This is a genomic window from Billgrantia bachuensis (assembly GCF_011742165.1).
In the GTDB taxonomy this organism is placed as follows: Bacteria; Pseudomonadota; Gammaproteobacteria; order Pseudomonadales; family Halomonadaceae; genus Halomonas; species Halomonas bachuensis.
In genome coordinates this window covers 1-55,590 of sequence record NZ_JAAQTO010000051.1, presented here as the reverse complement: position 1 = coordinate 55,590, position 55,590 = coordinate 1, and the positions used below count along the sequence as shown (strand labels likewise).

The window sequence follows — 55,590 nt, the reverse complement described above, 5'->3', positions numbered from 1 at the left end:
GGTGTTGAAGGGATTCCTTATATCCGAGTCGACTCGGCTATGCTGAAAGTGTCCCGCCGAGAGCGTTCGGAACAAGGAGATGCGCCATGCCCAACAGGGCCCCTACCATCGTTCGCGAGATCATGTCCCGGGATTGCTACCGGGTCACAGGCAACATGTCGATCATCACCCTGGCCGAAGGCCTGGCCTTGCATCGTCTGCCCGGCGTACCGGTCGTCGATCACCACGACCAGCTGATCGGCTTCATTTCCGAGCAGGACGTGCTCGGCAAGCTGCTCCAGAGCGCTTACCTCAACGACGAGGCACCGCTGGTGAAGGAACTGATGCGCAACGAGGTTCTCTCCGTTTCGCCTACCAAGAGCATCACCGATCTGGCACAGGAGATGCTTGGCCAGAAACCCAAGGTCTTCCCGGTGACAGAACAGGGCCGCCTGTGCGGCATCGTGACCCGTCGCGATGTGCTGACCGCCATTCTGCGCATGCGGTACAGTTGAGACCTTCCGCCTTGCTGCCGGCCTGCTAGCAGGCCTCCCCCTCGAGAAACCGAACGAGCCCTGCCGGCCAGGCTCGTTCCTCGCCGTGGGCGCTGACGGCATGTGGCACAAAAAAAACCGCCCATGAGGGATGTCATGGGCGGCAAGATCGAAACTGCGAGCCAGAGCAACAGTGTTAGCGACTGCCATCGCGCTGTTGCCTGTATCAGATATGACAGCAGCAAGCAAAAAAGTTCGCCACTGTTCGATAATTTTTTTCTCTCCCCCTTCCAGACCTCGCTTTGAGACGTCCCGCCAAGGATGCATGGCGCATCGCCCTGAACCGTCAAAACAAGCACTTATCTGACAGGAAAAGGGAAATTCGAAAGACGGCTTGCAAAGCCCAAGCCCTTGGTTTTACTATCGAAACGCCCCGCGGGTGTAGCTCAATGGTAGAGCAGAAGCTTCCCAAGCTTAAGACGAGGGTTCGATTCCCTTCACCCGCTCCAGTTCCCGCAGCAGGCCGCTACGCCAGTGGCTATCGGTTGTCGGCCAGCTCGTCCTTCCCAGCGTGGCTTTCCATGGCTCTCTTCCTGCTCATCTTTGCCGTCTGCCTGTTCGTCATCGGTGGCGTGGTGCTGATCCTGCTGTTCTCGCGCACGCCGCGCTACCGCACCGAACCGAAACAGTTGCTGGAGCTGTTCGACAAGGCCCTGGCCAACCAGGTCGGAGAGAATGAGTGGAACGTCGTGATCAACTATCCCATTCGTCATGACGATTACCTCGAAGGCGTGAGGCGTCGCGCCCAGCATCTGATGCAGGAACATGGACGTCCCTGGCAGTTGGCCCAGGGCAAACCGCTGCTCGACAAGACCGGCCGGGAGGAGCTGTCCGCTCTGCGTAGTCACTTGGCTTCCCATCAGCGCCTGCGGGAGCGACAACGCAGCCAGCCGTAGCGTTGACAGGGCGTCGATGGGCAGTCCGTGCTGCTCCACCAGGGCGTCGAGTGTGATATGCTCGGCTGCGATAGCCAGCACGCGGGAGTTCTACATGTCCAGTGTCATCCGCCAGACTCCGCTCGATACCGCCACCCAGCACCATGCTCATGACTTTCACCAGATCGTCATCGGTCTTCAGGGCCAGGCGGAATTCGAGATCGAGGGCCTGGGCGGTGCAATCTCGGCATTTTCCGGCTGCATCGTGCCCGCCAACCACGTGCACTACTACATGGGCCAGGGCGTCAACCGCCAGCTGATCCTCGACCTGCCCGCCAATGCCCCCTCGCTCACCGGTTATCACCACGAGTTGTCGCGGCTTTTCGATGCCCCTCGCTTCTTCGCCCTGGACAAGCCGCTCAAGCATTACCTGGATTTTTTATTGCTCGAGCAGGCCGACAGCCCACAGAGCTTGAGCACCACCCAGAGCGATCGGCTGGCGGCGACTTTTCTCGGCTGCCTGCACGCCAGACTCGGCGGGGCAACTTCGCAGCCGGCAACGCGCCAGTTCGACTTGGCCAAGCTCGACCAGTTCATCGACCGGCACTTGTCTTCGCCCATCTCGGTCGCCGACCTTGCCGCACAGGCGTGTCTCAGCGAAGCGCATTTCCGTAGCCGCTTTCGCGAGCAGACCGGCCTCTCCCCCTGGCAGTACGTTCGGCGGCGTCGCCTGGAAGCAGCGCGGCGGCTCCTCGAGGATAGCCACATGCCGCTTTCGCAGATCGCCCTGAATACCGGCTTCGCTCACCAGAGCGCCCTCTCTCATGCGTTCCGCGGCGCCTACGGCTGCCCTCCCAGCCAGCTTCGACGTACCAATCAGCTGGACAGCTCCACCGCCTTTCCCGTAAACCGCCTACGACATACGACTTAAGTCGCAAATACAATTCCCTCACGTCCAAAACCCGCGGATTGTGTAAATCCTTCCGGGGTTTTGACAAGCAGCCCCGCCGTTCGCCCCCTACAGTCAAGGATGACACACCCATGTTCGGGCGGAACGCCTGGCGCATGGCTCTTGCCGTTTCAGGACGGGCGACATTCGGGGAAATCAAATGCTCAACGCCAAAACAATGCTGGAGGCTGCCTCCTGGCAGCAGGATCTCGATACCCTGTTCTCGCGTATCAGCGATCATTACATTGTCGATGAAGAGGCCTTCGTCCGGGAATTGGTCGACGTCCTCAGTGCCGATCCTGAGGACTTCCGGCGCATCGCGGGCAAGACCGCCGAACTCGTCCGCGAAGTTCGTGAGATGGATACCGCCGTGGACACCATCGACGAACTGCTCCAGCAATACAGCCTCGATACCCACGAGGGGCTGATGTTGATGTGCCTGGCCGAAGCCATGCTGCGCATTCCCGACACGGCTACGGCCGATGCACTGATTGAAGACAAGCTGGGCCCTGCCGACTGGAAGGCACACATGGGCCAAAGCGACTCCTGGCTGGTCAATGCCTCGACCTGGGGGCTGCTGATGACCGGCCGCGTGGTCACGCTCGACAAGCCTCGCGACGGCAAGCCCTCGAGCTTCATCAACCGCATGGTCAACCGCATGGGCGAGCCGGTGATCCGCCGCGCCATGTACGAGGCGATGAAGGTCATGGGCAAGCAGTTCGTGCTCGGGCGCGACATCGACGAGGCCCTGAAGCGCTCCCGGCCGCTATTCGACAAGGGCTATACCTACTCCTACGACATGCTGGGCGAAGCGGCGCGCACCCGTGCCGACGCCAAGCGCTACTTCGACGACTACGCCCGAGCCATCGAGCGGGTCGGCCTGACCAGCACCAAGCTCCCCGACCGGACCCCGGCCCCCTCCGTATCGATCAAGCTGTCGGCGCTGCATCCCCGTTACGAATTCGGCCGCCGCGATCAGGTCCTGCGAGAATTGGTCGCCAGCGTGCGCGAACTGGCCACCATGGCGCGCCAGCGCAACGTGGCGCTGACCATCGACGCTGAGGAAGTCGATCGCCTGGAGCTGTCGCTGGAAGTGTTCCGCGCCGTTTACGAGAGCAGCACCTGCAAGGGCTGGGGTCACTTCGGGCTGGTGGTGCAAGCCTACTCCAAGCGTGCGCTGCCGGTACTGCACTATCTCAACCGCCTGGCCGAACGCCAGGGCGACGAGATCCCCGTACGCCTGGTCAAGGGCGCCTACTGGGACAGCGAGATCAAGGAGTCGCAGCAGCTCGGCGTGGAGGGCTACCCGGTCTACACGCGCAAGGCCTGCACCGACGTCGCTTACCTGGTCTGTGCACGTTTCCTGCTCTCCGATCAGACCCGCGGTCGCATCTTCCCGCAATTCGCCACGCATAACGCCCATACCATCAGCACCATATTGGAGATGGGCAACGAGGCTACCCGCCCCTTCGAATTCCAGCGCCTGCACGGCATGGGCGAGGCGCTCTACGATGCGGCACTCAAGCGCGCGCCCCAGGGCACTTATTGCCGCATCTATGCCCCAGTGGGCGCGCACAAGGATTTGCTGCCCTACTTGGTGCGTCGCCTACTGGAAAACGGCGCCAATTCCTCGTTCGTGCATCAGTTGGTCGACCCCAAGGTACCGGTAGAAACGCTCTGTGTGCATCCAGTGGAAACCCTGGCTCAGTACCGCACCTTCGCCAACCCGAGAATTCCCATGCCCACTGACATCTACGGCGAGAAGCGCCGCAACTCGAAGGGCGTCAACCTCAACGTACGCAGCCAGTACGAGCCGTTGATGGAGGCCATGTCGGGTTTCATGGAACGCAGCTACGAGGTCGGCCCGCTACTCGCCTTCGAGGTGGGCCGCGACCCGGCCAATGTGCACGAGGTGTTCAGCCCCTACGATCGCCGCCAGCGGGTCGGTAGCGTACAGTGGACCAACCGCGACCAGGCAGCGCGGGCGGTGGATGCCGCCTGGGCCGCCTACCCACGCTGGGAGGCCACGCCAGTAGCCGAGCGAGCCGCCATCATCCGCCGCCTGGGCGACCTGATGGAAGCGAACATGGCCGAGCTGATGACGCTGTGCTCCCGCGAGGGCGGCAAGCTGCTCACCGATGGCGTCGACGAGATCCGCGAGGCGGTGGATTTCTGCCGCTACTACGCCATGCGCGCCGAAGAGCAGTTCGGCGAGCCGATCGAGCTGCCCGGTCCCACCGGCGAGTCGAACCGCTTGATGCTGAACGGCAAGGGTGTGTTCGCCGCGATCAGTCCATGGAACTTCCCGGTGGCGATCTTCTGCGGCCAGATGGTGGCCGCCGCCGTGGCCGGCAACAGCGTGCTGGCCAAACCCGCCGAGCAGACCTCCATCGTCGCGCATCGCGTGGTCGAGCTGCTTCATGAAGCCGGCATGCCGCGCGACGTGGTGCAGCTATTGCCTGGCGACGGCCCTACCGTCGGCAGCGTGCTCACTTCCGACCCCCGCATCACCGGTGTCGTCTTCACCGGCGGCACCGATACCGCCCAGATCATCAACCGCGCCCTGGCCGCGCGCGAGAATGCGCCGCTACCGGCACTGATCGCCGAAACCGGCGGCATGAACGCACTGATCGTCGACTCCACCGCGCTGCCGGAACAGGTCGTAGCGGACGTGGTCCAGTCCGCCTACCAGAGCGCCGGCCAGCGCTGCAGCGCGCTGCGCGTGCTCTATCTGCAGGACGACGTGGCCGACCGGATCATCGAGATCCTGCGCGGTGCCATGGACGAGCTGCACGTCGGCGACCCCCGCGACCTGGGCACCGATGTCGGGCCGGTGATCGACGAGGATGCCCGCAGGAACCTGCTGGCGCATATCGAGATCCTCAAGGGCGAAGGCCGCCTGTTGGCCGAGACCCGCCTGGATCCGGCCCACACCGCTGAAGGCACCTTCGTGCCGCCGATGGCCTTCAGCATCGATGCCATCGATGCTCTGGAGCGCGAGCAGTTCGGTCCGATCCTGCACGTGGTGCGTTACAAGGCCAGCGAGATCGAGAAGGTGCTCGAATCGATCAATGCCAAGGGCTACGGGCTGACGTTCGGCGTACATAGCCGCAACGAATCCTTTGCTCAGCTCGTCGCACAGAGGATTCGCGTTGGCAATGTGTACATAAACCGGAATATCATCGGCGCCGTCGTGGGCGTTCAGCCGTTCGGAGGCCAGGGCCTTTCCGGTACCGGACCCAAGGCTGGCGGACCGCACTACCTGCTGCGCTTCGCCACGGAAAAAACGGTGACCGTCAATACCGCCGCGCTGGGCGGTAATGCGTCACTGCTTGCGCTGGGAGACGAGTGACGAGGCTCGTCTGTTACCACAAGAACATTGAAGGAACCCCCAATGATCGAGAACAACATGGCAATCGGCTTCACCTTCGCGGTGTACCTCATCGTGATGCTAGGCATCGGTATCATTGCCTACATGCGCACCACCAATCTCTCTGACTATATCCTCGGCGGTCGCTCGCTAGGCCCCTGGACCTCGGCGATTTCCGCCGGGGCGTCGGACATGTCGGGCTGGCTGCTGCTCGGCCTGCCCGGCGCCGCCTACGTCAGCGGTATCTCGGCGAGCTGGATCGCCATTGGCCTGCTGATCGGCACCTGGCTCAACTGGTTGATCGTGGCACGCCGCCTGCGCCTCTACAGCTTCAAGGTCAGCGATGCCTTGACCCTGCCCGAGTACTTCGCCAACCGCTTCGGTGACAAGTCGCAGCTGCTGCGAGTGATCTCGGCGGTCTTCATCCTGCTGTTCTTCCTCTTCTACACCAGCTCCGGCCTGGTCGCCGGTGGCCGGCTGTTCGAGACGGTATTCGCGTTCGATTACACCCTCGCCGTGACCATTGGCACACTGACGATCATCTCCTATACCTTCATCGGCGGCTTCCTGGCGGTCTCCTGGACCGACCTTATCCAGGGTCTGATGATGGCCGCAGCACTGGCCATCGTGCCGGTCATCGCCTTCAGCGACCTGGGGGGTACCACCGGTGCCGGAGCCGCTCTCGCCGCCGAAAGCGAGTACATGCTCGCCTGGTTCCGCGATGCCTCCACCGGTGAGGCGCTGTCCTTCATCGGTATCGTCAGCTCGCTGGCCTGGGGCCTGGGCTACTTCGGTCAGCCGCACATCCTGGCGCGCTTTGCCGCCATCCGCAGCGACCGCGACATACCCGCCGCCCGTCGTATCGCGGTGATCTGGACTGCGATCGCCCTGGTCAGCTCCATCGCCGTCGGCCTGCTCGGCGTGGGCTTCGTCCAACGCGACCTGGCCGACGGTGAAACCGTATTCATGATCATGGTCAACTTGATCTTCCATCCGGTAATCGCCGGCATCCTGCTTGCCGCCATCCTCGCCGCGATCATGTCCACTGCCGATTCACAGCTGCTGGTCTCCTCTTCGGCACTGACCGATGATTTCTACAAGGCGATCTTTCGCAAGGATGCCACCCAGACCGAGCTGGTATGGGTGGGTCGTTTCGCCGTCATTGCGATTGCCGTGCTGGCCTACCTGCTGGCGCTCAACCCAGACGCCACCGTGCTCGACCTGGTCGCCTACGCCTGGGCCGGCTTCGGTGCTGCCTTCGGCCCGGCGCTGATCATGTCGCTCTACTGGCGACGCATGAACAAATGGGGGGCACTGGCCGGTATCGTGGTAGGCGGTGTGACCGTGGTGGTCTGGGCCGAGCTGTCCGGCGGAATCTTCGACCTCTACGAGATCGTCCCGGGCGTGATCCTGGCTTATATCGCCATCGTGGTGGCGAGCCTGGCCACCGAAGAGCCGGACCTGCGTGTGACCGCGGACTTCGATACCTTCGAGGAAACATAAACGCCAGGCATCAGGCGCCGCGTCAATCGGCACCGCCAGGTGAAGAGAAAGCCGCCCTCGTGGCGGCTTTTTCGCGGGCTCAGCCCAGCCAGACGGCGCGAGCGATCACTATCAGCGCAAAGGCGCCGAGCGCTGCCAGACTGACCGGCGGGACGGTGGCGCAACGCAGCCAGTGCCGCCGAAATTCCAGCCCCATCGGCTGCATGAAAGCCGCTCCCAGGGCCCATACGCCCAGGCCGATGACCGGCATACGCAGGACCATTGGCATTCCGCTGATCAATTCGGGGCGAATCAACAACCACAGCGACAGTGCCGCTGCCACCAGCATGGCTGACAGCGCCAGCCACATCGAGCGATCCTGAACCTCTGTCCGCATCGTGCCCTCTCCTGTGTGCCCCTACACAAGGCTTAGCCCTTCGATCTTCCTTACGCCATGCTGCAAGACAATAATTATTGTACAACGCACTGCACATTGCTTGTCATATTCGCGGCTTTGAAATTAGGCAATCGTGCAGTTATGCCAATCAAACATGACGATGAAGGCGATAACAAAATTAAACAGGACTTTTAGAAACAGTGTTCGTATAGTAGACATCGTCCAATGCTGCCGGGAACCTCCGGCGTTAAAAACCAGGAGGACGCTGTAATGAAACCGATCCGTCTTATTCCCGTGGTTGCCCTTGCAGCCAGCGCGCTCTTCGCCAGCCAGGCGGTCCTGGCCTATGGCGCCGGCGATGTCTTCGTGCGTGGCGGCTTCGCCAAGTCCGAGCCGAGTTCCGATAACGGAGAGCTAGCCGGCCAGGATCTTTCCATCAATGATTCCAACGGCTTCACTTTCGGTGCCGGTTACCTGTTCCACGACAAGGTCGGCATAGAGCTGAACAGCTCCGAAAAGATCGAACACGATCTCGCGCTCGATGGGGTCGGCGCCGGCTCCATCGACCGCATGCCGGTCAACCTGCTGGTGAACTACTACCCGCTGGGTGGGCTGGATTCCAAAGTGCAGCCATACGTGGGTGCCGGGGTGAACTACACCCGCTTCTCAGGCGAGCCGGATGGCATCAACGCTGATAATAGCTATGGTGCTGCCGGCCAGGTCGGGATCGATCTCGCCATCACGGATAACCTGATGCTGAATGGCTTCGCCAATTATGCCGAAGTGCACTCTGACGTTTCTGCAGGTGGCGGCGAGACTGAAATCAAGGTAGACCCCGTGACCGTCGGCGGCGGCGTGACCTTCCGCTTCTGAGTCGAGCAAGGCTGACAGCGCGTCAGTACGCAAACGCCGGGCACATGGCCCGGCGTTCTTCGTTCATGGCATGTCCGCGCAAAAAAACATTCAAAATACCTGTTTATTTGTCGAAAGTAATTATTGTCGTGAGTCAATAACCTGCCGCCAGGCACTGAGTAGACTGGCTTCGTTTCGTAAGCAGCTCAGGCTGCCCCTTTGCAAACGACAGGAGTCGACTCATGCGCAAACCTTCACCTGCCATTCTCTTCGGCGCTGGCCTGGCAGCCACTGCACTTCTCGCCAGCAGCCAGGCGCTCGCCTACCATCAGGGCGACTTCATTACCCGCGTGGGCGTCGTTCAAGTCGACCCCAAGAGCGACAACGGTAGTATCGATGCACTCGGCCTGACAGGGCTGAAGGTCGACGTCGACAACGATACCAACCTGGGCTTCACCCTGACCTACCTCTTCCACGACAAGCTGGGCGTCGAGCTGCTGGCCGCACTGCCGTTCAAGCACGACATCTCGATTGCCGATGGCGCTGTGACAGGTTCCACCAAGCACCTGCCACCCACGCTGAGCCTGCAGTACTACCCGCTGGGCGGCACCGGCGCACAGGTCCAACCCTATGCCGGCGCTGGCCTCAACTACACCCACTTCTTCAGTGAAGAGGTTAATGTTCCCGGCGCCGACCTGGACCTCGACAGCTCCTGGGGCCTGGCCGGCCAGCTCGGCGTCGACGTCCGCATGAACGAGAACTGGGGCGTCAACGCCGCAGCCTGGTATGTCGACATCGATACCGATGCCAGCCTGAACGGCGAAGTAATTGGCACAGTCAACATCGATCCGTGGGTGTTCATGGCCGGCATCAGCTATCGCTTCTGATCTGCCTTGAACGCCGCGAGGCCCACCAACTGGCGGGCCTCGCGCGCTCCAGATCCGCTCCCAAGCTCAGCGCGGGGAGTGGCGCGACAGGCCGAGCAGCGAGAGGATGCGATCCTCCAGACCATTCACCGCTTCGACCCGAGCCAGCCGACGATGGTAGTCGGCACTGAGAAAGGGCTCCCCTGCCAACAGGTGGTCCAGGTATTCTCTGGCCGGCTTGAGCGCCTGGGCGGTAGTGCCGGGCGCAGCGATGTAGACCCAGGCTTCGATCGGACCTTCCTGCGTCACGATAGGCAAGCGATGCCGCTCATACTCCGACGGGTAGCCTTCGAAGGGATCCATTCGTTCGATCTGGGCAGGCTCGAGCAGCTCGAACAACGCACCTTCGACCCTTTCTCCCGCTACCGGAATCACATTGGCATGGGCAATGCCTGCAACCCGCGACGCCTTGTCGAAGCGCAGCGCATGGTCGTACAGGGCCCCCGCCAGGCAGCGCCGTGTAGCACCGATACGAGCCTCGACCCGGGCCACGTTCATGTTGCTGCCATAGGCAAAATAGTACGGCATAACGGTCTCACTGCATGCGCGGTCGTGCCGCTTCAGTTATCGCTCACCAGCCGATCTATCTCCTCGACGGCCTTGCACAGCAACAGGCGATCGTTGGCTCGGGTACCCTGCTGAGCCAGATAGGTCTCGACCACGGGCGCCACGTCGCACTTTGCCGGCATCGGGGCTTCAGCCTCGATCAGGGCATCCAAGCGAGCGATGAAGACGAAGCGTAGCCACTGGGGCAATACCATGGTATCGATGCAGAAAGGCTGCTGGCTTTCGTATGCCTCGGGCGTCGGTGCACTCATGCGCCACATGTTGGTGGCCTTCATGGTGGCCTCGAGACGGCGCAGCGCTACGTCGAGCTCATCGTGAACGGTCATGAAGTCTCCTGTTGGGCTATGCCTTCATTATCGCATAACTCATCCGGCCGCCAACCCCGCCCCAGGCCGCAGGGCACGCTTATCAGGCGGGCTGACCGGCCAGGATCTTGCGCAGGAAATCGCGCGTACGTGGATCCTGGGGAGCATTGAAGAGTTGCGAGGGGGGACCTTGCTCGACGATTCGCCCGCCCTCCATGAACACCACGCGGTCCGCCACGTCCCTGGCGAAGCCCATCTCGTGCGTTACCACCAGCATGGTCTGTCGTTCACGGGCCAACTGCTTCATCAACCCGAGCACTTCCTCGACCCACTCGGGATCCAGTGAGGAGGTCGGCTCGTCGAACAGGATCACTTCGGCCTGGGCGGCCATGGCCCGGCCGATGCCGACCCGCTGCTGCTGGCCGCCTGAAAGTGAAGCCGGATAAGCATCCGCCTTGTCAGCCAGGCCAATGCGCTGAAGAATCTCCCGGGCTCGGGCATGCGCCTTGGCCTTGGGCCAACGGTTGACCACGATCAGTCCCTCAGCGATGTTCTCGAGTGCCGTCTTGTTGGCGAATAGCGCATAGTTCTGGAACACGAATGCCGTGCGGCGCCGCGCTGCCAGGATCTCGGTCCGGCTTGCCCGGGTGACGTCGACATCCAGGTCGCCGATGACCAAGCGCCCGGCGTCCGGGCGCTCGAGGAAATTCAGGCACCGCAGCAGTGTCGACTTGCCGGTTCCCGACGGGCCGATCACGACAATGATCTCCCCCTGCTCGATTTCTAGATCGATACCATCGAGCACGGTTGCGTTGCCGAAGCGTTTGACGAGATTGGCGATCTTGATCATCTGCGGTAGGCCCTGTTGAGTCGCATCTCAAGCCACTTCTGGAACCAGGCCAGCAGCTCGACGATGATCCAGTACATGATCGCCACAGTGATGAAGGCTTCGAAATAGAGAAAACTGCCGGCCGCTTCCTTCTGTGTCGCGCCCATCAGTTCCGTGACGCCCAGGGTGAAGGCCAGCGAGGTAGCCTTGATCATGTCGATGAAATAGTTCATCAGCGTGGGCACGGCCACACGGGTAGCCTGAGGCAGCACGATGCGGCGCATCAGCTGGCCACTGGTCATGCCGATCGACAATGCCGCCTCGGTCTGGCTACGGTCGACCCCGACGATGGCGGCACGTATCGACTCCGCCATGTAGGCCGAAAAGTGCAGCGTCAATCCCATGATGGTGGCGGTGATGCCGTTGATCTGGGTCAGGAAGGCCAGCAGTTGTGGCAAGCCATAGTAGAACAGGAACAGTTGCACCAGCAGCGGCGTGCCGCGAAAGAAGGAGATGAACAGCATCGTCGCTGCGTTCAGCCCCGGGATCTTCAGCACCCGGATCACCGCCAGGCCGCAGGAGAGGACCAGGGCAAGGGCCATGCCTGCCGCGGCCATCTGCAGCGTCAGCGGCAGATAGCGCAGCAGGATGGGTACCAGCCCCAGCATGTAGTCGAAATCGAGGACACGCATGGCAAGCGCTCAGCCGATCACGGACGCGTGATGTCGGTGCCAAACCAGCGCTCCGAGATGGATGCCAGGGTGCCGTTTTCACGCAAGGTGGCAAGCGCCTCGTCGACCCGATCCCGTAGCGCGCGATCGGCTTCGGTATCGCGGAAAGGCAAGGCATTGCGAATGCTCGAGAAAGGTTCGCCGGCCAGCTGCAGCGGCAGCGGTTTCTCCTGGATCACCTGGCTGGCGCTCACACGGTCCATGACGAAGGCGTCGACTCGGCCCAGTGCGGTATCTTGCTCGATATTGCTGTCGTAGGTACGGATATCGATCTCGTCGGCATAGGGCAGCTCGCGCAGCAGCTGTTCGTAGTTCGAGCCGAGGTTGACGGCGACACGCTTGCCCTTCAGGTCTTCGACGCCTTCGATCTCCTCGTTGCCTTCCCTGACGACCACTTGAGCGCCGTCATAGACGTACGGCTCGGTGAAGAGGTACTTCGCCTCGCGCTCTTCGGTAATGGTGATCTGATTGGCGATGGTATCGATACGGCCGGACTCGAGCATGCCGAACAGACCGGAGAAGTTGGCAGTCTCGAACTGTATCTCCACGCCCAACTCTTCGCCTACGGCGCGCATGACATCCACTTCGAAACCTTTGAGCGTGTCCTGCTCGACGAAGGTGAAGGGGAAGTAACTCCCCGACATGCCGACCTTGAGCACATCGTCCTGTGCCTGAGCGCTGCCGATGAGGGAGAGAGCACCGGATAGAACCGCTGCGACAAGAATGCGCGATGACATGATCGACCTCCATTAATATCTATTTGGAATAAACTTTACTGCTGTTATTCGACTTTATCAGATGGGCTTCAAATAGCCCACTTTTAGCCCCATGGCTATTTTCTATGCCAGCCATAGCGTAGACGCGCCCAGGAAGGTCATGCACAGATTCACTGAAAGAGGCTGTGGATAAGCTCTGGAAACTCGCCGAGGTAGCAGACAAACCGGGGCTTTGCCAGGCATGGTCATTTCTTGACCAGCCTTGAGCATTTCCACGCCGGAGGGTGGCTGACAACGCCCCAGCCGTCACGGTAGAGTGCACGCTCAAAAGGGAGCCCCTATGCAGCCGATCCACACGCTTCATGACTTCTTCGCCCGCACCGGTGCCGAGGTCCGCCTCTACCATATGGGCCGCCGAGTCGAACCCTGCCCCCTGGATGCCCTTTCCCGCTTCGAGGAGGGCGCCATTGCCTGGCCGTTCCCCTGGCAAGGGCAGGCTCGCCTGGGCATCGTCTTTCGCATCGGGGATCTCGACGATCCGCTGATCTGGTTCCTAGCCCTGCCGCTTGACGAACAGGGACAGTTGGTGCCGCCTATGCGCGACGCCTTTCTCCAGCGCCTGCTGGTCACCCTGGGGCGAAATGTGGATCGCGTAGGCCGCGAGGCTCGGAATGGCGACGAGATCGAGAACTTGATGCACGACAACCCACTCGCCTTTACCCCTTCGCTATCCTTCCAGGCGATGCTGCATGCCTATGCCACACGCGACATTGGCAAACCGGCAAGCCCGCACCTGGAGCCGGTGGAAGCTTACCTGAGTGGACAAGAGATGGATTGGCAGTTCCTCGGGCTCCAGGGCCTGGCCGACTTCACCGTGCGCCTGGACGAAGAGGCCGCCCGCCGACTGGCCGCAAGGCTCCCCAGCCTGCCGGACGAAGTGTTGAATTCGCTGTGTTACTGTCTAGAGCATCTCGCCGTATCCGATACCCTCGGCATGGCGCTGCGCGAGCGGGGCGAGCAGGCTGCCGTCATGGGCCGCCTGGAAACGCTGTGCGCCTGCGTGCGTGCAGTGAGCGGTGCCGACGAGGCGATCGCCGGTGCCTGGTTTGATGACCTGCTGACCGACCCGGCGGCCTGTGGCCCCGACCTGCTGGCGGCGATAGCCGGGCGCGGCTGGATGCACCTGGAAGATGGTCAACGTCTGCCATGCTTCCTGACTCGCTTGGCACAGCAGCCCAACACCGACTTTGCCGCTGTCGCACGCGACCTGGCGCTGATCCCCCGCCTGCGCCTGCCGGTGCTGATGGCATTGCGCGAAGCCGGGCCAGACACTCCCATCGGCCAACGCCTGGCCGGTCTGGGCCAATGAGTATGGATAGCGGGAAATAACGCAATGAAGGAACTGCCCTATACTCCCAAAGCCGTCATCGGACGCCTCGAGATGGTCACCCTGCCGACCATCGGCATGACCGTCTGTGCCAAGATCGACACCGGGGCCTATACCTCGTCGCTGCATGCCGAGGACATCGAGATCTTCGAAGAGGAAGGCCACCTCTGGGTCAGTTTTACGACCCGCAGCGGAGGACTCGAATCGCCGCCCCACGTCTACCGTACCCACCTGCACGATCGCCGCCGTGTGACGAGTTCCAACGGACAGAAGGAGTGGCGCTACGTGATTCGCACTCCGATGCAGATGGGCGAGCTGGAGGTCATGGTGGAACTGACCCTGGCCGACCGCAGCGACATGCGCCACCCCATGCTGCTCGGCCGCCGCGCGCTGCGTCGTTTACTGGTCGCGCCCGGTGTCACCTTCTTGCACGGCGAACCCTGACCTACCCGGCCCTACCGCCTCGGAGCCTACGATGCATATCGCGCTGCTGTCCCGCAATCGCAATCTCTACTCCACGCGACGCCTGGTGGAGGCCGCCGAACAACGCGGCCACAAGGCCCGGGTGATCGACACCCTGCGCTGCTACATGAGCATCGCCGCGCACCATCCCTCGATCCACTACAAGGGGGAAGAGATAGAACGCTTCGATGCGGTGATCCCCCGTATCGGGGCGTCGGTGACCTTCTACGGCTGCGCCGTGCTGCGCCAGTTCGAGATGATGGGGACCTACGTGCTCAACGACTCGGTCGCCATCACCCGCTCGCGGGACAAGCTGCGCTCGCTGCAACTGCTGTCACGCAAGGGGCTGGGCCTGCCGATCACCGGCTTCGCCCATTCGCCGGATGACATTCCCGATTTGATTACCATGGTCAAGGGAGCGCCGTTGGTGATCAAGCTGCTGGAAGGCACCCAAGGCATCGGCGTGGTATTGGCCGAAACCAACCAGGCCGCAGAATCGGTCATTCAGGCTTTCATGGGTATGAAGGCCAACATCATGGTGCAGGAGTACATCAAGGAGGCCCGTGGGGCCGACATCCGCTGCTTCGTGATCGGCGACAAGGTGGTCGCCTCGATGAAACGACAGGCGGCCGAAGGCGAGTTCCGCTCCAACCTGCATCGCGGCGGCACGGCCAGCCTGATTCGCATTACCCCGGAGGAGCGCTCCACGGCGATTCGGGCCGCCAAGGCCATGGGACTCCGGGTCGCCGGCGTCGACCTGCTGCGTGCCAACCACGGCCCCGTGATCATGGAGGTCAACTCCTCACCGGGGCTACAGGGAATCGAGACGGCAACCGGCAAGGACATTGCCGGCTTGATCATCGAACACATCGAGAAGAATGCCTCCTCGACGCGTAAGGTAAAGGCACCGCCTAAACCCAAGGGGTAATTGCGAGAAAAGCGCCAGAATTTGTAGAAAGACTACATATTTCTCCGCGGGGGCTAGCAAAACAGTGTTTCCCCCGCCACAATCTGCGTCACCGGAGGAGGTGACCGCTCATGTTTCTCGATAATCGCCAAGTGGCGATGGACAGCGTACTGGAAGCGCTGGCTGACAGCATCGACTATTTTCAGGACAACCTAGAGCGCCTGCGCCCTTCGCTGCGCGAGACGCTCAAGCCTCATTATGAAGCCCGCGCCAAGACGATGCAGAAGCTGCAGGAACTGGCCAAGCGGCACCTCAAGCTGCTTCCGCGGGATGCCGACGTCGAGCGCGACGATTACATGTGGCTTTGGAGCCGCCTGAAGAGTTTCGTCGGTAACGAAAGCCAGGTCGTCATCGGTGAACTGCTTGAACAGGAGCGCGTGCTGATGCAGGCCCTGGCCACGCTCTACACCCACCCGCTGCCCAATCCACTCGAACCGATCGTCGAACAGTGCTGGAAGGATTGTCGGGCCCTGATTCGCGAACTCTACCAGCAGCAGAAACCACGTCGGCGCTGACGATAACGCCGGCTAGCGATATTCCGGTTTCGGCTCTATATCGAGCAGTTGTCGCCACGCCGGCGGCACGATCTGCAAGGGCTCCAGCGGTCCCAGGAAATAGGGTTCGCGCCCCCAGAGATAGAGATCCCCTACGGTTGCCGCCCGCGCCGCCCACTCCCGCGCCTGCAGCCGCCACAGCCCCGCCACCGGACGCGATGGCGCACTGCAGCCGCGCGCCTCGAGACCCAGTGCATCGGCAATGAACAGCGCGCGCGGCAAGTGCCAGGATTGCGTAACCAGCAACACCTGTTCGACACCGAACACTTCCCGCGCCCGCACCAGGGTATCGAAGGTACTGAAACCGGCGTAGTCGAGGGTCATGTCCTCATCGCGCACGTATTGGCCGCGCAGATCGCGCCACATGGTGATGGGCTCGTTGTACTGGCGGGTGCGGTTGTCACCGGAAAGCAACAGGTGCTCGACTCGGCCCAGCCGGATCAAGCGAGAAGCGGCGTTGATACGCGCGTCGAAGTGCGGGTTGCGTACGCCGCTGCGCGTCCAGTGCGAGGTGCCGAACACGATACCGACACGCTCCGGGCCACACAGCGGTAGCTCGTGTTCGATACGCGAATGCGTCTGTCCCAGCACCCAGAGGTTGGCACCGACGAATAGCAGCAGCGCCAGCAACAACAGGGTGCCAAGCATCATCAGCAACAACTTGAAGGTTTTCCACAGCAGCGCCTGCATTCACCGTCACCGGGCAAGGGATCACGAAGCCTCGCACACGCCACCGATAGCGAGAAGCTTGGGCTTGCGGCTAGAACATGCCGAGTTCCAGTTTCGCCTCATCACTCATCATCTCACGGCTCCAGGGCGGATCGAAGACGATCTCGGTGTGCACGCGGCTGATCTGCGGCGCGCCGAGGATCTTGTTGCGCGCATCGGCGGCAATCACGTCACCCATGCCGCAACCCGGCGCAGTGAGCGTCATGCGGATGGTGACGATACGCTCCCCGCTGATCAGCCGCTCGATGCGACAACCGTAAACCAGCCCAAGATCGACGATATTGACCGGGATTTCGGGATCGAAGCAGGTACGCAACTGGTCCCAGACAAACTCTTCGATCTCGTCATCGCCGGCATCCTCGGGCAATGTCGGGCGTGGCAGCGGCTCCAGCCCCAGGGCATCGAGGTTGCTTCCCTCGACCAGGTAGAGCCGCCCTTCGAAGCCAACGCTGACCGAACTGCCCTTGGCCTGCATCACGCTGACCACGCTGTCCTCGGGCAGGGTCACCGTTTTGCCGAAAGGGATCGAAATGACCTCGACGTCACGCTGCAGCGGCAGCGTTTGTCCCTTCTGCAGGCTGGCGATCTGTTCGATGCTCGACATCTCAGCGCACCATTCCGATGACGCGTTCCAGGGCTGCCGCGAAGGCCTCGACCTCCTCCAGCGTGTTGTAGACGGCGAACGAGGCGCGACAGGTAGCCGTCACGCCGAAGTGCGCCAGCAGCGGCTGGGCGCAGTGGTTGCCGGTACGAATCGCCACGCCGAGCTGGTCGATCAGAAGCGCAATGTCCTGGGAGTGCGCGCCGTCGACGACGAAGGAGAGCACACCGGCCTTGTTCGGCGCCGTGCCCAGGATACGTAGCCCGTCGATTCGAGATACGACGTCCGTGGCCCGCTGGAGCAGTGTCGCCTCCCAGGCGCCGATGCGCTCGATTCCTACGTCGGCGACCCAATCGAGCGCCACACCCAGCGCGATTACCTCGGCGACGGCCGGCGTGCCCGCCTCGAACTTGTGTGGAACGTCGGCGAAGGTCGTCGGCACGTCGAACGAGACGCTCTTGATCATCTCGCCACCGCCCTGCCATGGCGGCATTGCCTCGAGCAGCTCGGCCCTGCCGTAGAGCACGCCGGCGCCGGTGGGCCCATAGACCTTGTGCCCCGAAAAGGCATAGAAATCGGCATCTATCTCACGCACGTCGATCTTCTGGTGCGGAGCCGCCTGGGCACCGTCTATCAGGATCAGAGCGCCCCGCTCGTGGGCGACGGTCGCCATCTCGCGCACGGGGTTGACGGTACCGAAGGCGTTGGAAACGTGATTCACGGCCACCAGCTTCGTGCGCTCGGTGAAGAGCGCACGATAGGCGTCGAGATCGAGCACGCCGCGTTCGTCCACCGGAATCACCTTGACCACGATACCGAGCTGGCTGGCCAGCAGCTGCCAAGGCACGATGTTCGAGTGGTGCTCCAGCAGCGAAACCAGCACTTCGTCGCCCGCCTTCAGATTGGCGCGTCCCCAGCTATTGGCCACCAGGTTGATCGCCTCGGTGGTGCCGCGGGTAAAGACGATCTCGCGCCGGTCGGCCGCCCCCAGAAAGGCGCGTACCGTCTCGCGCGTCGCTTCATAGGCCGCCGTTGCCTCGTCGGCCAGGGTATGCAGGCCGCGATGGATGTTGGCGTTGTAACGGCTGTAGTAATCGCGAAAGGTATCGATTACCGCCAGCGGCGTCTGGCTGGTTGCCGCATTGTCCAGGTAGATCAGCGGGCGCCCATGCACCTGCCGTTCGAGGATCGGAAACTGGGCGCGAATCCCGGCCACGTCGAGGGCCGGGATGTCGAGCGCGCGCTCGATGGCCAGGTGGTTCATCGCTCTCTCCTCGCTCACTCGTCGTGCAGGGCCATGGCGGCTTCCACCAGCCCGGCCAGGTTGAAGCGCTCCGGCAGCTTGCCGGCCACGGCCAGCTCCACGCGTTCGGCGATGGCATCCAGGCCCACCTGCTCCATCACCTCGCCGGCGAAAGCCAGGGTCAGCAGGCCGCGAGCGGTCTGCTCATCGATACCTCGGGTGCGCAGGGCGAACACGGCTTCTTCGTCGAGCTGCCCCGTGGTGGTGCCGTGGGAGCACTTGACGTCATCGGCGTAGATCTCGAGTTCCGGCTTGGCGTCGATCTCGGCACGGTCGGAGAGCAGCAGGTTGGCGTTGCTCTGGAAACCTTCGATCTTCTGGCTGTCGCGCTTGACCACCACCTTGCCGTTGAACACTCCACGGGCGCGGTCGTCGAGAATGCCCTTGTAGTTCTCATTGGAGAAGGTGCGCGGGGCATTGTGATTGGCCAGGGTATGGTTGTCGATATGCTGACGACCCTGACCGTAGAACAGCCCGTAGAAGTTGGCCTCGGCACCCTCGCCGTTGAGTTCACTGATCAAGTCGTTGCGCACCAGGCCGCCGCCCAGGTTCAGGTTGAACGAGGTGTAGCGGCTGTCGCGGCCCTGCTCGACGTGGATGCTGGCCACGTGCAAGTCGCCGAGCGGTGCCTCCTGCAGCTTGTAATGGGTCAGGATGGCACCCCGGTCGAGCAGCAGCTCGGCCACCAGATTGGTGAAGTTGGCCGCCTCGCTCTCACCAACGTGGTGTTCGATCAGCGTTGCCTGACTGCGTGCGCCGGCCTCGACCAGGATGCGCGGATGGCTCATCACCGGCTTGGCGTTGGCCCGCGACAGGAACTGCAGCACGATGGGCTTCTCCACCACGCTACCCGGCGCCAGGCGCACCACGGCGCCCTCTTCCATGAAGGCGGTGTTGAGCGCCGAGAAGGGCGAGAACTCGACCCCGGTCAGGCGTCCCAGCGGGCCGCCGACGGCCTCGTGGTTCTCGGCCAGCGCCTGGGACAGCGGCAGTACCGCCACCCCACTCGGCAGATCGCTCAGATCGGAGAGCGCCGCCGAGTACACGCCGTCGACGAAAGTCAGACGATAGGCCTCGATGGGCAGCGTGAGCGCTGCCGCCGACGCGGGCGAGAAGTCGGCGCTATCGGTCAGCGCGAAGTCGCCGCGCGCGATGGCTCGCACGTCGGTATACTTCCACGCCTCGTGGCGACGGGTGGGGAAACCGAGCGCCTCGAAGCGGGCAGCTCCCGCCTGGCGCCGCGCGGCGATCCAGGTCGGCTCAGGCCCTTGCGATTCGGCACGGCTTGCGTTGCGCTCGACGAGACGGTCGAGAAAGGTCTTCACCTCGCTTGACTGCTGTTCGACATCGCTCATGCGGCAGTTTCCTCCACTACCCAGTCGTAACCGCGGGCTTCGAGTTCGCGCGCCAGTTCGGCGCCACCGCTCTTGACGATACGGCCGTCGACCAGCACATGGACCCGGTCGGGTACGATGTAATCGAGCAGGCGCTGGTAATGGGTCACCAACAGGATGCCGCGATCCTCGGCACGCAGACTGTTGACCCCATCGGCCACCACGCGCATGGCGTCGATATCCAGTCCGGAGTCGATTTCATCGAGCATGGCGAGCTTGGGCTGCAATACCAGCATCTGCAGGATCTCGTTGCGCTTCTTCTCGCCGCCGGAGAAACCCTCGTTGACGGCACGTTGCAGAAAGCTGGCGTCCATCTTCATCTGTGCCAGCTTCTCCTTGACCAGTTTCAAGAACTCCGGGGCGGGGATCTCGCCCTCGCCGCGCGCTTCGCGCTGGGCATTGAGCGCCGCCTTGAGCAGGTAGATGTTCTTGACCCCCGGGATCTCCACGGGATACTGGAAGCCCAGCAGCAGCCCGGCCTGGGCACGCTCCTCGATTTCCATTTCCAGCACGTCCTGACCCTCGAAGGTGATCGTGCCACCGGTGACCTCGTAGCCCTCCTTGCCCGCGATCACCGCCGACAGGGTCGACTTGCCGGCCCCGTTGGGGCCCATGATGGCGTGCACTTCCCCGGCGTTGATGGTCAGATTGAGACCCTTGAGGATTTCCTTGCCTTCGACCGTGACGTACAGATCCTTGACTTCGAGCATCTTGAGTACCTTTTCGATTCTGGCGAGCCGTCATTGCGACCCGTAAAAATTGATTCAACCGCTCAGCGAAACGAGCGAGCGGCGTCTGGACAAGGCGAGCGCGGAAGAGAGAAGCGGAGTTTACGTCTGTAAATAAGCATTCTCGAATCCGCGCTCAACGCCGTACAGGCGTCGCGCAACCGTTTCCTCAACCAACAGCGCCTTCGAGGGTCACGTTCAGCAATGCTTCCGCCTCCACCGCGAACTCCATCGGCAACTCCTGGAACACGTCCTTGCAGAAGCCGTTGACGATCATGCTCACCGCATCCTCCTCCGAAATACCGCGGCTCTGGCAGTAGAACAGCTGGTCCTCACCGATCTTGGAGGTGGTCGCCTCGTGCTCGATGGTCGCGGTGCTGTTGCCGATCTCCTGGTACGGGAAGGTGTGCGCGCCGCACTGGTCGCCGATCAGCAGCGAGTCGCACTGGGTGAAGTTGCGCGCGCCCTTGGCCCGTGGGCCGATCTTGACCAGCCCCCGGTAGGACTGGTTGCTGCGGCCGGCGGAGATGCCCTTGGAAACGATATAGGAGCGTGTGCCTTCGCCGATGTGAATCATCTTGGTACCGGTATCGGCCTGCTGGCGTCCGTTGGTCACTGCCACCGAATAGAACTCGCCGATGCTGTCCTTCCCGCGCAGCACGCAGGAGGGGTACTTCCAGGTGATGGCGGAGCCGGTCTCGACCTGGGTCCAACTGATACGCGAACGGTCGCCACGGCAGTCGCCACGCTTGGTGACGAAGTTGTAGATGCCACCTTTGCCGTCTTCGTCGCCGGGATACCAGTTCTGCACCGTGGAGTACTTGATGTAGGCATCATCCAGCGCCACCAGCTCGACCACTGCGGCGTGAAGCTGGTTCTCGTCGCGCATCGGCGCGGTGCAGCCCTCCAGGTACGAAACCTGGGCGCCCTCCTCGCAAATGATCAGGGTGCGCTCGAACTGGCCGGTGTTGGCGGCGTTGATGCGGAAGTAGGTGGAGAGCTCCATCGGGCAGGTCACGCCCTTGGGCACGAACACGAACGAGCCGTCGGTGAAGACCGCTGAGTTGAGCGCGGCGAAGTAGTTGTCTGCCACCGGCACCACCGTACCCAAGTATTGCTTGATCAGCTCCGGGTAGTCGCGAATCGCCTCGGAGATCGAGCAGAAGATTACGCCGGCCTCGTGCAGCTTCTCCTTGAAGGTGGTAGCCACCGACACGGAGTCGAACACTGCATCCACTGCTACGCCGGCCAGGGCGGCCCGTTCATGCAGCGGTATGCCCAGCTTCTCGTAGGTCTCGAGCAGCTTGGGGTCGACCTCGTCGAGGCTCTGCGGACGGTCCTCGGGGCGCTTGGGTGCACTGTAGTAGGAGATCGCCTGGTAGTCGATCGGCGGATAGTCCAGATGCGCCCATGAGGGCGACGTCATCTTGAGCCACTGATGGTAGGCCTTGAGACGCCACTCGAGCATCCATTCGGGCTCGCCCTTCTTATTGGAAATGAAGGCGATGACGCTCTCATCGAGCCCCGGCGGTACCGTCTCGCTCTCGATATCCGTCACGAACCCTTCTTTGTACTCGCGGCGGACAAGCTGTTCCATTTCCTCACTTGCCATGGTCTTTCCCCTCCCGGGCGGTTGGCCGGCGAGCCTAGCTCGCCTCGGGTAATGAATCCGGTTAGGTGGCTCAAGCCGTATCGACAGCCAGGCTCACGCTCTGTATGGGTAGCTGCACCGGCAGCTTGATCGGTGCGGTGTCGGCCAGGTGGGCCAAGGTCACGCTGTCGAGCAGGGTGCGGACTGCCAACGACACGCGCTGCCAGTTATCGGAGACACCACAGGTCGCCAGCAGGTCACAGTCGCCCTCGGCATGACTGCATTCGGTCATCGCCACCGGCCCTTCGATCGCGGTGATGATATCGATGGCCGTGATTCGCGATGCCGACCGCGCCAGAGAGTAGCCACCCTGGGCGCCACGACGCGACTCCAGCAGCCCCGCCTTGACCAGCATCTTCAAGGTCTTGCTGACCGTGGGATGCGGCAATTGCACAGTCTCGGCCAGCTCCGCCGCCGCATGGGGCTGCTCGGGATGCCGAGCGATCTGCGCCAGGATCACGGCGGCGTAGTCTGTCAGCCGGGAAAGCTTCAGCATGCCTGACTCCTGAATGTCACGGACACTTGGCGGAGGCCTGCGCTCCATTGGGGACCATTTTAGTCCTGTATGGATTCGATGTGAAGTCCTCACCATGGATAGTGGCGCCGAAGCACCAAGATGACGGCACATTCGGTGCCGTTCACAGCAATAACTTCAATCATTCTCATTCGCTTTGCTATCGAGACGCATCCCGGGAAGCGCCTCTTCAGCGCAGCTGCGATAAGAAGAAGGAAAGAAGAAAGGAAAAGAAGAAGTCCGCGTCAGCAGGGTGGTACGTTTCGGTACAGCTGCCGAGTGGCAAGAGAGTCGTCCTGCCGCAGGAGCTGCTCACGCTCGTGGTGCCAGGCCAGCAGTTCATCGACAGGCAGGGCCTTGGAATAGAGGAAACCTTGGGCCTGGTCACAGCCCAACTCCTGAAGGATGAGATGTTGCCCCTGCGTCTCGACGCCTTCGGCTGTCACCTCTAGGTCGAACGCATGCCCCACCTCGATCAGGCAGGCCATCAGCTTGCGTGCACGCTCGTCCTTCTCCAGCCCCTCGACGAAGGCTCGATCGATCTTGAGGCCAGTGATAGGCAGGTGGCGAAGATACTCGAAGGAGGAAAAACCGGTGCCGAAGTCATCGATGCTGACCTGGATGCCATAGCTGCGGATACGCTCCAGAGCCTGCTTGGCCGCAAACAGGTCATGCACCAGAGCGCTCTCGGTCACCTCCACCTCAAGCTGCGATGGGTGTATTCCCGCCTCTTCCACGAGCCGGTTGAGCTCCTCCAGCAGCTCATCGTCCATCAGATTGCGCACCGAGAAATTGATGCTGACCCTGCCACCGTGCCGACGCGCGAAGTCGCAGGCCTCGCCCATGACGAAGCGGGTTACCGGTTCGATCAGAGTCGTGTTCTCGACCTTGGGCATGAACATGCCGGGAGCTATCAACGTACCTCTCTCGTCACGCCAGCGAATGAGTCCCTCGAAGCCACTGACCCGACCGCTTGCCAAAAGCAGCTTGGGCTGGTAGTGAAGTTCGAATTCTCCCTGCGCCAGGCCCCGTCGCACGCGAGCGATGAGCCTGATGTTCTGCAAGCTGCGGCGCGCAAACGAGGGTTGGAAATGACAATGGGCACGGTGCTTCTCGGAAGCGGCCAGCATCGCGATTCTGGCTTCGCGAATCAGGCTGCCGGGGGTTGCGTCCCCCGTCTCCTGCAGCGAACTGCCCAGCACCAGTTGCACACGCAGCGGCACTCCCAGCGCAACCAGATTGTCCTCTCCCAGTTCCACCATGCGATGCGCCAGGTGCTCCAGCTCCTTGAACTCTACCGGCCAGAACAGCAAGACCAGCTCGGCGCCGCTGACACGATAACTGCCCTGGAGATTGGGCCCCAGCCGGGTCAGGCGCTGGCTGATCGCCACCATCAGCTCATCCGAAGCATCCGCTCCCAAGGCCTCCATGATTTCGCCGATGTCTTCGATGCGCACCAGCACCACTCCGATGCCACGCTTATCCTGGCGTTGCGGACGCTTCAGCCAGCGTGCCAGGTCCGCTTCCAGTGCGATGTCGTTGGGAAGGCCGGCACGCGGATCGGTGCGCGATGCCAGTTCGACACTGAGGTAGCTCTGCCTCAGGCGCTCGAACAACCCCCCGGCAAAACCACCGATGATCAGGTACAGCCCGAGGCGAATCACCCAGTTCAGGGTTGCCTGGGGTTCGCCGGTAGCCACGGAGAGCGGTATCGCCGCCATCAGCAGGCCAGCCGCAAGCGCAACGAGCAAAGCCCCGTACCAGGTGTACCAGGCACCCGCCAGCAATACGGGGATCAGCATCAGATAGGGATAGGCGTACTGGGTACCGCCGGTGACATGCACGAGGGCAGTACCCAGCGCCAATAACATCACCAGCACCAGGCCCTGGCTGGCATGGCGCAGTACGAGTGGACAAGACTGCCATCGATGTTCCGCGTCACGCCAAGCGCGCAGGAAACTGCTCATGCCTGTCATGTCGTTCCCCCGTCCCTGGTCAAAGATGCCAACCAAGCAAGCAGCTTATGTTTTTTTGCAGTGTATACATGATCGCTCAAGGTAACCCTTGTCGCTCTCAACGCTTCGCAGCGCACGGCTGTCGGCGCCTCACGCTGCAACTAGCGACTCGACGCAAGCTCGCATTGGCTTGAAAACTGGCGAGTACGGGCCGGATTCGCCAGACTTGCAGTAATGGTTAGCGGCATCGGCCAAGGAACCACTGAACGCCACATTGACGAGGCACCCCATGCGCAATCTCAAACTCGACCGCATCGACCGCATGCTGCTCGAAGCCCTTCAGCAGGACGCCCGTCTGACCACTGCCGAACTGGCAGAACTCGTGAGTCTCTCCCCCTCCCCTTGCGCTCGTCGTATTCGCCGGCTCGAGCAGGCCGGGCTGATCACTCGCTACCGTGCCGAACTGGACAAGGTCCGGCTCGGCCTGACGATCACGATCTTCGTACAGGTACGTCTCGACCAGCACCAGCAGGAGCGGGTGGACGAATTCGAGGAGAGCGTCCGAGAGATGCCGGAAGTGGTTCAATGTCATAGCGTTTCCGGTCACTTCGACTATCTGCTTCAAGTGATCATTGCCGATATGGGCGCCTTCGAGCAGTGGCTGCGACAATTCCGCCAGTTGAAGATGGTCAGTACCGTGGACAGCAGCTTTGCGATACGCGCGATCAAGGAAAACGGCCCACTTCCCCTGCCGATCCAGTAATCCCGGCTATCGTCGGATACCTCAGCACCAGCGAGCCCCCAGGGAGTCAACATGGCGAAGGGCCCCATTACCGTCTTCGGCGGAACTGGCTTTCTCGGTCGTCACGTGGTGCAGGAACTGTTCGACGCCGGCCATGCGGTTCGCATCGCGGCGCGCCGGCCCGCACTACCCGAATGGGCCGAGCCCGGCGACCCCCTGGAGCCGATGAGCATCGACATCCGCAGCGAGAGCGACGTGAGCCGGGCCCTCGAAGGAGCTTGCGGAGCGGTCAACGCCGTGAGCCTCTACGTCGAGCATCGCCGGTTGAGCTTCGATCAGGTGCATGTAGAAGGGGCCGGACGCCTGGCCCGCCTGGCCCGGACACAAGGCGTCACATCTTTTGTCCAGCTCTCCGGCATCGGCGCCGACACCTCGTCGCGCTCACGCTACGTGAAGGCGCGAGGGCGCGGCGAGTCGGCCGTCATCGATGCCTTTCCTAAGGCGGTCATCCTGCGGCCGAGCGTCATGTTCGGTCCCGATGACGCGTTCCTCAGCCGCTTGGCGGACTTGACCCGGCTCCCCGTCATCCCGCTCTTCGGCCAAGGCGAGACGAAGCTGCAGCCGGTGCATGTGGTGGATGTGGCGAGGGCAATCGTGTGCCTGATGGGAGCCACTCCACCCGAGCGACGGCTGTTCGAGCTGGGCGGCCTGGAAATCTTGAGCTACCGGGAGATACTCGAGCTGATCATGGCCCATCTGGAGCGCGAGCGCAGGCTGCTGCCTGTACCGTTCCCGCTGTGGCAACTTGCCGCCCTGCTGGTTTCGCCGTTACCCGGACCACCGCTGACTCGGGACCAGGTCATCATGATGACCGAGGACAATACGGTCGGCGAAGGCGTGGGCACGTTCGCCGACCTCGGTATCCTGCCGCGTTCGCTGCATGATGCCCTGCCCGCCTGTCTACCGGCACAGGGCTCCGATCGGCCCGGTTCGCGCCACTGACGAGGCTGGAAAAGTCGTACTGCAGAATGTTTTCTCTGTCATGCTGGCCGTGCCTTACTGCCAACGCCACCCATGCCGTTCCCACCATTCCAGTGCAATGGTCCGGTTCTCCGCGTTGGCGCCCTTATCGAGCGTCGTAGCAAGGCGAACATAATCGCCACCGGTCTGGGCCATCAACCGCGGGTCCTGAGTGGCCAGCTGAAGCGCATACAGCGCCAGCATCAGCTCGTATTCGTCATGAGTATCGAGCAGCGCAAACAGCATCGGGACCGCAGGCTCGCCGAGCTGCCCCAGACGCTCCGCCGCGATGTACCAGACCCTGGGATGTTCCTCACCGCCATAGACATCGATGAAGCGCCTGTCGGCCAGGCGACTGATGTAATAGTGGACCTCGTCCTCCTCCGAGGCGAAGAGCGGGGGTACCCAGAAGCGATCGTGACGCGTGGTGGCCACTAGGGGGGGCGAAGGCTCGGTCGACAAGACCTGCTCGGGCTCGTTGCGAGCTGTCTCGGAAGCGGCCCGCTCGGTTACCTGCGCCGACCGGCCGGCACAGCCGACCGCCAGCATCATGATAAACAAGACCGGGATGGATTTCGGGACTCTCGACATCACCTGGGCACCACTCCTCTCGCTCGTGCACTGCTTGGCGCCATGGATGGTCGCCACGGGGCTCTCATGGTATGAACAAATATCGATCCGGGCGAGAGATAAAATGCCACGACGACTGCCCCCATTGAATACGCTGCGCCTTTTCGAAGCCGCAGCACGACTCGGTCAGCTCAAGGCGGCCGCCGAAGAGCTGGCGTTGACCCCAAGCGCGGTGAGCCACGGCATCCGTGCGCTCGAGCACTGGCTCGGTATCGCGCTGTTCCAGCGCACCCCGCAGGGCCTGCGGCTGACTGCCGAGGGCGAACGCTATGCAGCGACTGTGCGCGAGTCGCTGTCGCTGCTTGCCGAGGGCACCGAAACTTTGTTGGGCGTCAATGAGCCGCGGCATTTGGCCATCAGCGCCCCCCCTTTCTTCGCCGTCCGCTGGCTGCTGCCACGGCTCGGCGATTTTCGTACCCTTCACCCCGACGTCACCGTCTTGCTCGATACCTCGCAGCAGCAGGTGTCGCTGGAAGCGGGCGAGATGGACATGGCGATCCGCATGGGGCGTGGCGATTGGTCCGCGCTTGCCTGCGACCTGCTGTTCCACGAGCGCCTGGTACCGGTATGCGCGCCCTCGCTGGTGGATCGGGTACGGGCCGATCCCTCCAGCGTCTGCCACATTCACATGCGCACGGTGCACGAGGAGTGGCAGCGCTGGTGGGATGCCACCGGCCGTCCCCTTCCTGTTTCCAACAAGGCGTTCTTCGTCGATACGTTGCAACTGGCCTATGAAGCAGCCGCCAACGGCTTCGGCATCGCCATGGGACGGCGGCCACTGGTTGATACCGAACTCGAGCATGGCCTTCTCGTCCAGCCATGGCGGGACACCGTGGAAATCGAGACCGGCTATTGGCTGGCGATACCGCCGAGACGTCGAAGCGAGCCCATGATCGAGCTGTTTCGCGACTGGTTGCTGCAGCAGATTCCTACTGCGTAGCGTCGTCGAGGTCAGGCGCATCCAGGGCGACGAATATCCTTCAACCGGTAGCGAAAAGGTTTCGTTTGAGCCGTACGCTGCACTCGGTTGCAATGCGGTCATGTGTTCTCGCGCATATTGGAGAGACCGCCATGAACCCTTCCCCTGCTGCGCCTCCCTCGGGATTCTCGGCACCGCCGCTACTGGTGCTGGTCGGCTGCGCCTGTGCCATTTCCCTCATCACTTTCGGCGTACGCTCTATCTTCGGCCTGTTTACCGACCCCGTGACCGAGACCTTTGGCTGGACGCGGGAAACCTTTGCCTTTGCCATTGCTCTGCAAAATCTCATGTGGGGTCTGACTCAACCCTTCGCCGGCGCCCTGGTCGACCGCTACGGCCCCGTGCGGGTGCTGGTTACGGGAGCGGCGTGCTACGCTGCCGGGTTGGCATTGATGGCGGTAAGCGCCTCGCCACTGACATTGACGCTAAGTGCCGGTGTCCTGGTCGGGATCGGCATGGGTGGTGCCTCCTTCGTCACCGTGCTGGGGGCATTGGGCAAGCTGATGCCTGCCTCGCATCGCGGCTGGGCACTGGGGATGGGCACGGCGGCCGGATCGCTCGGCCAGTTCCTGTTTGCCCCGCTGGGGCAGGCCTTCATTGCCGGCTACGGCTGGCAGACCGCCGCGCTGCTCCTGGCTGGCGGCGTCGCGATGGTCCTGGGCCTGGCATTTGGCGTTCGAGGCACACCGCAAACGGCCACTGTCGAGCAGGGCACGGAGCTGACGTTGCGGCAAACGCTGTGCCTGGCAATGCGTCACCCCAGCTATGTCTACCTGCTGCTGGGCTTCTCGGTGTGCGGTTTTCAGCTCGCCTTCATCACCGTCCACCTGCCTCCCTATCTCAACGACCAGGGCGTGGACGCAGCGATTGCGGGCTGGGCCATCGGCGCCATCGGCCTGGCCAACGTGCTGGGCGCCTATGCCGCGGGCATGCTCAGCACCCGCCTCAGCCAGCGCGGGCTACTCTCCTTCATCTATTTCGCCCGCGCCGTGGCCATCATGCTCTTCATGAGCTTTCCCATCACCGACGCCAGCGTGCTGCTGTTCGCAACCGCGATGGGTCTGCTGTGGCTCTCCACCGTGCCGCTGACCTCCGGGCTGGTTGCCTTGATGTTCGGCACGCGCTTCATGGCCACGCTGTTCGGTTTGATCTTCCTGAGTCACCAGGTCGGGTCGTTCTTTGGCGTCTGGCTGGGCGGTCGGCTGTTCGAACTGACCGCTAGCTACCAACTGGTGTGGTGGCTCACCGCCGCGCTTGGAGCCGCTGCAGGCCTAATCCACCTGCCGATCCGCGAGCGACCTGCCCCCAGGCCTGCCGCCATGTTGGGAGCGGGAGGCTAAGGCATGCCCGCTTCAGCCCTGGATCGTCACACCTTTGCCATTGGCTTTATTGCCCTGGCAGTGGCCGTGAGCCTGCTCATAGGCCTGCTTCCTGCTCGTCAGGCTACCGACGACTTCGAGACTCCTCAGCTCCTGGTCGCTCTTTTTGCTCCAGGGGAGCCCGCCCATGCCAGCCGCGACGCCATTCGCGAGGCCGGCGCGCTTCCCCGCCGGGCACTTCTGGACGGTATGCTGGTCAGCTTCGTGGCCTGGAATCCGCAGCAGGTCCAACGGCTTGAGCGAGGCGGTGCCTTCGTCCTGGCCCTGCCCTCCCGCCTCGACTTCGCGCTGGGTTGTACCGTCATCGCCCCACGATGACGCCACCCGCTGACCGCATGGCTCTCTTCCGAGAGAAGTGACGGCATCCACGGTAAGGCCGAGCTGGTTGAGGCCGACGATGGCGGCATCGTCTACCACGTTCAGGGTCGCCAGGATGCGCCGGCCATTAGCCTGAAACCCTACTTTGGACAGCGCCTGGAAGCCCTAGGCACGATTCAGATCGCAGGTAGGCAACGTTCTCCCGGTACGTATCGATGGCCACGCGACACGGGGCGAGAGGTATCCCCACCTCGTCGCCATGCCGTCCACCCTCGGTACATCGCAACCCAGACAGGGTATAAGAGGCATACACGAATACTATCTTGCCGCTATGCTCCGAGAAACGAGAGTGAAGCGAGAGGAGGAACCATGAAGTTCGCCATCATGGGTAGCGGTGGTGTAGGCGGCTACTTCGGTGCGCGCCTGGCCGAGGCCGGTGAAGATGTCACTTTCATTGCCCGCGGCGAGCACCTGGCCGCCATGCAGCGTCAGGGGCTATGCGTTAGCAGCATCAAGGGGGATGTCACGTTGACCCAGGTCAAGGCCACGGACGATCCCGCCAGCATCGGGGAAGTGGATTGTGTGATCGTGGCCGTCAAAGCATGGCAAGTGCGCGAGGCGGCCGAATCGATCCGCCCCATAGTTGGACCCGATACACTGGTGCTGCCCCTGGAGAACGGCGTCGAGGCCGCTGATATCCTGGCCGAAGTGCTGGGTGCCGCTCCGGTACTCGATGGCCTTTGCGGCATCCTGGCTTGGCGGGAAGCGCCAGGGCGGATACGCCATGCCGGCGTGGATCCGTTCATTCGCTTCGGCGAGTGTGACAACCACAGCAGCACACGTACGGCACGGCTCAAGGTCATTTTCGACAAAGCGCATGGAATCAGCGCCGAGATTCCCGACGACATTCGCGTCGCTCAGTGGAGCAAGTTCCTCTTCATTTGCGCCATGAGCGGCATCGGCAGCATCAGTCGGGCCCCCATCGGAGTCACTCGCCAGCTACCCGAGACGCGAGCCCTGATCCAGGCCATGCTCGAGGAAATCGACCAGGTTGCCCGCGGACATGGCGTCGCCTTTCCCCTCGACGCCGTCACTCGCGCCATGCAATTCATCGATGCCATGCCGGCCGAGAGCACCTCCTCCATGCAGCGCAACATCATGGCCGGCGAGCCTTCCGAGCTGGAGTCGCAGAACGGCGCCGTGGTGCGCCTGGGCCAAGCGATTGGCGTAGCAACACCGGTTCACTCCTTGATCTATGCCGCCCTGCTACCGCAGGAATTGGCAGCCCGCGGAGAAGTGCCGGCAGACGAATGAGCCGCCGTCTCTTGCGGAAACTCCAACAAAGGGTGGCAAAGCCCGGATTGGAGTATTCTGATATTGACGAGACGTGGAATGTCACCCTCCTCCTGCTGGAGCACCGATATGACCGACGCCCCACATAATGCCCCGGGCCAGCATTGGGATGCCGCCGCCTATGCCCACAATGCCGATTTCGTTGCCGAGCTGGGTAATACGGTGGCCAGGCTGCTCGACCCTCGCCCCGGCGAGCGCATTCTCGACCTGGGTTGCGGCGATGGCACTCTGACCGAGGTGCTGGCGAAGTCCGGCGCCACCGTCGTCGGTGTGGATGCCGCCATCGACATGGTCGAGGCCGCCCGAGCGCGGGGACTGGACGCTCGTGTTCAGGACGCTCATAACCTGCCCTTCGAGCATGAATTCGATGCCGTATTCAGCAATGCCGCTCTGCACTGGATGCTCAACCATGAAGCCGTAGTGGCCAGCATTCATCGCTCGCTGAAGCCGGGTGGCCGGTTCGTCGCCGAATTCGGCGGCCACGGCAACGTTGCGGCAATCTGCACCGCCATGCTGGCAGCCCTTCAGGCGCGGGGCATCAGCGGCAAGGCCCGCTTCCCGTGGTTCTTTCCCACTTCCGAAGAGTATCGGGATTGCCTGGAAACGGCCGGGTTCACGATCGAGACCATCGAATTGATTCCGCGTCCGACCCGCTTGCCTACGGGAATGACCGGCTGGCTCGCCACCTTTGCCAACCCCTTCCTGCATGGACTGGACGAAGAAGTTCGCGAGGCGGTGCTGAATGACGCCTTGGCGCTGCTGGCACCCAGCCTGTGCGACAGCCATGGCAACTGGACGGCCGATTACGTCCGTTTGCGTCTAAAGGCGCATCGCTGAGACGCCAGACCCCGTTTCTCGGGGGCCTGACGCCTATGATGCATGACATGGCGATACGGAAGGGCATCCGCGACACATCGCCGTTTAGCGCTTAACCTACCGGTTCGAGCGGGTTCCAGTTCGTGCGATTGGCCAGGAACTCAGGACGCGGGCGGTTGCCGCAGAAGGGATTCATCAAGCCATTATCGACACTGTTGTAGACGAAAAAGAGGTTGCTGCGTGGCCAGCAGGACATGTTGGTATTGGAACCATGCATGGTGTTGCATTCAAACATGACCAGGGTGCCTGCAGGCCCCTTCGGCGCCTCGATATCCCCCTTGAGCATCAATTCGCGCAGGCTGGCATTGTCGGGCACGCCCACATACTGGCTCTTGAGGGACTCCTTGTAGTTATCGGTCGGCGTGCGTCCCACACAAGGAACGAAATATTTGTGCGAGCCGGGAATCAGCATCAACGGTCCGTTGAACTCGCCATTGTCGGTCAGCACGATGGAACAGCTCAGCGAGCGCATGCGCGGCATCCCATCCTCGCTGTGCCAGGTCTCGAAGTCGGAGTGCCAGTCGAAGCCCTTGCCCTTGAAGCCGGGCTTGTAATTGATGCGCGACTGATGGATGTACACACCTTTGCCTAGCAGCTGCTCGACCATGGCCAGAAGCCGCGGATCGCGGGTCAAGCGGCTGAAGCGTTCGGAAATCTCGTGGATACCGAAAATGGAACGAATCTCCTCTCGTCCCGGCTCGAGTATGGTGCCTTCCGAAAGCTTGAGGTCTTCATCCTCTTCGTAGTCGCGTAACTCCTCAATGAAGGCTTGCATCTCTTCGCGGTCGAAAAAGCCTTCGAACGAGAGAAAACCCTTCTCTTCGTATTCACGTACCTGCTCCTCGCTCAACGGCCCCTCATGTCCTCCCGTTCCTTCGGGGTAGACCACGGGGTCGATACGCTCGAACATGCCAAGCTTGCGTTCCAATCGCGTAGGGAACAGATCCTGCACATCATGTTTCATCGCATGCTCCTCCTTGAATCCAAGCGAAACGCCAATCATCCGACTGGTGATTTTTCACCCTAGACGTGGAAAGGTTTGCATGCAAAACGACTTTGTATCGGCCTATTGCGCCAAGCAAAGTGATCGTAATCGCCGCAGGAAAAGCAAAGCTGACCCGTTGGCATGCTCACGCCTCAGGTGGCAACGACGACAGCTCATCCTTGTCATTCAACTGCCTAATTTCCCGGCACAATCGACGCCGCTGCCAGGGCGAGGAGAGTCTCTTGGTATCCCAGGTCACCGGTACCAGGCCACACTCTGGCTGTTGCTCGATGAATTCGAAACGCCGCTCGGCGCCGATCGGTAGATCCTCCGAGCCGTAGATACAGATGATGCGAATGGTCAGTGAGCGAAATACCACACCATTCCGCGGATGGATCCCCTCCATTTCGAATCCGCCGTCATACGCCAAGCGCTTGGTCAATGCCCCGAAGCTGTCGATATGCACGAAATTGCCCGGCCCCAGCGGCCCTTGATGTGAGCCATCGCGCACGATGGGAGACGAATCCGCCGTCAAGCTCGAACCGCATTCCCGACGGCTCTCATCGTCACCGCTGTAACTCTCGGTACGATCGGTCACATCAACACACACGATGCCACGCGAAGTCTCCAGTTCAGCGATGACGTGCTGAATGAATACCGGCTCGGCACTCATGTTGCTGATGATGCACAGGGCGTCGATATCCTTCTTCCTGCCCCGGTTGATCAGCAGGCGTGGCCGACGCTGACGACGAAAGCTGAAGTAGAGCAGCTGGGCATAGACCACCCATACGAGCAAAGTGCCGATATCGGTGAGCACGGAGATGTTGTCCCCGTGCTGGGAGAGCCAATCGAACATCGCAATCCTCCCTGACTGCCATGAACGTTACGTCGCTCCATCAACCGCGACGATAGGTGCCGATCAGGCGGTTCATGCCCAGCAGGTGCGGTTCGAGCTGTTTGAGCAACTCCTCGAGCCCCAACCCCTCCGGAAGGTCGGTCGGCTTGTCGAGCGCCAGCACCCAGAAGTAATAATGGTGTACACCGTGGCCCTCGGGAGGCATCGGCCCCCCGTAGCCGATCTTGCCGAAATCGTTCTTGCCGCTCGTACCGTCGCTGGTGCCTTCGGCCAGGGAGGTCGTTGAGCCGGGCAGGTTGTAGAGCAGCCAGTGTACGAAGCCATAGCTGCCGTGCTGAACGAGGGGCGCATCGGGGTCATGGCAAATGACGGCATAACCCTTGGTACCCTCGGGAGCATCGCGCCAACTCAGCGCCGGGGATACGTCATCGCCCTCTCCCGTATATCGGCTGGGAATGGCGTCATGCGCCTCGAAAGCAGAACTCTCCAAGTGCATGTCCGAAAGTGCGAAGGCCATGGGATAACTCCTCCTGTGTGCAGGAAACGCGAAGGTGCCGAAACAGCGTCGGAAAAAGCCGTTAGACTGTCAAACATGAAACGACTGCTGATCGTGGCGCATGCCCCGTCACCCAATACTCGACGCCTGCGCGACGCCGCCGAATGCGGCGCACGCCACCCCGATATCGATGCTGTCGAGGTAGTGGTAAAACCACCGCTCGACGCCGGCCCCAGGGATATTCGCCGTTGCGACGCCATCCTGCTGGGCACCACCGAAAACCTGGGCTACATGAGCGGGGCCCTGAAGGATTTCTTCGACCGCAGCTACTACGCCGTTCTGGAAGAGAAACAGGGCCTTCCCTGCGCGCTCTACATACGAGCGGGGCACGATGGCACCGGAACGCGCCGGGCGGTGGAAAGCATCGTCTCGGGGCTGTGCTGGCGCTGGGCACAGGAGCCGCTAGTGCTGCGCGGGGAGTGGCAGGATAGTTTCGTAGATCATGTGGAGGAGCTAGGCCTCTACCTGGCAGCAGGGCTCGAAGCGGGTGTGCTGTAAGAATAAAAAGCGGCACCCCGTAAGGTGCCGCTGGTATCGCTACCGAAGGCGCTTAGTTGAGCCGCTCGAAGACAGTAGCCACCCCCTGCCCCATGCCGATACACATGGTGGCGAGCCCCAAGGTAGTATCCTGCTGACGCATCACGTTGAGCAGCGTGGTGCAGATACGTGCGCCGGAGCAGCCCAGCGGATGGCCCAGAGCGATGGCGCCACCATTGAGGTTGACCTTCTCGTCCATGGCGTCGAGGAAACCGAGGTCCTTGAGTACCGGGATCGCCTGGGCGGCAAAGGCCTCGTTGAGCTCGACGGTCTGGATGTCCTCGGACGACAGACCGGCAGCCTTGAGCGCCTTCTTGGAGGCTGGCACCGGGCCGTAGCCCATGATCGAGGCATCGCAGCCCGCCACGCCGGTAGAGAGCACCCTGGCGATGGGTTCGAGACCCAGCGCCTGGGCACGTTCGTAGCTCATCACGGCCATCGCCGAGGCACCCACGGAAAGCGCCGAAGAAGTACCCGCTGATACCGTGCCGCTGCGTGGATCGAAGACCGGCTTGAGCTTGGCCATCTCCTCGAGACTGGCATCGATGCGCACTACCTCGTCGTGCTTGAACAGTGTGCGGAATCCGCGTTCGTCATGCCCTTCGACGCCTACGATCTCGTTGTCGAAGTAACCCTGCTGGTTGGCCGCGTAGGCACGCTGGTGCGAACGTACGCCGAACTTGTCCTGCTCCTCGCGGGTCACGCCGTGCATCTTGCCCAGCAGCTCCGCAGTCAGCCCCATCATCATGGCCGCTTTGGCGGCATACTTGCTCGCCGCCGGATTGACGTCGACGCCATGGGCCATGGGCACGTGCTCCATGTGTTCCACACCGCCGATGACGTAGAAGTCGCCCATGCCGGCCTTGATGTTGGCCGCGGCAATATGCAGCGCAGTCATGGAAGAGCCGCACAGGCGATTGACCGTCTGTGCCGGCACCGTGCGTGGAATGCCGGTCATGATGGCCGCGTTGCGGGCGATATTCATCGCTTGCTCGAGGGTCTGGTTGACGCAGCCCCAGATAACGTCGTCGACTTCCGCCGGGTCGAGGCCCGCGTTGCGATCGAACAGCGCCTGCATCACCGCGGCTGAGAGGTTCTCTGCGCGCACGTTGCGGAAGGCACCGTTCTTGGCCTTGGCCATGGCGGTACGAACGCCATCGACCACCACGATGTCTCTCGGATTCAAACTCATATCAACTCACCTCCTGCTCGTGGTGGATTCAGCCCTGGGCCTGGGTGGAATAGAAACGCTCGCCGGAATCGGCCATCTGACGCAGCTTGGCGGTCGGGGCGTAAAGCGGCCCCAACTCCTCGGCCAAGCCCTCGGCCAGCTTGACGAACTCGGCCACGCCCATGGCATCGATGTAGCGCAGCGCACCACCGCGGAACGGCGGGAAACCGATACCGTAGATCAGCGCCATGTCGGCTTCGGCCGGGGTCTCGACGATGCCGTCTTCCAGGCAGCGCACGGTCTCCAGGCACAGCGGTACCATCATGCGGGCGACGATATCCTCATCGGAGAACTCCTTCTCCTCCTTGGCGACTTGCTTGACCAGTGCATAAGCCTGCTCGTCGCTGACCTTCTTCGGTTTGCCCTTCTTGTCTTCTTCGTAGGCATAGAAGCCCTTGTCGTTCTTCTGCCCCAAGCGCTCGTTCTCGTACATGACCTGGATGGCGGTCTTGTCATCTCGGGCCATGCGATCGGGAAAGCCTTCCGCCATCACTTCGTTGGCGTGCACCGCGGTGTCCATGCCTACCACGTCGAGCAGATAGGCCGGCCCCATGGGCCAACCGAACTTCTCCATTACCTTGTCGATGCGCTGGAAGTCCGCGCCCTGCTCGACCAGCAGGCTGAAACCGCCGAAATAGGGAAACAGCACACGGTTGACCAGGAACCCGGGGCAGTCGTTGACCACGATGGGCGTCTTGCCCATGGCGCGGGCGTAGGCCACGGTGGCCGCCACGGCAGCGTCGCCGGTCTTCTCGCCGCGGATGACCTCCACCAGCGGCATGCGATGCACCGGATTGAAGAAGTGCATGCCGCAGAAATTCTCGGGGCGCTTGAGGTTCTGTGCCAGGCGGGTAATCGAAATGGTCGAGGTGTTGGAGGTGAGGATGGTGTCCTCTGCCACCTGTCCTTCCACTTCGCTGAGTACCGCGTCCTTGACCTTGGGATTCTCGACCACCGCCTCGACGACGAGGTCGACGTGACCGAAGTCGCCGTAGGAGAGCGTCGGGCGGATATGGGTCAGCTTCTCAGCCATCTGCTCGGTGGTGAGCTTGCCGCGCTCCACCTGCTTGGAAAACAGCTTGCGCGACTCCTTCAGGCCCAGTTCGATGGCCTCCTCGTTGATGTCCTTCATCAGGATAGGGGTGCCCTTGGAGGCGCTCTGGTAGGCGATGCCGCCTCCCATGATACCGGCCCCCAGCACGGCCGTCTGCTTGACCGCCTTGGCCTGCTTCTCGTACTTGCCGGCTTTCTTCTTGACCACCTGGTCGTTGAGGAACAGCCCGACAAGGTTGTAGCAGACATCGGTCAACGCCAGCTTGGCGAAGGCCTTGGCCTCAATGGACTGGGCGCGGGCTCGCTCCTCGCCGGCGCCCTTCTGTATCACCTTGATCGCCTCGATCGGTGCCGGGTAGTGCGGCCCCGCCTTGCCCGCCACGTAGCCCTTGGCGGTCTCGAAGGCCATCATCTGCTCGATGGCATTGAGCTTGAGCGGCCCGCTCTTCTCGGCGCGGCGCGCCTGGTAATCAAGCTCGCCGGCATTGGCCCGCGCCAGGATGTCCAGTGCCGCCGCCTCGAGTTGCTCATTCGGCACCACGGCGTCCACGGCGCCCACCTTGAGGGCCGCATCGGCGCGGTTCTCGGTACCGCCGGCAATCCACTCCACGGCATTGTCGGCGCCGATCAGGCGCGGCAGACGCACGCAGCCGCCCCAGCCGGGCAGTATGCCGAGTTTGGTCTCGGGCAGGCCGATCTTGGCCTGCTCACCCATCACTCGAAAATCGGTGGTCAGCGTGACCTCGCAGCCCCCCCCCAGCGCAAGGCCGTTGATCGCAGCTACCGTTGGGAACGGCAGATCCTCGATGGCATTGAAGATGTCATGCACCTTCAGGTTCATCTCTACCAGGTACTCTTCGCCCTTCTCGAACAGACCGTGAAACTCGGTGATGTCGGCACCGACGATGAAGACATCCTTGGCGCTACCGATCACCAACCCCTGGAGGCCACTCTCTTCACGAATGGCCCGCACGGCCTCGTCCAGTTCGGCGACCACGGCACTGGACAGCTTGTTGATGGACTCGCCCTTCAAATCGAAGGTGAGCATGGCGATGTCGTCGCCCCCGTTCTTGGTACCGCGTGCCACCGTGATGGCATTGCCTTGATAGATCATCCACGTATCTCCACACAGAGGGTTGGCGTTGGAGAAGTGCCAGATTTCATACGGCCGTTTGATTCAGGCAAGCTTGGTGCACACAGGCCGGCTCGTCAAGCCCCCGATGAGCTTAGTAGCCCCTGAGCTTCGAGCGCGGGACCGCAGCGTGCAGAAATATCGAACTCGCTGACAGCATAGCCACACGCCAGTGGCACGCGAAAACTTGCCGCCCCTGGCTGACAGTTGCCATGCGAATTGGCGGAACCTTTTCATTAGCCGGATAATCGAAACCTCAAGACGCTTCACGCACCAGACAAGTTGCATTACACGCAAGGGGTCCGGACAATTCAGTTAATTCAACGATAAAGCGGAGTCCCATGCACCAGAACATCGGCTTCCGACTGTCCCGCCTGCCCCGCCTATGGCGTGCCATCATCGATCGACGCCTTGCCCCGCTGGGCTTGACGCAGACGCGCTGGATCACGCTTTACCATCTCTGGCGGCTCGGCGACGGACAGCCACAGTGCGACCTGGCACGAGCGATTGGCGTAGAGGCGCCCTCTCTGGTTCGCACCCTCGACCAACTCTCCGACCAAGGACTCATCGAACGCTGCCCCTGCGACCAGGATCGACGCACCAAGCGCGTTTTCCTGACGACGGCGGCAACCCCACTGCTCGAGCAGATCGATGAGGTGGTCACCCAGGCCAGGCGTGAAATGCTGGCCGGCTTGAGCGAAGAGGAAATACAGCATCTCGACGCCCTGCTGGAGCACATCGAGAACAATGGCCTGACGATCCAGGCCAGGGAGAGCGAGGGCTGAGCGAATCAACTGCGTGATGCTCCTTCACCGAAGTCCGACTTGACCCTGCGCTGATCGGTACGCCCGGCCAGGGCATCGCGCAGCTGGTGGAAGTCCTCGAGGTAGGTGAGAAAGCGCTCCGCCGTCTGCGACTCCCACCACCATAGAGTGACGGCGAATTCGTTGGACTCGACGACCAGCGCATCCTGGGGCAGACGTGTCAACAGTGCCTCGAGCGGCTCGCGTGCCGCTTGTGGCAGGGGCCGGAGCGGTTCGATACGCCAGCGCCAGTCGGCAATGCAAGGCTTGAGTACGTCGCTGGCCTCACTGGCACGCACCAGCAGGAAGCGTGGCCCAGGGGCAGCGGCCGGGTAGCTCCACCGATAGCCCGGCATGGCGGTCTCGATACCGTGCAGCGGCGGCTTTTCCAGTACGACCTTGACCCCCGCCTTGGCCGCCGCATTGCGCAGAGGGATGATGCGGCGCTGTCGGGGGCTGGGCCTGAGCCACATTACCGGTGAAATGACCAACAGCAGTGCCGCAAGAATGACTAGCCAGACCATCCGGATTCTCCTGATTCTTGATGCAAGTCGTTGTCTTGATTCATGAGCCGTCCTAGAGTGAAGGCATACCGAACACATGCCGTTACGCAGGAGCCCTGCCATGAGCAATGAATACCGCCATATCCTGGTTGCCGTCGATTTGACCAAGGATTCCCACAAGGTGCTCGAGCGCGCCCTGCAGATCGCCGAGCGCAACCACGCCAAGCTGTCGATCATGCATACGCTCGAACCGCTAGGCTTCGCCTATGGTGGTGATATCCCCATGGACCTCACCAGCATTCAGGATCAGTTGGACGAGCATGCCAAGCAGCGCCTGTCCGAGATCGCCGACCCTCACGTGACCAAGGAGAACCAGCACGTATTGGTGGGTATGCCCGATACCGAGATCCATCGTTTCGCCGCAGAGAACGGCGTCGACCTGATCGTGGTTGGCTCCCATGGCCGGCACGGCTTTGCCCTGCTGCTCGGCTCCACCTCCACCGGCGTCCTGCATGGTGCCCAGTGCGACGTGCTCGCGGTGCGTGTGGGCAAGAAGGGCGAAACGGCCGAGTAGAATCCTCGCTTACTCCCCCGCCGCCATGGCTTCCAACTCCATCCACCGTTCCATGGCGGCGTCGAGTTCGGCCTGCTTGTCGCCCATGGCCTGTAGCGTTTCGGCTACGGTATCCGCTTCCTGCTGGTAGAACGCGGGATCGCTGACCCGAGACTCGAATTCGGCCACCTCGGCCTCGAGCCTTTCGATCTGAGCCGGTAGCGCGTCGAGCTCGCGCTGCAGTTTGTAGGAAAGCTTGACGGGCTTTTTCGACGCCGACGCTGACGTCGGCGCCGGCTTGGCTGATGCTTCAGGTCTGGCAGTCGGCTCCACCTGCTGGCGGGCCGCCCCTTCCCATGGCGCCGGCGGCAAGGTGCCGCCCTGCCGTACCCAGTCGCTGTAGCCGCCCACGTACTCGCGCACCACGCCATCGCCCTCGAAAGCCAGCACGCCGGTCACCACGTTGTCCATGAAGGCGCGGTCGTGGGAAACCAGCAGCAGGGTGCCGTCGAAGTCGAGCAGCAGCTCCTCGAGCAACTCCAGAGTTTCGACGTCGAGATCGTTGGTCGGCTCGTCGAGCACCAGCACGTTGGCCGGCTGGGTGAACAGACGCGCCAAAAGCAGACGGTTGGACTCACCCCCGGAAAGCGCCTTTACCGGTTGGCGCGCCCGCTCGGGCGTGAACAGGAAGTCCTGCAGATAGCTGATGACGTGCTTGTCCTTGCCGCCCACGGTGACCCTGTCGCTGCCCTGGGCGACGTTGTCGTAGACGCTCTTCTCCGTTTCCAGCCCAGCCCGCAGCTGGTCGAAATAGGCCACCTTGATGTTGGTACCCAGGCGCACCGTGCCTTCACTTGGCTCGAGCTCGCCAAGCAGGATCTTGAGCAGAGTGGTCTTGCCGGCGCCGTTGCGCCCGATCAGGCCGATACGGTCGCCGCGCTGAATCTCGAGGTCGAGATCCCGAATGATGGTCTCATCGCCAAAGCAATGGGTCACGCCGACGAGCTCGACCACGCGCTTGCCGCTGCGCTCTCCCCTGTCGACACCGAAACTCGCCCGCCCCTGCACCTCGCGCCGCTGACTGCGTTCGCGTCGCAACTGCTCCAGTGCACGAACGCGGCCTTCGTTGCGGGTTCGCCGGGCCTTGATGCCTTGGCGTATCCACGCCTCTTCCTGGGCGAGCTTCTTGTCGAATTCCGCGTTTTCACGCGCTTCGATTTCCAATTCGTGGGTTTTCTGCCGCTGGTACGCCGTATAGTCGCCGGGGTAACGTCCCAGCCGACCGCGGTCGAGCTCGAGGATCGTCGTCGCCAGCTTCGACAGGAAGGCACGGTCATGGGTGATGAACAGCACCGCCCCGTTGAAGTCGAGCAGCTGCTCCTCCAGCCAGGCAATGGTATCCAGATCCAGATGGTTGGTGGGCTCGTCGAGTAGCAGCAGGTCGGGCTCGGCCACCAGCGCCCGAGCCAGCGCCACTCGCCGCCGCCAACCGCCGGACAGCGAACTCATCAGATCGTCGGCCGGCAGTCCCAAGCGGGTCAGCACGACGTCGATGCGCTGTTCGAACGACCAGCCGTCGATGGCCTCGAGGCGGCTCTGCAGGGACGCCATGCGCTTCATGTCGGGCTCGTCGGCCTGCACCAGATGGTGATACTCGGCCAGCAGCTCACCCGCTTGCGGCAGGCCTTGGGCAACCACGTCGAAGATGGTTTCGCCCGTGGCGGAAGGCAGGTCCTGCTCCAACACGCCGATCTTCAGTCCCGGGGCGCGCCAGATGCTACCGTCATCGGGCAGAATTTCACCCGATACCAGCTTGAGCAGTGTCGATTTGCCGGTACCGTTGCGCCCGACCAGCGCCAGGCGCTCCCCCTTTTCCAGTACCAGGTCGGCACCGTCGAGCAGCACATGGTTGCCATAGGCCAGTTGCAAGCTTTCCAGACGTAGCAGGGTCACGCGTTCACCTCATCAGTCGTTCAGGCGGCTAGTGTAACGCATGGCTGACCCGGCGTGGCTTTGGTTACAATGCCCCTTATATCTGCAAAGGAGCGCACTCTTGGCCGACCCCGACGCCACTTTCGATGATTTCCTGCCCGAGGCACTGCGCTTTCGCGCACCCGCTCCGCTGGTGGACATCGGCGCCAACCTGACCCACGACAGCTTCGCACGCGATCTCGAGGCGGTGCTGCGACGGGCGCAGGCGGCCAACGTCACGGCCCTGATCGTGACCGGCACCGACCGCGCCCATGCCGAGCAGGCCGTGGCACTCGCCCAGCGTTTCCCGGGGCTGCATGCCACCGCCGGCGTGCATCCCCACGATGCCAGCCTATGGAATGGCGCCTTGGCGGCCGCCATGGGTGAGCTGCATCAACGTCCCGAAGTAGTGGCCGTGGGCGAGTGCGGCCTCGATTTCAACCGCAACTTCTCCACTCCAAGCGAGCAGGAGCGGGCCTTCGAAGCCCAGTTGGGGCTAGCAGTGGAGAACGGCAAGCCTTTGTTCATCCATGAGCGTGACGCCGGCCAGCGCATGCGCGAAATGCTGCATACCTGGCGCGACGACATCAGCGATGCGGTGATCCACTGCTTTACGGCCGACCGTGATACTCTCCACGGCTATCTCGACCTCGACCTGCACATCGGCTTGACGGGCTGGATCTGCGACGAGCGCCGCGGCCATCATCTGCGCGAGCTGGTCAGGAATATCCCGCTCGATCGCCTGATGGTGGAAACCGATTGCCCCTACCTGCTGCCGCGCGATTTACCTGCCAAACTCAAGGGCAGGCGCAACGAGCCGTCGCTGCTACCATGGATCGTGCGCGAGATCGCCGTCTGGCGAGGCAACGACGAGGCTGAGCTGGCACACGCCACCACACAAACCGCTCGACGCTTCTTCCGCCTGGATACCGCAAGCGAAGCCCAGGAGACAGGCCGTGCCCAACAGGAGTCGTGATATGGCCGAAATACCCGGTTTCATCGCCGTGGAAACAGGCGATGACAGCGATCTACCCCTGGCCATTGCCTGGGTGCTGCCCGATGGGCGCATCAAGCATACGTTGATACAACCCGACGATGACTGGTTCGACGACGAATTCAACATGCTCAACGGCTATAGCCTGGAGGAGCTGCACAGCTTCGGCGCGACGCCCCTGGATGTGATCCGGGAGCTAGAGAACGACCACTTCAGCGCCACACTGTTCACTGCTGGCATCAGCAGCGACGAAGCTGCGCTGGCACGAATATTCGATACCTACGGCATCGATCCCTTCGTCGAACTGGCGCCGGCTGACAGCCTCTACCCCGGCCTTTCGGCCGGTGAATGGAGCCGCGCCCGCAATGAACTGTTCAGCGAAATGGGGCTCGAGCCGCTGCGGCCCGAGCATGAGGTCGAGGTAATGCTGCGTCTGCACGAGCGCCTAGGCGCCGAGTGACGGCACCGGCGCCCTTGCCAGCAACCACTCCCGCTGCTCGGGTATGCCCATGCAGATCAAGCGTGGCTCCTCGGCCTGAAGTTTTTGGAATTCCGCCTTGTCGTCCAGCCCTTTCCAGCCGAGTTGAATCAACGCCTGCGCCGTGGCGCCACCCAGCGTGGCCCCCGGGCCGGGGATGACGATACGGTCCGGTGCAAACTCGCGTACACCGACCTTCACCGCCGCAGTGAAGTCGTAAGGCGCCACCAACTGCTCGCCCAGGGTATAGTCCCAGAGCCGTTCGGGATCGGTGCTCCAGGGCGTCCAGACATGACCGCGACCGTCGATCATCGGCACCTCGGGTGCACGCAGCGGCAGGCTCGCCAGCTCATGGCGCGCTTCCCGCTTTACCGCCTCCTGCAGGGGCGTATGGAAGGCGGCGTGCTGATGCAACCGCAGTGGAAACCGCTCGCGCGGCGGCAGCGCCTCGCTCAGGCGCGCCAGCCCCGCCTCGTTGCCGCCGAACACCAGCATTCCGCCCAGGTCGATCGAGAGGTACAGCTCGGCGCCCTTCCGGCCGTGAATGCCCTCGATCAGCGACAGCAGCTCCCGGCGCAGCGCCCAATCCGGACGCCAGGTCTCGTCGACCCAGGGATAGATGACCTGCCCGCCGGCCAGGGTTTCCTGCATCATCAGCCCCATGGTGCCGATCAGGTGTAGTGCATCCTCGGGGCTCAGTGCACCGGCCGCCGCCAGGGCGATGTACCACCCCATGGAGTTGCCGGTTACCGCTACGACTTCGTAGCGCTCGCGGTCGATTGCCAGCAGGTCGGCCCAGGCACAGGCATAGATCAGCGGCGCGGCGTGCTCGCCGCGGCCATGCAGGCTCTGGCGAAAGGCGGTCTCGCCATCCAGCTCGGAGAGCGTGGGCATGCCGGCCTCGTGACGCATGGCGTCGAAGCGTTTCAGCCAGTCGCTATCGCCCGCCAGGCGGTTCAGCGTACCCCACTCGGCGGCGTTGTAGGTGCCGCGTCCGGGGCAGACGACCAGAAGCCTCTCGCGTGCTGGAGAAACGGGAGAAGAATTACGAGTTGTGCTCATGCCTCGCTGCTCCTTGCCGATGTCGCGCCAGCCATCCGTGTAGCGATCTCATTGGTCTGCTCTCGTTTTACCGCCAGGCAACGGCCCTGCTCGACGATGGACTCGACCGAAGGCAACGTCACGGTCGCCGCCCGGCCCAGCGGGATGAAGCTGTCCTCGGCGGTCAATCGGTGCAGCCTGTCGCTTGCTATGTCGCGCTCCACCAGTTCGGCAATCAACTCCTCACTCGGCGAGCCGCTGCGACGGCACTCGTCTACCACCAGAATCTGGTCGCAGTCGACAACCTTTCGATAGACCGCATCGTGATCGATCCCAGTCAGCCAGCGCAGGTCGACGATGCGCAGCGCCACGCCCTCCGCCTCCAGCCGCACCGCTGCCTGGCGCGACAGATAGACGCCGTTGCCATAGGTGATGATGGCGAGTTCGCGCCCTTCTCCCCATTGGCCAGGTTCTCCCGGCGCCAGTCGATGCTCGGGCCCCGGGTCGGCGAAACACCACTGCTGGTCGCCCTCCTCGTGCAGGTCGCGAGTGTGATAGAGGGCAATCGGCTCGATCACCACCACCACGCGCTGCTCCTCGTCGGCCAGGCGCACCGCTTCCTGCAGCAACCCCACGGCATCGGCGGCGTTCGAGGGACAGGCCACCAATAAGCCGGGAATGTCGCGCAGCACGGCGATGGCATTGTCGTTGTGGAAATGCCCGCCGAAACCCTTCTGATAGCCGAGCCCGGCGATGCGCACCACCATGGGGTTGGTGTACTGGCCGTTGGAGAAGAAGCTTAGCGTGGCCGCCTCGCCGCGCAGCTGATCCTCGGCGTTGTGCAGGTAGGCCAGGAACTGGATCTCCAGTATCGGCACCAGGCCGTTCTGCCCCAGGCCGATGCCGAGCCCGAGGATGCTCTGCTCGTCGAGCAGGGTGTCGATCACCCGATGCGGCCCGAACTGCGCCTGCAGGCGCTGGGTAACGCCGTACACACCGCCCTTGCGACCTACGTCTTCACCCGCCATGACCAGGTGCGGATAGCTCGCCATCAGCCGTGTCAGCGCCTGGTTGAGTAGCTTGGCCATGGGTGCCGGGGTCGAGTCGAGGTTGCCCCGCCAAGGGCGCGCACGGCCCGATCGCGTCGGCGGCACGATGCTGGCCATGACCTCGCCGGCCATCTCCAGCTTGGGGCGGCGAATCGCCTCCTCGGCCACGTGCGCCACCTGCTCGGCCACCGAGCGGTAGAGCCGTTCGATTTCCTCGGTACCGAGCACACCGTGGCGCTGCAGTAGACCCGCCGTGACCAGCAGCGGATCGCGCGCTTCGTCGGCCTTGATACGCGCCGGGGCCAGGTAGGCCTGCTGGGCATCGGAGCCAGCATGACCAAACAGCCGCACGCAGCGCATATGCAGGAAGACTGGCTGCTTGCGATACCGAGCGATACGCTGCGCCTCGCAGGCGGCGCGCCAGGTGTCGAGCAGATCGAGGCCATCGCAGCTGAGGTAATGGAAGCCGGGACGCGAGCGCATGCTGGCTTCGATCCAGCCGTCCGGCGTCGGTGTGGAAATACCGATGCCATTGTCTTCGCACACCATTACCAGCGGCATCGGTGAGCCCTGGTAGGCAGCCCAGCCGGCGGCATTGAGCGCCCCCTGGGCGGTGGAGTGGTTGAACGAAGCATCGCCGAAGCTGCAAAGCACCACGCTGTCGGCCGGCCACTCACCCTCACCACCCAGCCGGCGCCACAGGCCCAGACTGTAGCTCGCCCCCACGGCCTTGGGTAGATGCGAAGCAATGGTGCTGGTCTGGGGCGGAATGTGCAGCGCCTTCGACCCCAACACCTTGTGTCGCCCACCTGAGATCGGGTCATCCGCCGAGGCGGCAAAGCTCAACAGCAGGTCCCATAGAGGTGTCTGTCCCGGCACGCTGCGGCTGCGCTGCAGCAGGAAGGCCGCATCGCGGTAGTGCAGGAAGGCGGGATCGGTGGTGCGAAAAGCTCGTGCTATGGCGGCGTTGCCCTCATGGCCGGCGCTGCCGATGGTATAGAAGGCCTCGCCGCGGGCTTGAAGACGTCGTGCGTGCAAGTCCAAATGGCGGCTCATCAACTGGGTTTCGAACAGTTCGGCAAGGCCATATGCGGAGAGCCCGACCTCGTCGAGCTGCCACGCTCGCTCTGGCACGGGCCAGTCACCGCTGCGTAGCGCAGCGAAGAAACGCTGCTCCTGGGGTAATGGTTCGAGCACGATGCAGGCTCCCGACGGCAGGCATGAATGATGACCTACAGCCTAGCGCGCCTGGTTGGCAAAGAGATAATATCGATATCCTGCCCCAGGTATAGGCTAACGTTATGGATGTTCGAAGCCTGCGTTACTTCATCGCCGCCTACGAAGGCGGCTCGATCAGCGCTGCCTCCCGGCGCTGCCATGTGGCGCAACCCTCCATCTCGACTGCGCTGGCACAACTGGAGGAGCGGCTGGGGTCACCACTGTTCGAGCGGCATCGGCGTGGTATTACGCCTACCGAGGAGGGGCACAGGCTCTATCCCCTGGCCCGTCAGGTGAGCGAAGACCTGAATGCAATCAGCAGACTGTTTCGCACCCCGGCGCCAGCCACTCCCGTGCGCCTGGGGCTGATGCGCTCGCTGGGCGCCAACCGCATGACCGCCCTGCTCAAGGAGTACATTGGCCAGGGCGACAACCTGGCCCTGACTCTGGTCAATCCAGAAGAACGCTGCGATGCCCGCATCATTGGCGAGCACGACCTGACCCCGGGCGAAGCTTTCCAGCCAATCTGGCATGACAGCTATCGTCTCGCGCTGCCCAGTGGGCATCCGCTGGGCCTCAAGGGAACGGTGGCATTGGCCGAGCTCGACGGGCTGCCATTCATCTGGCGGCACCCTTGCCCCGCCATGGAACGGCTTGCCTCGGCACTGAGCGATACCGGCGTCCGCTGCCAAGTCCGGGCTCGCCTGCGTACCATCGAATATACCCTGGGGCTGGTTGCAGCCGGGGTTGGCGCTTCACTGGTGCCGGCCTGGCCCGAGATCCTTTCGCACCCGGACGTGCAATGCCGTGCCCTGGTCGGGCTCGACATTCACCAGACCATCGGCGTGGCCTATCCGGCGCGACAGGTGATGCCGGCGCTCGATCCGTTACTTCAGCTCGGCAGGCAAATCTGGGAAGCCGGGGAGCACGGCTGATCGAGGGCACACAGGCCGGCCTCCACCGCCTCATCCAGGGCCAGGTCGCGCTGATAGAAGGCCGCCAAGGCAATATGAAAGGCCTCAGCCCTGGGCGGCCATCCTTCGCTCACATAGCGTGCCGCACGGGCCGCAACGCGACCATGAAACGCCTCTCGGTCGACCTCCGCTGCGCCTCCCAGGTTGTCCACGCTGACATGGAAGCGCAGCCCGCAGGCGTGTGAAAAAAGCATCTCCAAAGCCTGTGGCGCAACTTCTGCCGCCTCGAAGCGCCGTTGCTGCTCTCCATCGCGACCATCGGGTAAATACCAATAGCCGTAATCCTCCAACAGGCGTCGCCGCTCGCCGGCGATGCACCAATGGCTGATCTCGTGCAGCGCGCTGGCATAAAAGCCTCGCGCAAAGATGACGCGATGATAAGGGCAGCCGGCATCGGCAGGGCGATAAAGCGGCTCGTCACCGCCGCGCACCAGCCGGGTATTGAAGCGCTGCTGAAAGAGACCGTCGAACAGGGCGGTCACGTCCTCGAGACGATGGATCACGGACACTCCAGACTACCGAATGGGTCGGCCATTATAGGTGAGGGGAACACGCAGCGAAATTCACCGGAAGTTGCTAACATATCTGGTTTCCTTGGCGTACGGCCAAGGTGATGACATGCATGGAGCACCTCACTTGGCAACGTTCCTCACCGACCTGCTGAGCGTCAGCCGCACGGAGACGCGACCGCTGATCCGCTTGACCCTGCCCATCTGCGGTGCCCAGCTGGCCCAGGCCGGCATGAGCGTCACCGACGTAATGATGACGGGTCGCGTCAGTGCCACCGACCTGGCAGCCGTTTCCGTGGGCTCCAGCCTGTGGCTGCCGTTGATGCTGTTCATGACTGGCACACTGATGGGCCTGACGCCTATCGTCGCCCACCTGCTGGGAGCCGGCTCAACCGAGCGCATTCGCCCCAGCGTACACCAGGCGCTGTGGGTAGCGCTGGCTCTGGGCCTGGTGTCGGCATTACTGCTATGGCTGAGCGTGACCCCGATCTTTCGCTTGATGGACGTCCCGCATGAAGTCGCCCAGCGCTCGGCTGCCTATTTGTCCGCCGTCGCCTTCGGCATGCCGGGGGTAGCACTCTTCCAGGCATTGCGCGCCTTTTCCGACGGCATGAACCATACTCGCCCATCGCTGTGGATCAGCCTGGTGGGCCTCGCCGTGAACGTACCCAGCAACTTCGTCCTGATCTACGGCGGAGAGGGGCTCACTGGGCTCTTCGGAGACTGGCTGCCAGCCTGGATGCAAGGCCTTCCGGCTCTGGGCGCGCTGGGGTGCGGCATCGCCACGGCTCTCTCCATGTGGGTCATGTGCCTGGCCATGGCCGTCTATACCTGCCGCTCGCGGGCCTACGGCAGCGTCAGCCTGTGGCACTCACCCACGCCGCCGCGCGGGCGCCTGATCGGGGAGCTACTCTACGTGGGCGTGCCCATCGGCGTGGCGATCTTCGTCGAGGTTACGCTGTTCACGCTGATTTCGCTGTTCATCGCCAGCCTGGGCGAGGTAACGGTGGCAGCGCATCAGGTCGCCCTCAACTACACCTCGATCCTGTTCATGCTGCCATTAGCACTGAGCATGGCGCTGACCGTCAGGGTCGGCAATACGCTCGGCCAGGGCAAGGTCGAGCGAGCACGCATGGTGGCCTGGAACGGCGTGCTGGTCTCGGTGCTGATCGCGCTGTTCAATAGCGCTCTGCTGTGGTTCACGGCAGAACCGGTCATGGCACTCTACACTCACGATACGGCCGTTCAGCGCCTGGCCCTGTCGCTGATCCTGCTGGCTATGCTCTACCAGATATCCGATTCGCTTCAGGTTAATCTGGCCGGCGCCCTGAGAGGTTACAAGGATACCCGCATCATCATGCTCATCACCCTGTTCGCCTACTGGGCCGTGGGCCTGGCTGGCGGCCACTGGCTGGGCACCCAGGGCCTGCCTGGCTGGACCGAACCGCTGGGCGTGCATGGCTACTGGATCGGCCTGATTGCCGGGCTTACCGTAGCGGCGATGTTGCTCGGCGAGCGCCTGCGCCGCAAGACCAAGGGAGTCGCGAATGGCAGGCTGGATATCGCCCCGGATTGAAACATGGCGCTGTCTCGCTCTGCTCTTGCTCGCACTGCTAGCCGGGTGCGGCGATGGGGGAGAAGGCCAAGCCAAGCTGGTCGAATACCAGCAGGCGCTGGCCGAGGCCTTGGGTCAGCCGAAGCCCGAAAGAGGTGCACCGCCCAATATCGGCACATTTCCCGATCGCAACGAACGCCTCCTCGCAGTCGCCGAAACCCGCGAGAGCATGCTCAATGTCTATGCCCTGCGCGAGTGCCGGATCACACCGCTCATTGCCGCGCGCAACAACCAACTCGGTCGCGTGGCGCCACCCAGCCAGCAGTGGATCTACGAGCTCGAGCTCTGGCGCCGTCTGCATGCCTGCTGGCACAGCGAGGTGCCGGACTCGCTCTCCGAATCCGCTCGCAAGCGGCTCGAGCGACTCACACGGATCAAGACCGAGCAGTTGCCGAAGGTGAGCTGGAACAGCCTGTTCGACTCCGAAGAGTGGGTCGGTAACTTCTCACGCGCGAGCTCACCACTCGCGCCTGGCGACACTCAGGGCATCGAGGCTCAATTCGGAGCTTTGGCGTGGCTGCGCCAAGCCACGATCCACCAGTACAATCCCGAGTGGCGCCATGAATCGGCTACGCTGGAAGGACACCTCAAGTCGCTGCGCAGCCGCCCCTTGACGGCCGAGCTGTTGCGCGCCCTGCTGCTTGCTGAGCGGCGAATGGATGAGGCAACGGCTCTTATCGCTGCCGTTGAGTCAAAAGGATCGTGCCAGGCCCTCACGGCACCGCCTTTGGAATTGCAGCAGCGAATGGCGGGCATGGCGGCATTCGATTGGCTTGACCGGCTCGAGGCACTTGCAACGCGATGGCTGAAAGCGATCGATGACTTGCTCGAGAGCCATCTCCCCCCTCCCGACGCAGTCGCTACCTATCGCGAGCGCTGGCTTTCACTGGAAAATCCGCACGCCCCCTTGCCCGCCTTACGCCAGGCGCGCGCCGAACATAGCCGCCATTGGCAGGCTCTGGTCGAGCGGTGTACGTGAAAAAGCACCCCGGCAGACTTAACTTGAAAGGTGACTCTGTGCTATTGGTGATCCGTGAAGGTAGGAGTCGATCCCGTCAGCCTTGCCGCAGCCGTGACCTTTCCGCTCGGCCCATGCAGAATCTGGAGGGAGAAACATGGGTATGTCACTGTCACCCCGCCCTGCCCGGGTCATCGACCTGGATACGATGCGCCAGAAACTCCAGGCCAAGCGACGCCTGGTCCGCCTCTCCCCCGAGCTTGATGGTCTCGAGATGGTCTACAGCCTGGCCTCGGACCCCGACTCCCTCTATGGCATGCCCATCCTCGCCTGGGGGCTGCGCGAGGATGGCGATGTCGTCGGCCTGGTGCCATGGATGGAGACGTTGACACCCTGTCATCAGCTCGACGACGCCGAGCATGGTTGCTTCGTTGGCTATCGGGACCCCGAGACCGAGGAGCTGCTGGAGTCCGCTCCGCCTCACAAGACCTGCGAGCTGGAGCATGCCGCGGCGTACTTTGACTATGAAGAAACGCGGGACATCACACTTATTCAGCAAATCCCCGACACCCAGGGCACCCACGCGCTGTGCATCGACGATGACAAGCGCCCTTGGCAGCTCAAGCAGGTATTCGGCTGGCGCCTGTACAGCGACGGAAACGTGGAGGCCCTGCTGGCGGACGAGTCTCTCGTCGAGACCACTCCAATCCTGCCCGGCGATGCCTGCCTCTATCCCGGCAAGAGCCGTCACAGGATGGTCTACTTCTTCCAGCGCAGCATCGCCAACCGCATTCGCGAGCAGGACCCCAGCACACTTGAAGCCTTGGCGCTGATGGTCATCCCCAATGCCGCTAAGGAGGCCGACGGCTGATACGCTCTTTCGGGCTAGCCCTACATTAGCCCAAACGTATAAAGTAGAGGTAGTGTCCGTCCGACTCCTGCTGCGATATCAGGTCGTGCCCCAGGAAACTGCAGAATTTGGGCACGTCCCGAGTGGTCGCCGGATCCGTGGCGACTACCTTGAGGATCTCACCGGGACTCATGTCGCGCACCTTGTTGTGCATAAGCATGATGGGCTCCGGGCAGTAGAGACCGGTCGTGTCAAGCTCATCCTGGTAGGTGGGTTGCGAGTCGGCGCTATTCGTCATCGATCGACCTCGGTGTGGGAGCTGCTAGATGATCAAGATCATAATCGAACGTCGTATCATGCCTGGCCTGGAGGAAGAATACGAGGAGGCCGCGCGCGAAGCCATGCGCTACTCTCTCGGCGCCCGGGGGTTCGTAGGGGGCGAGACCCTGGTCGAACGCGATCACAGCGACCGACGCCTGGTGATCGTCAAGTGGCGAAACCTGAACGCCTGGAACGAATGGTACACCAGCGAAGAACGTGCACGCGCCATGCAACGCATCATGCCGCTGCTGACCGAAGATGAGTCCATTCGTATCTACGAACCCGCTTACTGACACGACCAAGTCTCGGTACCGTAGCCGGTCAGTCCAGCAGCCTCACGTGCACCGTGACCTCCTCACGGTCATGATAGAGATGTCGGCAGCGCAGCTCGGCGCGAGCGCCGGCATCGTGCAGCGCCTTCTCCAGCAGAGCCAGACAGCGGTCGACTTCCTCCCAGCGTCGCCTCATCGGTAACTTTAGGTTGAAAACCGCTTCCCGACACCAGCGGCGGATCAGCCAGCGCTGCACCATTGCCGTCACCCGTGCCGGCTTGTCGACGATGTCGCACACCAACCAATCAAGTCGATAAGGTGGCTCCCAGATGAAGCCATCCTCGCGCAAATGCTCCACCATTCCCGTCGCCATCAAGTCGCCGCTCATGGGGCCGTTGTCAATGGCAAAAACATGCATACCCCGCTTGGCCAGTTGCCAGGTCCATCCACCTGGGGCCGCCCCGAGGTCGGCAGCCTGCATGCCTTCTGCCAGCCGTACGCTCCACTCTTCACGCGGCACGAACTCATGCCAAGCCTCCTCAAGCTTCAGCGTCGAACGACTTGGCGCTGCTTGGGGAAAGCGCAACCGCCGAATGCCGCCCTGCAGTTCGCTGCGATTGCCATGAAAGCTCATGCCCAATTGCACGCGATCGCCATCGGTCCAAAATAGATGCAAACGGCGCCCGGCAGCCTTACGGCGTAAGGCGCCACGCTTGCGTAGCCCCGACTCTAGTGGACGCGTCAGTGCCTTGATCAGGCCCGCCAAAGCTTTGCCGTCGTTGGTATCGGGCGTTTCGTGCCAGATCGAATCGAAGCTCCAGCCGCTGGACACTACCTGCTCCACGATGGGAGATAGCCTGTCCTCCCGAGCCAGAGAAAGCGGCGGCAGCGCCACCAAGCTCTGGCGCGCAAAGACGAGCCGCTCGAAGCGCAGCTCCCTATGCAGCTCGTTGGCCGGCCGCACGTCATCCACGACGAAGCGCACGAAACCTTCCTGGGATGAATATTCCGCCCTGCCGTACCAGCCCAGTTGATCGACCCAATGCGTCACCTCGGATGCCATGTCGTGTTCGAAGCCAGGACGGCAGTAGAAGAGCAACTGATCGGGAACCACGTGCTTCGCCAAGCGGGACATCGGATCTCTCTTACGGTGTTTTTGGGCTCGCATGGTACCAGCCTTGGAAGCAGATGTCGGCCGCCCCTGAATCGTTTGAATATCGTTTTTTAACCAAATCTAATGCGCCGATTTGGTGCGCAAGAAATGACGTTTTCAAAGCATTTTCGACTCATATTAATGTCTAATCCTGACATGACCCATGCACTTGCTGCATAATGGTGCACTGAATTATAGTGAGCGCATCGCTATCTGACTGGACGTTCATATGACCTACATACACGGCACCCTCGAAGGGCTAAGAAAGAGCAGCCCGGCCCAATGCGAGTTTTATCAAGCTGCCGAGGAAGTCCTCGAGTGTCTGCGTCCTTTGCTCGAAACGGTGCCGCGCTATCATCAGCACAGCATCATCGAACGCATCGTCGAGCCTGAGCGCCAGATCATGTTCCGCGTCAGTTGGGTCGATGATGCTGGCAAGGTGCAGGTCAATAAGGGCTACCGCATCCAGTTCAATTCGGCCTTGGGGCCTTACAAGGGCGGCCTGCGCTTTCACCCAAGCGTCAACGCCAGCATCATCAAGTTCCTGGGCTTCGAGCAGATCTTCAAGAATGCCCTGACCGGACTACCTATCGGAGGTGGCAAGGGAGGCTCCAACTTCGACCCCAAGGGCAAGTCCGATGGCGAAGTCATGCGGTTCTGCCAATCGTTCATGAACGAGTTGTACCGTCATATCGGCCCGACCGTTGATGTTCCTGCAGGCGACATTGGCGTAGGCTCCAGGGAAATCGGCTACATGTACGGTCAATACAAGCGCCTCACTGGAAGCTACGAAGGCGTATTCACCGGCAAGGGGCTGAACTGGGGAGGCTCGCTCGGCCGCAAGGAGGCCACCGGCTACGGCGCGGTCTACTTCGCCCAGAACATGCTCGAGGCACGTGGCGATAGCATCTCGGGCAAGACCTGCCTGGTGTCAGGAGCCGGCAATGTGGCCATCTACACCATTGAGAAGCTCTATCAACTTGGTGCTCGCCCCGTTACCTGCTCGGACTCACGCGGCGCGATCCACCATCCTGAGGGGATTGACCTCGACACGCTCAAGTTGCTCAAAGAGGTCAAGCGAACTTCCCTGCGTGAATACGTCGAATATCACCCCGAGGCAACGTACATCGATGCCCAGGATTATCCGAGCGACGGTCACGCCGTATGGCGTATCAAGGGCGAGGTCGCCTTCCCCAGCGCCACACAGAACGAAGTGACCGAAGCCGATGCCGTCGCCCTGCTAAGCAATGGCGTGCATTGCATCAGCGAAGGCTCGAACATGTCTTCCACTGCCACCGCCGTCGATCGCTTCCTCGAAGCCAGGATTGCCTACGGCCCCGGCAAGGCGGCCAACGCCGGCGGTGTGGCCACTAGCCAGCTCGAGATGGCGCAGAACAGCAGCATGCAACAGTGGACCATGGAGAAGGTCGATACCAAGCTTCAAGCCATCATGGCGAATATCCACCATCAGTGCGCCAGTACGGCCGCAGAATTCGGCGATCCCTCCAACCTTGTGCTCGGCGCCAATATCGCTGGCTTTCGCAAGGTAGCCGATGCCATGATCGATCAAGGCGTCGTATGAGAGCCAGCCAGGCTACCACGCTCCGGTAGCCACCGATGACAAAGCCCCGACCTCTCGGTCGGGGCTTTGCGTCATACACAACTAAGCAGAACTGAAATTTTAAACTGCCAAAAGCGGCGAAACTCGACCATTGACCGAGATTTCTGAAGAGATGCCTGACGCCCCGGGCGGCGCTCCGCTACGCTACGTGGGAGGCCCCTAAACGACGAAACCCAGCCTCTCTCGAAGCTGGGTTTCTGAAGAAGTGCCTGACGATGACCTACTCTCGCATGGGGAGACCCCACACTACCATCGGCGCTGAGCGGTTTCACTGCTGAGTTCG

General features: G+C 62.4%; 57 protein-coding genes, 1 tRNA gene and 1 rRNA gene. 31 read left to right on the top strand and 28 right to left on the bottom strand.

Translation table 11 applies throughout. The annotated features are described in order from the left end of the window. The first annotated feature begins 86 nt into the window (after positions 1–86). From HBJ55_RS18270 to putP, 7 genes are all read left to right on the top strand, one after another. Entirely contained in the window at positions 87–494 is a 408-nt protein-coding gene (locus HBJ55_RS18270; protein WP_167118384.1) for a CBS domain-containing protein, read from the top strand. A gap of 135 nt (positions 495–629) precedes the next feature. Beyond that, entirely contained in the window at positions 630–779 is a 150-nt protein-coding gene (locus tag HBJ55_RS18265; RefSeq protein ID WP_167118381.1) for a hypothetical protein, read from the top strand. 129 nt (positions 780–908) lie between these two features. Next, a tRNA-Gly gene (locus HBJ55_RS18260) sits at positions 909–982 on the top strand. 72 nt (positions 983–1,054) lie between these two features. Further along, complete coding sequence (locus tag HBJ55_RS18255) at positions 1,055–1,429, top strand: hypothetical protein (RefSeq protein ID WP_167118378.1); 375 nt, start codon at positions 1,055–1,057, stop codon at positions 1,427–1,429. A gap of 94 nt (positions 1,430–1,523) precedes the next feature. Continuing rightward, positions 1,524–2,339 carry a helix-turn-helix transcriptional regulator gene (locus HBJ55_RS18250; RefSeq protein WP_167118375.1) on the top strand — a complete coding sequence of 272 codons (816 nt, stop codon included), beginning with the start codon at positions 1,524–1,526 and terminating at the stop codon, positions 2,337–2,339. 178 nt (positions 2,340–2,517) lie between these two features. Next, the gene (putA, locus tag HBJ55_RS18245; RefSeq protein ID WP_167118372.1) at positions 2,518–5,709 is read left to right on the top strand and encodes a bifunctional proline dehydrogenase/L-glutamate gamma-semialdehyde dehydrogenase PutA; all 3,192 of its coding nucleotides are present in this window, start codon (positions 2,518–2,520) and stop codon (positions 5,707–5,709) included. Positions 5,710–5,751: 42 nt separating this feature from the next. Beyond that, positions 5,752–7,230: a sodium/proline symporter PutP gene (gene putP / locus HBJ55_RS18240; protein ID WP_167118369.1), complete on the top strand. Its 1,479-nt coding sequence runs from the start codon at positions 5,752–5,754 to the stop codon at positions 7,228–7,230. 79 nt (positions 7,231–7,309) lie between these two features. On the opposite strand, the gene HBJ55_RS18235 is transcribed toward putP, so the two are convergent. Beyond that, complete coding sequence (locus HBJ55_RS18235) at positions 7,310–7,606, bottom strand: hypothetical protein (protein ID WP_167118366.1); 297 nt, start codon at positions 7,604–7,606, stop codon at positions 7,310–7,312. Between the two features lie 270 nt (positions 7,607–7,876). On the opposite strand from HBJ55_RS18235, the gene HBJ55_RS18230 reads away from it, so the two are divergent. Further along, a complete protein-coding gene (locus HBJ55_RS18230) occupies positions 7,877–8,479 on the top strand; it encodes an OmpW/AlkL family protein (RefSeq protein WP_167118363.1) in 603 nt (200 codons plus the stop codon). 221 nt (positions 8,480–8,700) lie between these two features. Then, positions 8,701–9,345 (top strand): OmpW/AlkL family protein, encoded by a 645-nt coding sequence (locus HBJ55_RS18225; protein WP_167118360.1) that lies wholly within the window; start codon positions 8,701–8,703, stop codon positions 9,343–9,345. Between the two features lie 66 nt (positions 9,346–9,411). On the opposite strand, the gene HBJ55_RS18220 is transcribed toward HBJ55_RS18225, so the two are convergent. The 5 genes from HBJ55_RS18220 to HBJ55_RS18200 all read right to left on the bottom strand — a co-directional run bounded on the left by HBJ55_RS18220 (position 9,412) and on the right by HBJ55_RS18200 (position 12,553). Further along, a complete protein-coding gene (locus tag HBJ55_RS18220) occupies positions 9,412–9,912 on the bottom strand; it encodes a gamma-glutamylcyclotransferase family protein (RefSeq protein WP_167118357.1) in 501 nt (166 codons plus the stop codon). Between the two features lie 32 nt (positions 9,913–9,944). After that, positions 9,945–10,277, bottom strand: coding sequence for a YqcC family protein (locus HBJ55_RS18215; RefSeq protein WP_167118355.1), 333 nt, complete (start codon positions 10,275–10,277; stop codon positions 9,945–9,947). Between the two features lie 82 nt (positions 10,278–10,359). Further along, complete coding sequence (locus HBJ55_RS18210; protein ID WP_167118352.1) at positions 10,360–11,106, bottom strand: amino acid ABC transporter ATP-binding protein; 747 nt, start codon at positions 11,104–11,106, stop codon at positions 10,360–10,362. Further along, complete coding sequence (locus HBJ55_RS18205) at positions 11,103–11,777, bottom strand: amino acid ABC transporter permease (RefSeq protein ID WP_167118349.1); 675 nt, start codon at positions 11,775–11,777, stop codon at positions 11,103–11,105. Before HBJ55_RS18205 ends, HBJ55_RS18210 begins: the two co-directional genes overlap by 4 nt. Positions 11,778–11,794: 17 nt before the next feature. Beyond that, a complete protein-coding gene (locus tag HBJ55_RS18200; RefSeq protein ID WP_167118346.1) occupies positions 11,795–12,553 on the bottom strand; it encodes an amino acid ABC transporter substrate-binding protein in 759 nt (252 codons plus the stop codon). Positions 12,554–12,872: 319 nt separating this feature from the next. On the opposite strand from HBJ55_RS18200, the gene HBJ55_RS18195 reads away from it, so the two are divergent. The 4 genes from HBJ55_RS18195 (at position 12,873) to HBJ55_RS18180 (ending at position 15,863) form a co-directional block, all read left to right on the top strand. Continuing rightward, positions 12,873–13,901: a DUF3549 family protein gene (locus HBJ55_RS18195; protein WP_167118343.1), complete on the top strand. Its 1,029-nt coding sequence runs from the start codon at positions 12,873–12,875 to the stop codon at positions 13,899–13,901. A 24-nt stretch (positions 13,902–13,925) separates the two neighbouring features. Further along, positions 13,926–14,363: an ATP-dependent zinc protease family protein gene (locus HBJ55_RS18190; RefSeq protein ID WP_167118341.1), complete on the top strand. Its 438-nt coding sequence runs from the start codon at positions 13,926–13,928 to the stop codon at positions 14,361–14,363. A 31-nt stretch (positions 14,364–14,394) separates the two neighbouring features. Then, a complete protein-coding gene (gene rimK, locus HBJ55_RS18185) occupies positions 14,395–15,309 on the top strand; it encodes a 30S ribosomal protein S6--L-glutamate ligase (protein WP_167118338.1) in 915 nt (304 codons plus the stop codon). Positions 15,310–15,419: 110 nt separating this feature from the next. After that, positions 15,420–15,863: a hypothetical protein gene (locus HBJ55_RS18180; protein ID WP_167118336.1), complete on the top strand. Its 444-nt coding sequence runs from the start codon at positions 15,420–15,422 to the stop codon at positions 15,861–15,863. A gap of 12 nt (positions 15,864–15,875) precedes the next feature. Here HBJ55_RS18180 and HBJ55_RS18175 read toward each other — a convergent pair whose 3' ends face one another. The 8 genes from HBJ55_RS18175 to HBJ55_RS18140 all read right to left on the bottom strand — a co-directional run bounded on the left by HBJ55_RS18175 (position 15,876) and on the right by HBJ55_RS18140 (position 24,798). Then, positions 15,876–16,592 (bottom strand): SanA/YdcF family protein, encoded by a 717-nt coding sequence (locus tag HBJ55_RS18175; RefSeq protein WP_167118333.1) that lies wholly within the window; start codon positions 16,590–16,592, stop codon positions 15,876–15,878. 70 nt (positions 16,593–16,662) lie between these two features. Continuing rightward, positions 16,663–17,235 (bottom strand): putative Fe-S cluster assembly protein SufT, encoded by a 573-nt coding sequence (gene sufT, locus HBJ55_RS18170; RefSeq protein ID WP_167118330.1) that lies wholly within the window; start codon positions 17,233–17,235, stop codon positions 16,663–16,665. 1 nt (position 17,236) lies between these two features. Then, positions 17,237–18,496: an aminotransferase class V-fold PLP-dependent enzyme gene (locus HBJ55_RS18165; RefSeq protein WP_167118327.1), complete on the bottom strand. Its 1,260-nt coding sequence runs from the start codon at positions 18,494–18,496 to the stop codon at positions 17,237–17,239. A gap of 14 nt (positions 18,497–18,510) precedes the next feature. Continuing rightward, the gene (sufD, locus tag HBJ55_RS18160) at positions 18,511–19,890 is read right to left on the bottom strand and encodes a Fe-S cluster assembly protein SufD (protein ID WP_167118324.1); all 1,380 of its coding nucleotides are present in this window, start codon (positions 19,888–19,890) and stop codon (positions 18,511–18,513) included. Next, positions 19,887–20,639: a Fe-S cluster assembly ATPase SufC gene (gene sufC, locus HBJ55_RS18155; protein ID WP_167118321.1), complete on the bottom strand. Its 753-nt coding sequence runs from the start codon at positions 20,637–20,639 to the stop codon at positions 19,887–19,889. Before sufC ends, sufD begins: the two co-directional genes overlap by 4 nt. A gap of 187 nt (positions 20,640–20,826) precedes the next feature. Continuing rightward, on the bottom strand, positions 20,827–22,269 hold the full coding sequence (sufB, locus tag HBJ55_RS18150) for a Fe-S cluster assembly protein SufB (protein ID WP_167118318.1): 1,443 nt from the start codon (positions 22,267–22,269) through the stop codon (positions 20,827–20,829). A gap of 70 nt (positions 22,270–22,339) precedes the next feature. Next, a complete protein-coding gene (locus tag HBJ55_RS18145; protein ID WP_167118315.1) occupies positions 22,340–22,804 on the bottom strand; it encodes an SUF system Fe-S cluster assembly regulator in 465 nt (154 codons plus the stop codon). Between the two features lie 263 nt (positions 22,805–23,067). After that, positions 23,068–24,798, bottom strand: a complete 1,731-nt coding sequence (locus HBJ55_RS18140; RefSeq protein WP_167118313.1) for a putative bifunctional diguanylate cyclase/phosphodiesterase — start codon at positions 24,796–24,798, stop codon at positions 23,068–23,070. A 268-nt stretch (positions 24,799–25,066) separates the two neighbouring features. Here HBJ55_RS18140 and HBJ55_RS18135 point away from each other — a divergent pair, with 268 nt between their 5' ends. After that, the gene (locus HBJ55_RS18135; RefSeq protein ID WP_167118309.1) at positions 25,067–25,540 is read left to right on the top strand and encodes an Lrp/AsnC family transcriptional regulator; all 474 of its coding nucleotides are present in this window, start codon (positions 25,067–25,069) and stop codon (positions 25,538–25,540) included. Between the two features lie 51 nt (positions 25,541–25,591). After that, a complete protein-coding gene (locus HBJ55_RS18130; protein WP_167118306.1) occupies positions 25,592–26,521 on the top strand; it encodes a complex I NDUFA9 subunit family protein in 930 nt (309 codons plus the stop codon). Between the two features lie 54 nt (positions 26,522–26,575). On the opposite strand, the gene HBJ55_RS18125 is transcribed toward HBJ55_RS18130, so the two are convergent. Next, positions 26,576–27,187, bottom strand: a complete 612-nt coding sequence (locus HBJ55_RS18125; RefSeq protein ID WP_338072045.1) for a hypothetical protein — start codon at positions 27,185–27,187, stop codon at positions 26,576–26,578. A 46-nt stretch (positions 27,188–27,233) separates the two neighbouring features. Between HBJ55_RS18125 and HBJ55_RS18120 the strand changes: the two genes are divergently transcribed. The 5 genes from HBJ55_RS18120 to HBJ55_RS18095 all read left to right on the top strand — a co-directional run bounded on the left by HBJ55_RS18120 (position 27,234) and on the right by HBJ55_RS18095 (position 32,035). Continuing rightward, complete coding sequence (locus tag HBJ55_RS18120) at positions 27,234–28,109, top strand: LysR substrate-binding domain-containing protein (protein ID WP_167118303.1); 876 nt, start codon at positions 27,234–27,236, stop codon at positions 28,107–28,109. A gap of 131 nt (positions 28,110–28,240) precedes the next feature. Beyond that, the gene (locus HBJ55_RS18115; protein ID WP_167118301.1) at positions 28,241–29,488 is read left to right on the top strand and encodes an MFS transporter; all 1,248 of its coding nucleotides are present in this window, start codon (positions 28,241–28,243) and stop codon (positions 29,486–29,488) included. 3 nt (positions 29,489–29,491) lie between these two features. Then, positions 29,492–29,845 (top strand): hypothetical protein, encoded by a 354-nt coding sequence (locus HBJ55_RS18110; protein ID WP_167118237.1) that lies wholly within the window; start codon positions 29,492–29,494, stop codon positions 29,843–29,845. 369 nt (positions 29,846–30,214) lie between these two features. Continuing rightward, on the top strand, positions 30,215–31,159 hold the full coding sequence (locus HBJ55_RS18100) for a 2-dehydropantoate 2-reductase (protein ID WP_167118298.1): 945 nt from the start codon (positions 30,215–30,217) through the stop codon (positions 31,157–31,159). Between the two features lie 108 nt (positions 31,160–31,267). Beyond that, a complete protein-coding gene (locus tag HBJ55_RS18095) occupies positions 31,268–32,035 on the top strand; it encodes a class I SAM-dependent methyltransferase (RefSeq protein WP_167118295.1) in 768 nt (255 codons plus the stop codon). Positions 32,036–32,126: 91 nt separating this feature from the next. On the opposite strand, the gene thpD is transcribed toward HBJ55_RS18095, so the two are convergent. The 3 genes from thpD to HBJ55_RS18080 all read right to left on the bottom strand — a co-directional run bounded on the left by thpD (position 32,127) and on the right by HBJ55_RS18080 (position 34,432). Next, the gene (gene thpD / locus HBJ55_RS18090; RefSeq protein ID WP_167118292.1) at positions 32,127–33,038 is read right to left on the bottom strand and encodes an ectoine hydroxylase; all 912 of its coding nucleotides are present in this window, start codon (positions 33,036–33,038) and stop codon (positions 32,127–32,129) included. A gap of 166 nt (positions 33,039–33,204) precedes the next feature. Next, positions 33,205–33,915, bottom strand: a complete 711-nt coding sequence (locus HBJ55_RS18085; RefSeq protein ID WP_167118289.1) for a hypothetical protein — start codon at positions 33,913–33,915, stop codon at positions 33,205–33,207. A gap of 40 nt (positions 33,916–33,955) precedes the next feature. Then, a complete protein-coding gene (locus HBJ55_RS18080; RefSeq protein ID WP_167118287.1) occupies positions 33,956–34,432 on the bottom strand; it encodes a YbhB/YbcL family Raf kinase inhibitor-like protein in 477 nt (158 codons plus the stop codon). Between the two features lie 75 nt (positions 34,433–34,507). Here HBJ55_RS18080 and HBJ55_RS18075 point away from each other — a divergent pair, with 75 nt between their 5' ends. Continuing rightward, on the top strand, positions 34,508–34,969 hold the full coding sequence (locus HBJ55_RS18075; protein ID WP_206022749.1) for a flavodoxin family protein: 462 nt from the start codon (positions 34,508–34,510) through the stop codon (positions 34,967–34,969). A gap of 52 nt (positions 34,970–35,021) precedes the next feature. On the opposite strand, the gene fadA is transcribed toward HBJ55_RS18075, so the two are convergent. Further along, positions 35,022–36,200, bottom strand: coding sequence for an acetyl-CoA C-acyltransferase FadA (gene fadA / locus HBJ55_RS18070; RefSeq protein ID WP_167118281.1), 1,179 nt, complete (start codon positions 36,198–36,200; stop codon positions 35,022–35,024). A 28-nt stretch (positions 36,201–36,228) separates the two neighbouring features. Next, positions 36,229–38,406, bottom strand: coding sequence for a fatty acid oxidation complex subunit alpha FadB (gene fadB, locus HBJ55_RS18065; protein WP_167118278.1), 2,178 nt, complete (start codon positions 38,404–38,406; stop codon positions 36,229–36,231). Positions 38,407–38,765: 359 nt separating this feature from the next. On the opposite strand from fadB, the gene slyA reads away from it, so the two are divergent. Continuing rightward, complete coding sequence (gene slyA / locus HBJ55_RS18060; protein WP_167118276.1) at positions 38,766–39,209, top strand: transcriptional regulator SlyA; 444 nt, start codon at positions 38,766–38,768, stop codon at positions 39,207–39,209. Between the two features lie 5 nt (positions 39,210–39,214). On the opposite strand, the gene HBJ55_RS18055 is transcribed toward slyA, so the two are convergent. Then, a complete protein-coding gene (locus HBJ55_RS18055) occupies positions 39,215–39,751 on the bottom strand; it encodes a preprotein translocase subunit YajC (RefSeq protein ID WP_167118273.1) in 537 nt (178 codons plus the stop codon). A 100-nt stretch (positions 39,752–39,851) separates the two neighbouring features. Here HBJ55_RS18055 and HBJ55_RS18050 point away from each other — a divergent pair, with 100 nt between their 5' ends. Next, positions 39,852–40,304, top strand: a complete 453-nt coding sequence (locus tag HBJ55_RS18050; protein WP_167118270.1) for a universal stress protein — start codon at positions 39,852–39,854, stop codon at positions 40,302–40,304. Between the two features lie 9 nt (positions 40,305–40,313). On the opposite strand, the gene HBJ55_RS18045 is transcribed toward HBJ55_RS18050, so the two are convergent. After that, positions 40,314–42,236 (bottom strand): ATP-binding cassette domain-containing protein, encoded by a 1,923-nt coding sequence (locus tag HBJ55_RS18045; protein WP_167118267.1) that lies wholly within the window; start codon positions 42,234–42,236, stop codon positions 40,314–40,316. A 100-nt stretch (positions 42,237–42,336) separates the two neighbouring features. On the opposite strand from HBJ55_RS18045, the gene HBJ55_RS18040 reads away from it, so the two are divergent. Together HBJ55_RS18040 and HBJ55_RS18035 are read left to right on the top strand one after the other, a co-directional pair. Beyond that, the gene (locus HBJ55_RS18040) at positions 42,337–43,230 is read left to right on the top strand and encodes a TatD family hydrolase (RefSeq protein WP_240936186.1); all 894 of its coding nucleotides are present in this window, start codon (positions 42,337–42,339) and stop codon (positions 43,228–43,230) included. A 1-nt stretch (position 43,231) separates the two neighbouring features. Continuing rightward, positions 43,232–43,708, top strand: coding sequence for a hypothetical protein (locus HBJ55_RS18035; protein WP_167118261.1), 477 nt, complete (start codon positions 43,232–43,234; stop codon positions 43,706–43,708). Here HBJ55_RS18035 and HBJ55_RS18030 read toward each other — a convergent pair. Together HBJ55_RS18030 and HBJ55_RS18025 are read right to left on the bottom strand one after the other, a co-directional pair. Further along, a complete protein-coding gene (locus tag HBJ55_RS18030; protein WP_167118258.1) occupies positions 43,694–44,788 on the bottom strand; it encodes an ACP S-malonyltransferase in 1,095 nt (364 codons plus the stop codon). The two genes, HBJ55_RS18035 and HBJ55_RS18030, sit on opposite strands and share 15 nt — an antisense overlap. Continuing rightward, a complete protein-coding gene (locus HBJ55_RS18025) occupies positions 44,785–47,013 on the bottom strand; it encodes a thiamine pyrophosphate-dependent enzyme (protein WP_338072044.1) in 2,229 nt (742 codons plus the stop codon). Before HBJ55_RS18025 ends, HBJ55_RS18030 begins: the two co-directional genes overlap by 4 nt. 104 nt (positions 47,014–47,117) lie before the next feature. On the opposite strand from HBJ55_RS18025, the gene HBJ55_RS18020 reads away from it, so the two are divergent. Beyond that, the gene (locus HBJ55_RS18020; protein ID WP_167118255.1) at positions 47,118–47,969 is read left to right on the top strand and encodes a LysR family transcriptional regulator; all 852 of its coding nucleotides are present in this window, start codon (positions 47,118–47,120) and stop codon (positions 47,967–47,969) included. On the opposite strand, the gene HBJ55_RS18015 is transcribed toward HBJ55_RS18020, so the two are convergent. Further along, positions 47,927–48,511, bottom strand: coding sequence for an elongation factor P hydroxylase (locus tag HBJ55_RS18015; protein WP_167118253.1), 585 nt, complete (start codon positions 48,509–48,511; stop codon positions 47,927–47,929). The genes HBJ55_RS18020 and HBJ55_RS18015 overlap by 43 nt on opposite strands. Before the next feature lie 115 nt (positions 48,512–48,626). Here HBJ55_RS18015 and HBJ55_RS18010 point away from each other — a divergent pair, with 115 nt between their 5' ends. From HBJ55_RS18010 to HBJ55_RS18000, 3 genes are all read left to right on the top strand, one after another. Next, positions 48,627–50,093, top strand: coding sequence for an MATE family efflux transporter (locus tag HBJ55_RS18010; RefSeq protein WP_167118251.1), 1,467 nt, complete (start codon positions 48,627–48,629; stop codon positions 50,091–50,093). After that, positions 50,065–51,111 carry a DUF3080 family protein gene (locus HBJ55_RS18005; protein WP_167118249.1) on the top strand — a complete coding sequence of 349 codons (1,047 nt, stop codon included), beginning with the start codon at positions 50,065–50,067 and terminating at the stop codon, positions 51,109–51,111. The genes HBJ55_RS18010 and HBJ55_RS18005 overlap by 29 nt, the downstream gene beginning before the upstream one ends. Positions 51,112–51,247: 136 nt before the next feature. Further along, positions 51,248–51,961, top strand: a complete 714-nt coding sequence (locus HBJ55_RS18000; protein WP_167118248.1) for a hypothetical protein — start codon at positions 51,248–51,250, stop codon at positions 51,959–51,961. 25 nt (positions 51,962–51,986) lie between these two features. Here HBJ55_RS18000 and tusA read toward each other — a convergent pair whose 3' ends face one another. Next, positions 51,987–52,238 (bottom strand): sulfurtransferase TusA, encoded by a 252-nt coding sequence (gene tusA / locus HBJ55_RS17995; RefSeq protein WP_167118246.1) that lies wholly within the window; start codon positions 52,236–52,238, stop codon positions 51,987–51,989. A 28-nt stretch (positions 52,239–52,266) separates the two neighbouring features. On the opposite strand from tusA, the gene HBJ55_RS17990 reads away from it, so the two are divergent. After that, on the top strand, positions 52,267–52,554 hold the full coding sequence (locus HBJ55_RS17990; protein WP_167118243.1) for an antibiotic biosynthesis monooxygenase family protein: 288 nt from the start codon (positions 52,267–52,269) through the stop codon (positions 52,552–52,554). A 28-nt stretch (positions 52,555–52,582) separates the two neighbouring features. Here HBJ55_RS17990 and rlmM read toward each other — a convergent pair whose 3' ends face one another. Continuing rightward, positions 52,583–53,668, bottom strand: a complete 1,086-nt coding sequence (gene rlmM, locus HBJ55_RS17985) for a 23S rRNA (cytidine(2498)-2'-O)-methyltransferase RlmM (protein WP_167118241.1) — start codon at positions 53,666–53,668, stop codon at positions 52,583–52,585. Positions 53,669–53,915: 247 nt separating this feature from the next. Here rlmM and gdhA point away from each other — a divergent pair, with 247 nt between their 5' ends. Further along, entirely contained in the window at positions 53,916–55,268 is a 1,353-nt protein-coding gene (gene gdhA, locus HBJ55_RS17980) for an NADP-specific glutamate dehydrogenase (RefSeq protein ID WP_167118239.1), read from the top strand. A 246-nt stretch (positions 55,269–55,514) separates the two neighbouring features. On the opposite strand, the gene rrf is transcribed toward gdhA, so the two are convergent. After that, a 5S ribosomal RNA gene (gene rrf / locus HBJ55_RS22750) occupies positions 55,515–55,590 on the bottom strand; the annotation flags it as partial.

Coding starts and splice junctions, on each gene's coding strand:
- HBJ55_RS18075 (WP_206022749.1), top strand. CDS start 34,508: ATGAAACGACTGCTGATCGTGGCGCATGCCCCGTCACCCAATACTCGA.
- HBJ55_RS18220 (WP_167118357.1), bottom strand. CDS start 9,912: ATGCCGTACTATTTTGCCTATGGCAGCAACATGAACGTGGCCCGGGTC.
- HBJ55_RS18270 (WP_167118384.1), top strand. CDS start 87: ATGCCCAACAGGGCCCCTACCATCGTTCGCGAGATCATGTCCCGGGAT.
- HBJ55_RS18005 (WP_167118249.1), top strand. CDS start 50,065: ATGGCAGGCTGGATATCGCCCCGGATTGAAACATGGCGCTGTCTCGCT.
- gdhA (WP_167118239.1), top strand. CDS start 53,916: ATGACCTACATACACGGCACCCTCGAAGGGCTAAGAAAGAGCAGCCCG.
- HBJ55_RS18085 (WP_167118289.1), bottom strand. CDS start 33,915: ATGTTCGATTGGCTCTCCCAGCACGGGGACAACATCTCCGTGCTCACC.
- HBJ55_RS18035 (WP_167118261.1), top strand. CDS start 43,232: ATGGCCGAAATACCCGGTTTCATCGCCGTGGAAACAGGCGATGACAGC.
- HBJ55_RS18200 (WP_167118346.1), bottom strand. CDS start 12,553: ATGTCATCGCGCATTCTTGTCGCAGCGGTTCTATCCGGTGCTCTCTCC.
- rlmM (WP_167118241.1), bottom strand. CDS start 53,668: ATGTCCCGCTTGGCGAAGCACGTGGTTCCCGATCAGTTGCTCTTCTAC.
- HBJ55_RS18190 (WP_167118341.1), top strand. CDS start 13,926: ATGAAGGAACTGCCCTATACTCCCAAAGCCGTCATCGGACGCCTCGAG.
- HBJ55_RS18020 (WP_167118255.1), top strand. CDS start 47,118: ATGGATGTTCGAAGCCTGCGTTACTTCATCGCCGCCTACGAAGGCGGC.
- sufB (WP_167118318.1), bottom strand. CDS start 22,269: ATGGCAAGTGAGGAAATGGAACAGCTTGTCCGCCGCGAGTACAAAGAA.
- sufC (WP_167118321.1), bottom strand. CDS start 20,639: ATGCTCGAAGTCAAGGATCTGTACGTCACGGTCGAAGGCAAGGAAATC.
- HBJ55_RS18000 (WP_167118248.1), top strand. CDS start 51,248: ATGGGTATGTCACTGTCACCCCGCCCTGCCCGGGTCATCGACCTGGAT.
- HBJ55_RS18140 (WP_167118313.1), bottom strand. CDS start 24,798: ATGACAGGCATGAGCAGTTTCCTGCGCGCTTGGCGTGACGCGGAACAT.
- fadB (WP_167118278.1), bottom strand. CDS start 38,406: ATGATCTATCAAGGCAATGCCATCACGGTGGCACGCGGTACCAAGAAC.
- rimK (WP_167118338.1), top strand. CDS start 14,395: ATGCATATCGCGCTGCTGTCCCGCAATCGCAATCTCTACTCCACGCGA.
- putP (WP_167118369.1), top strand. CDS start 5,752: ATGATCGAGAACAACATGGCAATCGGCTTCACCTTCGCGGTGTACCTC.
- HBJ55_RS18195 (WP_167118343.1), top strand. CDS start 12,873: ATGCAGCCGATCCACACGCTTCATGACTTCTTCGCCCGCACCGGTGCC.
- HBJ55_RS18130 (WP_167118306.1), top strand. CDS start 25,592: ATGGCGAAGGGCCCCATTACCGTCTTCGGCGGAACTGGCTTTCTCGGT.
- HBJ55_RS18255 (WP_167118378.1), top strand. CDS start 1,055: ATGGCTCTCTTCCTGCTCATCTTTGCCGTCTGCCTGTTCGTCATCGGT.
- HBJ55_RS18135 (WP_167118309.1), top strand. CDS start 25,067: ATGCGCAATCTCAAACTCGACCGCATCGACCGCATGCTGCTCGAAGCC.
- putA (WP_167118372.1), top strand. CDS start 2,518: ATGCTCAACGCCAAAACAATGCTGGAGGCTGCCTCCTGGCAGCAGGAT.
- slyA (WP_167118276.1), top strand. CDS start 38,766: ATGCACCAGAACATCGGCTTCCGACTGTCCCGCCTGCCCCGCCTATGG.
- HBJ55_RS18230 (WP_167118363.1), top strand. CDS start 7,877: ATGAAACCGATCCGTCTTATTCCCGTGGTTGCCCTTGCAGCCAGCGCG.
- HBJ55_RS18235 (WP_167118366.1), bottom strand. CDS start 7,606: ATGCGGACAGAGGTTCAGGATCGCTCGATGTGGCTGGCGCTGTCAGCC.
- HBJ55_RS18055 (WP_167118273.1), bottom strand. CDS start 39,751: ATGGTCTGGCTAGTCATTCTTGCGGCACTGCTGTTGGTCATTTCACCG.
- HBJ55_RS18250 (WP_167118375.1), top strand. CDS start 1,524: ATGTCCAGTGTCATCCGCCAGACTCCGCTCGATACCGCCACCCAGCAC.
- HBJ55_RS18210 (WP_167118352.1), bottom strand. CDS start 11,106: ATGATCAAGATCGCCAATCTCGTCAAACGCTTCGGCAACGCAACCGTG.
- HBJ55_RS18215 (WP_167118355.1), bottom strand. CDS start 10,277: ATGACCGTTCACGATGAGCTCGACGTAGCGCTGCGCCGTCTCGAGGCC.
- HBJ55_RS18225 (WP_167118360.1), top strand. CDS start 8,701: ATGCGCAAACCTTCACCTGCCATTCTCTTCGGCGCTGGCCTGGCAGCC.
- thpD (WP_167118292.1), bottom strand. CDS start 33,038: ATGAAACATGATGTGCAGGATCTGTTCCCTACGCGATTGGAACGCAAG.
- HBJ55_RS18095 (WP_167118295.1), top strand. CDS start 31,268: ATGACCGACGCCCCACATAATGCCCCGGGCCAGCATTGGGATGCCGCC.
- HBJ55_RS18080 (WP_167118287.1), bottom strand. CDS start 34,432: ATGGCCTTCGCACTTTCGGACATGCACTTGGAGAGTTCTGCTTTCGAG.
- HBJ55_RS18180 (WP_167118336.1), top strand. CDS start 15,420: ATGTTTCTCGATAATCGCCAAGTGGCGATGGACAGCGTACTGGAAGCG.
- HBJ55_RS18165 (WP_167118327.1), bottom strand. CDS start 18,496: ATGAACCACCTGGCCATCGAGCGCGCGCTCGACATCCCGGCCCTCGAC.
- HBJ55_RS18120 (WP_167118303.1), top strand. CDS start 27,234: ATGCCACGACGACTGCCCCCATTGAATACGCTGCGCCTTTTCGAAGCC.
- HBJ55_RS18050 (WP_167118270.1), top strand. CDS start 39,852: ATGAGCAATGAATACCGCCATATCCTGGTTGCCGTCGATTTGACCAAG.
- fadA (WP_167118281.1), bottom strand. CDS start 36,200: ATGAGTTTGAATCCGAGAGACATCGTGGTGGTCGATGGCGTTCGTACC.
- tusA (WP_167118246.1), bottom strand. CDS start 52,238: ATGACGAATAGCGCCGACTCGCAACCCACCTACCAGGATGAGCTTGAC.
- HBJ55_RS17990 (WP_167118243.1), top strand. CDS start 52,267: ATGATCAAGATCATAATCGAACGTCGTATCATGCCTGGCCTGGAGGAA.
- HBJ55_RS18265 (WP_167118381.1), top strand. CDS start 630: ATGGGCGGCAAGATCGAAACTGCGAGCCAGAGCAACAGTGTTAGCGAC.
- sufD (WP_167118324.1), bottom strand. CDS start 19,890: ATGAGCGATGTCGAACAGCAGTCAAGCGAGGTGAAGACCTTTCTCGAC.
- HBJ55_RS18175 (WP_167118333.1), bottom strand. CDS start 16,592: ATGCAGGCGCTGCTGTGGAAAACCTTCAAGTTGTTGCTGATGATGCTT.
- HBJ55_RS18205 (WP_167118349.1), bottom strand. CDS start 11,777: ATGCGTGTCCTCGATTTCGACTACATGCTGGGGCTGGTACCCATCCTG.
- HBJ55_RS18145 (WP_167118315.1), bottom strand. CDS start 22,804: ATGCTGAAGCTTTCCCGGCTGACAGACTACGCCGCCGTGATCCTGGCG.
- HBJ55_RS18100 (WP_167118298.1), top strand. CDS start 30,215: ATGAAGTTCGCCATCATGGGTAGCGGTGGTGTAGGCGGCTACTTCGGT.
- HBJ55_RS18110 (WP_167118237.1), top strand. CDS start 29,492: ATGCCCGCTTCAGCCCTGGATCGTCACACCTTTGCCATTGGCTTTATT.
- HBJ55_RS18010 (WP_167118251.1), top strand. CDS start 48,627: ATGCATGGAGCACCTCACTTGGCAACGTTCCTCACCGACCTGCTGAGC.
- HBJ55_RS18030 (WP_167118258.1), bottom strand. CDS start 44,788: ATGAGCACAACTCGTAATTCTTCTCCCGTTTCTCCAGCACGCGAGAGG.
- sufT (WP_167118330.1), bottom strand. CDS start 17,235: ATGTCGAGCATCGAACAGATCGCCAGCCTGCAGAAGGGACAAACGCTG.
- HBJ55_RS18115 (WP_167118301.1), top strand. CDS start 28,241: ATGAACCCTTCCCCTGCTGCGCCTCCCTCGGGATTCTCGGCACCGCCG.